Origin of the sequence: Streptomyces sp. E2N166 (assembly GCF_003671715.1) — a bacterium.
GTDB classification, from domain to species: domain Bacteria; phylum Actinomycetota; class Actinomycetes; order Streptomycetales; family Streptomycetaceae; genus Streptomyces; species Streptomyces thinghirensis.
The window spans coordinates 378,144-421,332 of sequence record NZ_RAIF01000006.1 but is presented as its reverse complement, the minus strand read 5'-3'; the positions used below and the strand labels follow the sequence as shown (position 1 = coordinate 421,332).

At 72.5% G+C, this 43,189-nt stretch carries 39 protein-coding genes and 1 pseudogene; 15 read left to right on the top strand and 25 right to left on the bottom strand.

Going from position 1 to position 43,189, the window contains the following annotated elements; genetic code table 11:
* The first annotated feature begins 586 nt into the window (after positions 1 to 586).
* The 5 genes from EBH09_RS02200 (at position 587) to EBH09_RS02180 (ending at position 7,027) form a co-directional block, all read left to right on the top strand.
* The gene (locus EBH09_RS02200; protein WP_121745339.1) at positions 587 to 865 is read left to right on the top strand and encodes an acyl carrier protein; all 279 of its coding nucleotides are present in this window, start codon (positions 587 to 589) and stop codon (positions 863 to 865) included.
* On the top strand, positions 862 to 2,148 hold the full coding sequence (locus tag EBH09_RS02195) for a beta-ketoacyl-[acyl-carrier-protein] synthase family protein (RefSeq protein WP_121745338.1): 1,287 nt from the start codon (positions 862 to 864) through the stop codon (positions 2,146 to 2,148). Before EBH09_RS02200 ends, EBH09_RS02195 begins: the two co-directional genes overlap by 4 nt.
* Positions 2,145 to 3,146: an acyltransferase domain-containing protein gene (locus tag EBH09_RS02190; protein WP_121745337.1), complete on the top strand. Its 1,002-nt coding sequence runs from the start codon at positions 2,145 to 2,147 to the stop codon at positions 3,144 to 3,146. Before EBH09_RS02195 ends, EBH09_RS02190 begins: the two co-directional genes overlap by 4 nt.
* 71 nt (positions 3,147 to 3,217) lie before the next feature.
* Positions 3,218 to 3,535 (top strand): hypothetical protein, encoded by a 318-nt coding sequence (locus EBH09_RS02185; protein WP_121745336.1) that lies wholly within the window; start codon positions 3,218 to 3,220, stop codon positions 3,533 to 3,535.
* A 117-nt stretch (positions 3,536 to 3,652) separates the two neighbouring features.
* Positions 3,653 to 7,027 carry a pyruvate carboxylase gene (locus EBH09_RS02180; RefSeq protein WP_121745335.1) on the top strand — a complete coding sequence of 1,125 codons (3,375 nt, stop codon included), beginning with the start codon at positions 3,653 to 3,655 and terminating at the stop codon, positions 7,025 to 7,027.
* A 48-nt stretch (positions 7,028 to 7,075) separates the two neighbouring features.
* On the opposite strand, the gene EBH09_RS02175 is transcribed toward EBH09_RS02180, so the two are convergent.
* The 11 genes from EBH09_RS02175 to EBH09_RS02125 form a co-directional block, all read right to left on the bottom strand.
* A complete protein-coding gene (locus EBH09_RS02175) occupies positions 7,076 to 7,408 on the bottom strand; it encodes an antibiotic biosynthesis monooxygenase (protein WP_121745334.1) in 333 nt (110 codons plus the stop codon).
* Positions 7,409 to 7,433: 25 nt separating this feature from the next.
* Positions 7,434 to 8,243 carry an endo alpha-1,4 polygalactosaminidase gene (locus tag EBH09_RS02170; RefSeq protein WP_121745333.1) on the bottom strand — a complete coding sequence of 270 codons (810 nt, stop codon included), beginning with the start codon at positions 8,241 to 8,243 and terminating at the stop codon, positions 7,434 to 7,436.
* The gene (locus EBH09_RS02165) at positions 8,240 to 8,902 is read right to left on the bottom strand and encodes a spherulation-specific family 4 protein (protein WP_121745332.1); all 663 of its coding nucleotides are present in this window, start codon (positions 8,900 to 8,902) and stop codon (positions 8,240 to 8,242) included. Before EBH09_RS02165 ends, EBH09_RS02170 begins: the two co-directional genes overlap by 4 nt.
* Positions 8,899 to 9,825 (bottom strand): NAD(P)-dependent oxidoreductase, encoded by a 927-nt coding sequence (locus EBH09_RS02160; protein ID WP_121745331.1) that lies wholly within the window; start codon positions 9,823 to 9,825, stop codon positions 8,899 to 8,901. The genes EBH09_RS02165 and EBH09_RS02160 overlap by 4 nt, the downstream gene beginning before the upstream one ends.
* Positions 9,826 to 9,832: 7 nt before the next feature.
* A complete protein-coding gene (locus tag EBH09_RS02155; RefSeq protein WP_121745330.1) occupies positions 9,833 to 10,546 on the bottom strand; it encodes a sugar phosphate nucleotidyltransferase in 714 nt (237 codons plus the stop codon).
* 34 nt (positions 10,547 to 10,580) lie between these two features.
* A complete protein-coding gene (locus EBH09_RS02150; protein ID WP_121745329.1) occupies positions 10,581 to 11,582 on the bottom strand; it encodes an SDR family NAD(P)-dependent oxidoreductase in 1,002 nt (333 codons plus the stop codon).
* 162 nt (positions 11,583 to 11,744) lie between these two features.
* Positions 11,745 to 13,154, bottom strand: coding sequence for a hypothetical protein (locus tag EBH09_RS02145; protein ID WP_121745328.1), 1,410 nt, complete (start codon positions 13,152 to 13,154; stop codon positions 11,745 to 11,747).
* Complete coding sequence (gene pelF, locus EBH09_RS02140) at positions 13,151 to 14,677, bottom strand: GT4 family glycosyltransferase PelF (RefSeq protein ID WP_238697153.1); 1,527 nt, start codon at positions 14,675 to 14,677, stop codon at positions 13,151 to 13,153. The genes EBH09_RS02145 and pelF overlap by 4 nt, the downstream gene beginning before the upstream one ends.
* A gap of 69 nt (positions 14,678 to 14,746) precedes the next feature.
* Complete coding sequence (locus tag EBH09_RS02135) at positions 14,747 to 16,882, bottom strand: hypothetical protein (protein ID WP_121745327.1); 2,136 nt, start codon at positions 16,880 to 16,882, stop codon at positions 14,747 to 14,749.
* A gap of 464 nt (positions 16,883 to 17,346) precedes the next feature.
* Positions 17,347 to 17,874, bottom strand: coding sequence for a hypothetical protein (locus EBH09_RS02130; protein WP_121745326.1), 528 nt, complete (start codon positions 17,872 to 17,874; stop codon positions 17,347 to 17,349).
* Positions 17,875 to 18,112: 238 nt separating this feature from the next.
* Positions 18,113 to 18,727 (bottom strand): TetR/AcrR family transcriptional regulator, encoded by a 615-nt coding sequence (locus EBH09_RS02125; protein WP_121745325.1) that lies wholly within the window; start codon positions 18,725 to 18,727, stop codon positions 18,113 to 18,115.
* A gap of 144 nt (positions 18,728 to 18,871) precedes the next feature.
* On the opposite strand from EBH09_RS02125, the gene EBH09_RS02120 reads away from it, so the two are divergent.
* The 3 genes from EBH09_RS02120 (at position 18,872) to ppk2 (ending at position 21,449) form a co-directional block, all read left to right on the top strand.
* Positions 18,872 to 19,930, top strand: a complete 1,059-nt coding sequence (locus tag EBH09_RS02120; RefSeq protein ID WP_121745324.1) for an aldo/keto reductase — start codon at positions 18,872 to 18,874, stop codon at positions 19,928 to 19,930.
* A gap of 128 nt (positions 19,931 to 20,058) precedes the next feature.
* Positions 20,059 to 20,448 (top strand): hypothetical protein, encoded by a 390-nt coding sequence (locus EBH09_RS02115; RefSeq protein ID WP_121745323.1) that lies wholly within the window; start codon positions 20,059 to 20,061, stop codon positions 20,446 to 20,448.
* Positions 20,449 to 20,468: 20 nt separating this feature from the next.
* Entirely contained in the window at positions 20,469 to 21,449 is a 981-nt protein-coding gene (gene ppk2, locus EBH09_RS02110; RefSeq protein ID WP_121745322.1) for a polyphosphate kinase 2, read from the top strand.
* 60 nt (positions 21,450 to 21,509) lie between these two features.
* On the opposite strand, the gene EBH09_RS02105 is transcribed toward ppk2, so the two are convergent.
* From EBH09_RS02105 to EBH09_RS02090, 4 genes and pseudogenes are all read right to left on the bottom strand, one after another.
* Entirely contained in the window at positions 21,510 to 23,048 is a 1,539-nt protein-coding gene (locus EBH09_RS02105) for a CYTH and CHAD domain-containing protein (RefSeq protein WP_121745321.1), read from the bottom strand.
* A 78-nt stretch (positions 23,049 to 23,126) separates the two neighbouring features.
* Positions 23,127 to 24,089 (bottom strand): GlxA family transcriptional regulator, encoded by a 963-nt coding sequence (locus tag EBH09_RS02100; RefSeq protein ID WP_121745320.1) that lies wholly within the window; start codon positions 24,087 to 24,089, stop codon positions 23,127 to 23,129.
* Positions 24,090 to 24,121: 32 nt separating this feature from the next.
* Positions 24,122 to 24,322, bottom strand: a pseudogene (locus EBH09_RS02095) (diguanylate cyclase); the annotation flags it as partial.
* A gap of 90 nt (positions 24,323 to 24,412) precedes the next feature.
* Positions 24,413 to 25,570 carry a M23 family metallopeptidase gene (locus EBH09_RS02090; RefSeq protein ID WP_121745319.1) on the bottom strand — a complete coding sequence of 386 codons (1,158 nt, stop codon included), beginning with the start codon at positions 25,568 to 25,570 and terminating at the stop codon, positions 24,413 to 24,415.
* A 431-nt stretch (positions 25,571 to 26,001) separates the two neighbouring features.
* Here EBH09_RS02090 and EBH09_RS02085 point away from each other — a divergent pair, with 431 nt between their 5' ends.
* Together EBH09_RS02085 and EBH09_RS02080 are read left to right on the top strand one after the other, a co-directional pair.
* Complete coding sequence (locus tag EBH09_RS02085) at positions 26,002 to 26,253, top strand: hypothetical protein (protein WP_345940925.1); 252 nt, start codon at positions 26,002 to 26,004, stop codon at positions 26,251 to 26,253.
* Between the two features lie 255 nt (positions 26,254 to 26,508).
* A complete protein-coding gene (locus EBH09_RS02080; protein ID WP_121745318.1) occupies positions 26,509 to 26,730 on the top strand; it encodes a hypothetical protein in 222 nt (73 codons plus the stop codon).
* Between the two features lie 16 nt (positions 26,731 to 26,746).
* Here the strand turns inward: EBH09_RS02080 and EBH09_RS02075 are convergent, their stop codons facing one another.
* The 5 genes from EBH09_RS02075 to EBH09_RS02055 all read right to left on the bottom strand — a co-directional run bounded on the left by EBH09_RS02075 (position 26,747) and on the right by EBH09_RS02055 (position 33,049).
* The gene (locus tag EBH09_RS02075) at positions 26,747 to 28,177 is read right to left on the bottom strand and encodes a cellulose binding domain-containing protein (RefSeq protein WP_121745317.1); all 1,431 of its coding nucleotides are present in this window, start codon (positions 28,175 to 28,177) and stop codon (positions 26,747 to 26,749) included.
* A gap of 95 nt (positions 28,178 to 28,272) precedes the next feature.
* Complete coding sequence (locus tag EBH09_RS02070) at positions 28,273 to 29,850, bottom strand: beta-N-acetylhexosaminidase (protein WP_121745316.1); 1,578 nt, start codon at positions 29,848 to 29,850, stop codon at positions 28,273 to 28,275.
* A gap of 65 nt (positions 29,851 to 29,915) precedes the next feature.
* The gene (locus EBH09_RS02065) at positions 29,916 to 30,767 is read right to left on the bottom strand and encodes a carbohydrate ABC transporter permease (RefSeq protein WP_121745315.1); all 852 of its coding nucleotides are present in this window, start codon (positions 30,765 to 30,767) and stop codon (positions 29,916 to 29,918) included.
* Positions 30,764 to 31,744, bottom strand: a complete 981-nt coding sequence (locus EBH09_RS02060; protein WP_193776070.1) for a sugar ABC transporter permease — start codon at positions 31,742 to 31,744, stop codon at positions 30,764 to 30,766. Before EBH09_RS02060 ends, EBH09_RS02065 begins: the two co-directional genes overlap by 4 nt.
* 39 nt (positions 31,745 to 31,783) lie before the next feature.
* Complete coding sequence (locus tag EBH09_RS02055; RefSeq protein WP_121745314.1) at positions 31,784 to 33,049, bottom strand: extracellular solute-binding protein; 1,266 nt, start codon at positions 33,047 to 33,049, stop codon at positions 31,784 to 31,786.
* 225 nt (positions 33,050 to 33,274) lie between these two features.
* On the opposite strand from EBH09_RS02055, the gene EBH09_RS02050 reads away from it, so the two are divergent.
* Complete coding sequence (locus EBH09_RS02050) at positions 33,275 to 34,120, top strand: GntR family transcriptional regulator (RefSeq protein WP_121745313.1); 846 nt, start codon at positions 33,275 to 33,277, stop codon at positions 34,118 to 34,120.
* A 215-nt stretch (positions 34,121 to 34,335) separates the two neighbouring features.
* Positions 34,336 to 35,760 (top strand): Gfo/Idh/MocA family oxidoreductase, encoded by a 1,425-nt coding sequence (locus EBH09_RS02045; protein ID WP_121745312.1) that lies wholly within the window; start codon positions 34,336 to 34,338, stop codon positions 35,758 to 35,760.
* Positions 35,761 to 35,842: 82 nt separating this feature from the next.
* Here the strand turns inward: EBH09_RS02045 and EBH09_RS02040 are convergent, their stop codons facing one another.
* Entirely contained in the window at positions 35,843 to 36,928 is a 1,086-nt protein-coding gene (locus EBH09_RS02040; RefSeq protein ID WP_121745311.1) for a GNAT family N-acetyltransferase, read from the bottom strand.
* A 725-nt stretch (positions 36,929 to 37,653) separates the two neighbouring features.
* Positions 37,654 to 38,418 (bottom strand): L,D-transpeptidase family protein, encoded by a 765-nt coding sequence (locus EBH09_RS02035; protein ID WP_121745310.1) that lies wholly within the window; start codon positions 38,416 to 38,418, stop codon positions 37,654 to 37,656.
* 277 nt (positions 38,419 to 38,695) lie between these two features.
* Here EBH09_RS02035 and EBH09_RS02030 point away from each other — a divergent pair, with 277 nt between their 5' ends.
* Together EBH09_RS02030 and EBH09_RS02025 are read left to right on the top strand one after the other, a co-directional pair.
* Complete coding sequence (locus EBH09_RS02030; protein ID WP_153182584.1) at positions 38,696 to 39,013, top strand: hypothetical protein; 318 nt, start codon at positions 38,696 to 38,698, stop codon at positions 39,011 to 39,013.
* Positions 39,014 to 39,243: 230 nt separating this feature from the next.
* Entirely contained in the window at positions 39,244 to 39,447 is a 204-nt protein-coding gene (locus EBH09_RS02025; protein WP_028964611.1) for a cold-shock protein, read from the top strand.
* Positions 39,448 to 39,539: 92 nt separating this feature from the next.
* Here EBH09_RS02025 and EBH09_RS02020 read toward each other — a convergent pair whose 3' ends face one another.
* From EBH09_RS02020 to EBH09_RS02005, 3 genes are all read right to left on the bottom strand, one after another.
* Complete coding sequence (locus EBH09_RS02020) at positions 39,540 to 40,373, bottom strand: alpha/beta hydrolase (RefSeq protein WP_121745308.1); 834 nt, start codon at positions 40,371 to 40,373, stop codon at positions 39,540 to 39,542.
* 89 nt (positions 40,374 to 40,462) lie between these two features.
* Positions 40,463 to 41,278 carry an SAM-dependent methyltransferase gene (locus EBH09_RS02015; protein ID WP_121745307.1) on the bottom strand — a complete coding sequence of 272 codons (816 nt, stop codon included), beginning with the start codon at positions 41,276 to 41,278 and terminating at the stop codon, positions 40,463 to 40,465.
* 252 nt (positions 41,279 to 41,530) lie between these two features.
* A complete protein-coding gene (locus tag EBH09_RS02005) occupies positions 41,531 to 42,439 on the bottom strand; it encodes an SMP-30/gluconolactonase/LRE family protein (RefSeq protein ID WP_121745306.1) in 909 nt (302 codons plus the stop codon).
* A gap of 76 nt (positions 42,440 to 42,515) precedes the next feature.
* Between EBH09_RS02005 and EBH09_RS02000 the strand changes: the two genes are divergently transcribed.
* A complete protein-coding gene (locus EBH09_RS02000) occupies positions 42,516 to 42,962 on the top strand; it encodes an Lrp/AsnC family transcriptional regulator (RefSeq protein WP_121745305.1) in 447 nt (148 codons plus the stop codon).
* Positions 42,963 to 43,189: the final 227 nt, after the last annotated feature.

Below are 43,189 nucleotides of genomic sequence, written 5' to 3'. Positions count from 1 at the left end.
GACACCCGCCGTCACGGTGACCGCGCCGAGCACCAGCGCGGTACCGCGGGTCCTGAGCCCGCCGCGCGGGCGGGCGTGGTTACGGGACGGGCGAGCGGCTCGGCGGGAACCCATACGCAGGACACCTCGGCTTGTCTGTCGGCTGACGGAGCCCCGTACCCGGTGGACGCGACCGCGCCCACCGGGACTGTGGGGGGTGTCCGAGAGCCTAGGACGCGTCCGCGTGGAAACGGCCGTTCGAAGGTCATCTTCAGAAAGCCTTAAAAGAGCCGCCAAAGTCCGCTGAGGAAGCGCGACAGTGCCGCCTCCCAGGCGCCCGGCCCCGGTACGCGCTCGCCGTCCGCCACCCTCATCCCACCGCGGGGGCGCTTCAACGTGAAGAGAGGACGTGGGCGTCCACAGGAGCCCCTCGAGTGCCCCCGGTGCCCCGCCGTCCCCCCGTACGGGGCGCTTGCCGTGCCGGACGGCCGGACAGTCTGTCGGCGTGTGTCCGGCAGGTCGCCGGTACACCGTCGGCGCACCTCCAGGAGGTCGGGTCCTCCCGTCCACCGCGGGCGCGCCGCGCACGGACAAGGAGGAACCGGACATGCCGTCCACCGCTGACGAACGACAGCTGCTCGACGAACTGCGGGAACTGCTGGCCGCGACGGTCGAGGACCTGGCCGTGGAGGAAATCGAGCCGGAGTCGTCCCTGAAGGACGACCTGGGCGTGGACTCGCTGGCCATGCTGGAGCTGGTCGCCGCGATCGAGGACCGCTGGCAGATCGAGGTGCCGCAGGAGCAGGCGGATCGGCTCACGACCGTCCGGCAGATCGCCGCCCACCTCGCCGAAGCCGTCGCCGCCCCGGCGGGCGGCACCGCGTGAGCCCACGACACGTGGCCGGCCCGGTCCGCGAGGAGCGCGCCGCCGTCATCACCGGGCTCGGGATGACGACCGCGCTGGGCGGCGACGTCCCTTCCACCTGGCGGGCCCTGCTGGACGGCGTCTGCGGCGTCGAACGCGTCGACTTCGGGACGCCGGAAGGCCCGGCGCAGACCTATCTCGCGGCCCGGGCGGCGGTCGATCCCGAGACGGTCCTGTCCTCCGCCAAGGCGGCGCACTGCGACCGCTCGGCGCAGTTCGCGCTCGTCGCCGCGAGGGAGGCCGTCCGCGACGCCGGTTTCCCGCAGGCGTCGTCACCCGCCGCGGGCGGCTCACGGGTGGCCGTGGTCGTCGGGGTGGGGCTGGGCGGCCTGACCAGCATCCTGGAGCAGAACCGCCGCCTGGAGACCCGGGGCGCGGGACGGGTGAGCCCGCGCACCATCCCGGTCATGCTGCCCAACCACGCGGCCGCCGAAGTGGGGCTGATGGTGGGCGCCAAGGCCGGGGTCCACGCCCCGGTCAGTGCCTGCGCCTCCGGTGCCGAGGCCCTGACCCAGGCCCTCGGCCTGATCCGGGAGGGCCGCGCCGACATCGTGGTCGCGGGCGGCACCGAGGCCGCGCTGCACCCGCTCGCTCTGGCCGGGTTCGCGCGGTTGCAGGCTCTCTCCCGGCGTCTGGACGACCCCAAGGGAGCGTCCAGGCCCTTCGACGCCGACCGGGACGGCTTCGTGATGGGCGAGGGCGCCGGCATGCTCGTCGTCGAGAGCGCCGAGCACGCCGCCGCCCGCGGGGCCCGCGTCCACGGCCGGCTGACCGGCGCGGGTATCACCAACGACAGCCACCACGTGGCCCAGCCCGCGCCGGGCGGAACGGGCTGCGCGGCCGCCGTGGACGCCGCGCTGCGGGACGCCGGACTCCTCCCGGAGCAGGTCCAGCACGTCAACGCCCACGCCACCTCGACGCCGCTCGGCGACCTCGGCGAGGCACAGGCGCTGCACAAGGTCTTCGCCGGAGTACTGGGCGACGTGGCGGTCAGCGCGACCAAGGCCGCGTTCGGACACACGCTGGGGGCCGCCGGCGCCATCGAGGCCGTCCTCACCGTGCTCGCCCTGCGGGAGAGAACCGCACCGCCCGCGTGCAGCCTCGAACGCGTGGACCCCGAGATCGACCTGAACGTCGTGGGCCGCAGCCCGGCGGCACTGCCCTCCGGGCCCCTCGCGGCCGTCACCACGAGCATGGGTTTCGGCGGGCACAACGTCGCGCTCGCCTTCGCCGACGCCTCATGAGACACGCGGTCCCGGCCCCCACCGGCGGCACACCGCGCACCGTGCTGATGTGCCCCGGCCAGGGGGCCTACCTCCCGGGCGCGCTGCGCCACCTGCGTGACGTCCCGTCCGTCTCAGGAACGCTGCGGAGGGTGGATGCCCACAGCACCGCACTCGGCGGCACCGGCACACCCGTCACCCGCCTCCTCACGGGCGTCGGGGCGCCCGGCCCCGACCAGCTTCTGCTCACCGACCCACTCGCCTTCGACCTGGCCACCTACGCGGCGGTGGTCGCATCCGCGACCGTCCTGCTCGACCTCGCGACCCGGTCCGTCCACGCGGTCCTCGGCCACAGCGTGGGGGACCTCGCGGCGCTCACCGTGGCCGGAGCCATCACCCTGGAGCAGGGGGTGCGGCTGCTGCACGTCCGCGACCGGCTGCTGCGGGACGCCGCGCTGCCGGCGGCCGGCCTGCTGGCCACCGACATGACCGCCGACCAGGCAGCGGACCTGCTGCGCACCGGCGGCCTGCCGCAGGTACGGATCGCCGCCCACAACGCCCCCGCCCAGACCGTCCTGGCCGGACCCGACGACCAGTTGGCCGCCGCTCGGCGAACCGCCGGGGCACTCGGCCATCGCACCACCGGGCTGACCAGCCGCACCGCCTACCACCACCCCCTGCTCGCCGAGGTCCACCGGGCCTTCCGCCGCCTCCTGCGGGCACAGCCCGTCGCGCCGCCCACGCTCGCCGTGTACACCGCCACCGACGCCCGCCCGGCACGCACTGCGGCCCAGTTGCGCACCGCCGCGGCCGCCCACCTCACCGAGCCCGTGGCCTTCCACCACACCCTGCGCGCGATGCGCCTCGCAGGCTTCACCACCTACCTCGACAGCGGCCCCCGGGCCCTGCTGAGCAACCTGGCCAAGGCCGGCCTGCCGGACTGCGCCACCGCCGCCCCCGCCCGTACACCGGTCGACGTCGAGCGCATACGCCACCGCCTCACCGCGGCCCTGCGGTGACGAGGAGCCTTTCCGTCCGGGTCCCGCGTCCGTATCGGGGTAGGCGGAGGGGATCAGAAGGAGGAGTGCACATGACGACGTATGTCATCTCGGTGCCGGGGACGTTCACCGGCACGGTCCAGGACGCCACGAAGGACGAACTCGCCAGGGCGCTGCGCCCCGCGGATCCGCACCGCACCCACCTGGGAGACGAGGAGGACCTCGACGCCCTCTCGGTCAACGAGGACGGCACCTTCACCATCCGCCTCACCGTCGAGGCGGACACCGCCGCCCACGCGGAGGGCCGCGCCCGGGAGGTCGCGGACTCCGCCCTGCGCGCGGCCGGCCTGGACGGCGACAGCGCGCCGCTCGGACCCACGGTGGTCACCGGAATCGACTCCGACGTCTGATCCGACCACGACCTCACACGACCCGCTACGGGCCGGTGAGTGGCCCGGCTCACATGGCGTACCGGAGGCGGCGCCGACACCATGGTCTCGTCACCCGGCAGGCTGAAGGGATCAACAATGTTCCGCAAGGTGCTGGTCGCCAACCGCGGTGAGATCGCGATCCGGGCGTTCCGCGCGGGCTACGAGCTCGGCGCGCGCACCGTCGCCGTCTTCCCGCACGAGGACCGCAACTCGCTGCACCGGCTGAAGGCCGACGAGGCCTACGAGATCGGGGAGCCGGGACATCCGGTGCGCGCGTATCTCTCCGTGGAGGAGATCGTCCGCGCGGCACGCCGGGCGGGAGCCGACGCCGTCTACCCGGGCTACGGATTCCTGTCCGAGAACCCCGAACTGGCCCGCGCGTGCGAAGAGGCCGGCATCACGTTCGTCGGACCGAGCGCGCAGATCCTCGAACTGACCGGCAACAAGGCCCGAGCCGTCGCCGCCGCCCGCGAGGCCGGCGTGCCCGTCCTCGGCTCCTCCGCGCCCTCCGACGACGTGGACGAACTCGTCCGCGCCGCCGACGAGGTCGGTTTCCCCGTGTTCGTCAAGGCGGTCGCGGGCGGCGGCGGCCGCGGCATGCGCCGCGTCGAGGAACCCGCCCAGCTGCGCGAGGCCATCGAGGCCGCGTCCCGGGAGGCGGCCTCCGCCTTCGGCGACTCCACGGTGTTCCTGGAGAAGGCCGTCGTCGAACCCCGCCACATCGAGGTCCAGATCCTCGCCGACGGCCAGGGCGACGTCATCCACCTCTTCGAACGGGACTGCTCGGTACAGCGCCGCCACCAGAAGGTCATCGAACTCGCCCCCGCGCCCAACCTCGATCCGGCCCTGCGCGAGCGGATCTGCGCCGACGCCGTGAACTTCGCCCGGCAGATCGGCTACCGCAACGCCGGCACCGTGGAGTTCCTCGTCGACCGCGACGGCAACCACGTCTTCATCGAGATGAACCCGCGCATCCAGGTCGAGCACACGGTCACCGAAGAGGTCACCGACGTCGACCTCGTCCAGTCCCAACTGCGCATCGCCGCGGGTGAGACACTGGCCGACCTGGGTCTCGCCCAGGAGGACATCACCCTGCGCGGCGCCGCCCTCCAGTGCCGCATCACCACCGAGGACCCGGCCAACGGCTTCCGCCCGGACACCGGGCAGATCAGCGCCTACCGCTCGCCCGGAGGCTCGGGCATCCGTCTCGACGGCGGCACCACCCACGCCGGTACGGAGATCAGCGCCCACTTCGACTCGATGCTGGTCAAACTCTCCTGCCGGGGCCGGGACTTCCCCACCGCGGTGGGCCGCGCCCGGCGTGCCGTGGCCGAGTTCCGCATCCGCGGCGTCGCCACCAACATCCCCTTCCTCCAGGCGGTGCTGGACGACCCCGACTTCCAGGCCGGCCAGGTCACCACGTCCTTCATCGAGCAGCGCCCGCACCTGCTCACCTCCCGCCACTCCGCCGACCGCGGCACGAAACTGCTGACCTACCTCGCCGACGTCACGGTGAACAAGCCGCACGGCGAGCGGCCCGCACTCGTCGATCCGCTGACCAAGCTGCCGCCGCTCGCCGCCGGTGAACCCCCGGCCGGCTCCCGGCAACGGCTCACCGAACTCGGCCCGGAAGGCTTCGCCCGCCGGCTGCGCGAGTCGCCCACCATCGGCGTCACCGACACCACGTTCCGCGACGCCCACCAGTCGCTGCTCGCCACCCGGGTCCGCACCAAGGACATGCTCGCCGTCGCCCCGCAGGTCGCGCACTCCCTGCCCCAGCTGCTGTCCCTGGAGTGCTGGGGCGGCGCCACCTACGACGTCGCCCTGCGCTTCCTCGCCGAGGACCCGTGGGAACGGCTGGCCGCCCTGCGCGAGGCCGTGCCCAACATCTGCCTCCAGATGCTGCTGCGCGGCCGCAACACCGTGGGCTACACCCCGTACCCGACCGAGGTGACCGACGCCTTCGTCCAGGAGGCCGCGGCCACCGGCATCGACATCTTCCGCATCTTCGACGCCCTCAACGACGTCGACCAGATGCGGCCCGCCATCGACGCCGTACGGCAGACCGGCACCTCCGTCGCCGAGGTGGCCCTGTGCTACACCGCCGACCTGTCCGACCCGAACGAGCGGCTCTACACGCTCGACTACTACCTGCGGCTCGCCGAGAAGATCGTGGCCGCCGGCGCCCATGTCCTGGCCGTCAAGGACATGGCCGGCCTGCTGCGGGCACCGGCCGCGGCGACCCTGGTGTCCGCGCTGCGCCGCGAGTTCGACCTGCCGGTGCACCTGCACACCCACGACACCACCGGCGGCCAGCTCGCCACCTACCTCGCCGCGATCCAGGCCGGCGCCGACGCCGTCGACGGGGCCGTGGCGTCCATGGCGGGCACCACCTCGCAGCCGTCACTGTCGGCGATCGTCGCCGCGACCGACCACACCGAGCGGCCCACCGGCCTCGACCTCCAGGCCGTCGGCGACCTGGAGCCGTACTGGGAGAGCGTCCGCAAGGTCTACGCCCCCTTCGAGGCGGGCCTGGCCTCGCCGACCGGCCGTGTCTACCACCACGAGATCCCCGGCGGGCAGCTCTCCAACCTGCGCACCCAGGCCATCGCGCTCGGCCTCGGCGACCGCTTCGAGGACATCGAGGCGATGTACGCCGCCGCCGACCGGATGCTGGGCCGCCTGGTGAAGGTCACGCCCTCCTCCAAGGTGGTCGGCGACCTGGCGCTGCACCTGGTGGGCGCCGGCGTCTCACCGGCGGACTTCGAGGCGGATCCCGACCGGTTCGACATCCCCGACTCCGTCATCGGCTTCCTCCGCGGCGAGCTGGGCACCCCGCCCGGCGGCTGGCCCGAGCCGTTCCGCAGCAAGGCGCTGCGGGGCCGCGCCGAGGCCAGGCCGGTGGCGGAGCTGAGCGGGGACGAGCGCACCGGGTTGGCCAAGGACCGCCGGGCCACCCTCAACCGGCTGCTGTTCCCCGGACCGGCCCGCGAGTTCGACACCCACCGCAACACCTTCGGCGACACCAGCGTCCTGGACAGCAAGGACTTCTTCTACGGGCTGCGCCCCGGCAAGGAGTACACGGTCGACCTCGACCCCGGGGTCCGTCTGCTCATCGAACTGCAGGCGGTCGGCGACGCCGACGAACGCGGCATGCGCACCGTGATGTCCTCCCTGAACGGCCAACTCCGCCCGATCCAGGTCCGCGACCGCTCGGCGGCCTCCGACGTCCCCGTCACGGAGAAGGCCGACCGGTCGAACCCCGGCCACGTCGCGGCTCCCTTCGCGGGCGTGGTGACCCTCGCCGTCGCCGAGGGAGACGAGGTCGAGGCCGGTGCCACGGTGGCCACCATCGAGGCGATGAAGATGGAGGCCACGATCACCGCACCGAAGTCCGGCACGGTGAGCAGGCTCGCCATCAACCGCATCCAGCAGGTCGAGGGGGGAGACCTCCTCGTCCAGCTCGGCTGAGACGGACGGCGGCCACGGTCCGACGCCGGACCGTGGCCACCGCCGATGTCACGCCTCCTTGGGCGCCGCCTGCTGCACCACCTCGAAGGACCACAACGTGGAGCCGCTCGCCGCGGGCTTGGGGCGCTCCGCGCCCTCCGCGCCGCCACCGCCCTGGTGCGCGGCCTTCATGGGCCCCTCCATCCACGCCTGGAAGGACTCCTCGTCGCGCCAGCGCGTGTAGACGAGGTAGTCGTCGGTGCCCTCCACGGGCCGCAGGAGTTCGAACCACTCGAACCCGTCGGAGCTCTCCACGGCATGGGCCCGCGAGGCGAAGCGCTTCTCCAGCGTCTCGCGCTGCTCGGCGGGAACGGTCAGTACGTTGATCTTGACTACGCTCATGGGCCCATCCTGCCGCATGCCGCGGTCAGCAGGGATCGCGCCAGACCCCGAGCTCCGGTCGTTTCAGCATCGAGGACAGCCCGAGCCGGCGTGACTCGGGGCAGAAACCACGGGTCGGCTCGCTGTACTCCACGTGGAAGACCGCCTTGCCGGCCTCGACGAACGGCTTGAGCCGCGCGCACTCGCCGTACTCGGCGCACTGCTCGTTGACCGCGAAGTCGAAGTCGTCCACCAGCTGCGGGATCTGCGGCAGGTCGTTCTTGAGGCCCACCGCCAGGCCGCGTTCGTGGGCGATCTCGGCGATCACGCGGTTGTACGCCAGCTGGTCCCGGGCGGTGAGCGGGAAGCCGGTCTCGTCGGCGTATCCCTCCATCAGGTCGGGTTCCACCGCGTCGAAACCCTTGTCCCGGCACATGTCGAACCGCCGCTCCATGATCGGCCGAAGGACGGAGATCCGGCGGATGTCGAGCCAGCGTTCGCCCCGCCAGCCGTTGGGCTCGCCCAGCACCGCACGGGGAAAGGCGTCCCGGTCGGGCCGGAAGTCCTCCCAGGCCCCCACGTTGACGTAGCAGATCACCTTGCGGCCGGCGCGGTGCAGCCGGTCCACGTCGGCCGCGTCGTTCTCGAAGCCGTCGATGTCGTAGACCGGCACGTCCGCGGACGGATCGACCTTCCCGTCGAGCTGCCACTGCCAGGCCAGCCCCGGCCGGGGCTGCCACACGGCGGTGGCGGACGGGTCCGGCGGCGGTGGGCCGTCCGTACCCGAACACCCGGCCACCACCGCGAGGACGAGCGCCGCCGGCAGCGCGGCGAACGCCCGTACCCTCTTCCTCATCGCTCCGCTCCGGTCAGTACGGGGGTCAGGCGGGCCCACGGGTTGGGCGGTTCCCCCGTGACGGGCCCGGACACCGCGGCGCCGCGTTCGCGGGCGGTCCGTACGGCGAGCGGGGCGAGCGCCTCGGGCACCCCGTACACCAGGTGGCAGAAGCGCTCGGGCGGGTGCCGGCGCGTCCAGTCCGGCCGGCTGAACGCGGACACATAGGCCGACCAGGACCCCTCGAAGGTGACGACGAGATCGGCGATACGCGCGTAACCCGGTGCCGGGTGGACCCCCGGGTTCAGCACGAGCGTGGTCGAACCCTGCCGGCGCAGACCACGCACCAGCGCCCGGTAGGCGGGCAGTTCGGTCGCGGCCGAACTCACCCGGTCGAGGAAGCACCCGTCCGCCGCGTACCACTCCCGGTGCCGACGGGCGTCCTCGGCGACGTCGGCCGCCGCACGCGTGCCGTAGTCCGTGTCGATGTAGCCCAGCAGACGGGCGCCCGCCGCCCGCAGCGCGCCGGCCGCCGCGGCGAAGGCGGGATCGGGCGCCCGGCCCGGACCGTTCGCGGGGTTGATGACGACCCCGTACGTGCGGTCGGCCGCCGTGATGAGCCTGTGCCAGGAGCCCGGATCCTCGGCCGGATGGACGTACAGCGGGATCAGCAGGCTCACGACGGGCGGTCGCCTTCCGGGACGAGGGACGGTGGACGGGCACCGGCCGACCAGAGCGCGGCCAGTGACTCGTCGAGCGAGTACGAGGGCCGCCAGCCGAGCGCGGCCCGGGCGGCGGCGATGTCGGAGCACTGCCAGGAAACCTGGTCCGAGCGGGCGGAACCGGCGCCCTCTTCCTCGATCCGGCCGCGGAAGCCCGCGGTGTCCGCGAGCGTCCGTACCAACCGGCGCACCGGGACGGCGTCGCCGCCGCCGATGTTGAGCACGCGCGGCAACGGCCCGGTCGCGGTGACCGCCCGCTCGACCGCCCGCGCGACGTCCCGGACGTCCACGAAGTCGCGGTACGCCGACAGGTCGCCCAGCCGGAGCACCGCGTTCGGCGCCGTGCCCGCCGTACGCAGCAGACCGGCGACCCTGCCGGGCAGGCCGGAGGACGGTGCGCCGGGCCCCACCGGGTTGCCGACCCGCAGGACCACCGAGTCCAGGTCGGAGGTGGCGACGGTGACGGTGCCGGCCAGCTTGGTGGCGCCGTAGGCGGTGAGGGGCCGGGTGGCCGCCGACTCCGGCACCCTGACCCGCTCGGCCCCCGGCCCGTACTCGGCGGCCGAACCCAGGTGGACCAGACGGGCCGCGGGGCGGGCCCGGCGCAGCGCCGCGCAGAGGACGGCGGGACCGCGGGCGTTCAGTTCGGCGAGCGTCACCGGATCGCCGCCGGTCGCGCCCGCGCAGTTGACGACGGTGTCGACGGCCGCCGACACCAGAGCATCGGCCAGCCGGCCGACCGGGTCGGTGGCGAGGTCGACGCGTACGTCGGCGGCTGCGGAACGGCCGCCGCCGAGGACCCGCGCGCCGGGCAGCGCGCGCAGCCGCTCGGCGACGTGGGCGCCCAGATAACCGGTGAAACCCAGGACGAGGATGCGCATGCGGTGCTCAGGCTCCCTTGAGCAGCAGGGACTTGCGGCTGGTGAACTCGGCGTTGGCCCGGTCGTAGTCGTCGGGTCGGCCGATGTCGAGCCAGTAGCCGTCGAAGTGGTAGGCGTGCGGCGGGTCGTCGGTGCGCAGCAGGTCCAGTACCAACTCGTCGAAGCCCAGGGGCAGCCCGGCCGTGTAGCCGTCGAGTGTCGCGCGGGACAGTCCGTACACGCCCATGGAGACGTGGTAGTCCATGCTGGGCTTCTCGGTGAAGGCGACGACCCTGCTCGCGTCGGTGGTCAGGACACCGAAGTCGATGTGCACCTTCCTGGCGTACGTGGCGATGGTCAGCGGGGCGCCGGACGTGCTGTGCCGGCGCAGGACGTCGGCGTAGCCCAGGTCGGTGAGGACGTCGCCGTTCATGACCAGGAAGTGCTCGGGCAGCCGCTCACGCATGGTGAGCAGCGGCCCCATGGTCCCCAGAGGGCTCTCCTCGGTGGCGTAGTCGACGGTCAGGCCCCACTGCGACCCGTCGCCGACGTAGGCGCGGATGATCTCGCCGAGGTGGCCTATGGCGATCGTGCATCCGGTGAACCCGGCCGCGGCGAGCTGGCGCAGGACGATCTCCAGGATGGCGTGCTGGTCGCCGATGGGCACGAGCGGCTTGGGCAGGGCGGTCGTGTAGGGCCGTAGCCGGACGCCCTTGCCTCCGGCCAGGATCACTGCGTGCATGAGGTTCCCCCCTCGGTTCACGTGCCGGGCATGGTCAGATGTTGTAGATGCCGGTCTTGTAGCGGGCGAGATTGGCCGGGTCGCGGAAGAACTCCACCGTGTGCGCGAGCCCCTGCTCCAGGTCGTGGCCGGGGCTCCAGCCGGTCGCCCCCCGCAGCCGGCTCGCGTCGGCGACCAGCCGCATCACCTCGGAGTTGGCGGGCCGCAGACGCCGCGCGTCCTCCCGTACGTCCAGGGCGGTGTCCATCACCTTGCCGATGAGCGCCACCAGGTCGCCGACGGAGATCTCGCCACCGGTTCCGGCGTTGAAGGTACGGCCCACGACCCGCTCGGCGGGCGCGGTGCCGACCGCCAGGAACGCCTGCGCGGTGTCCTTGACGAAGGTGAAGTCCCGGGTGGGTCGCAGGTCCCCGAGGGTGATGGTGCGTTCGCCGGCCGCGACCTGGCCGATGACGGTGGGGATCACCGCCCGCATGGACTGCCGGGGACCGTAGGTGTTGAAGGGCCGCAGCGTCACCACCGGCGTGTCGAAACTGGCGTGGTAACTGTCCGCCAGCCGGTCCCCGCCCGCCTTGGACGCGGCGTACGGCGACTGGGTGTTGATGGGATGGTCCTCGGTGATCGGCACGGTCCGCGCGGTGCCGTACGTCTCGCTGGTGGAGGTGTGCACCAGCCGGGGCGTGCCCTGGGCACGGACCGCCTCCAGCACGTTCAGCGTGCCGGTGACATTGGTGTCCACGTAGCTGTGCGGTGCCCGGTAGGAGTACGGGATGGCGATGAGGGCGGCCAGGTGGTAGACGCAGTCGGCGCCCTCGACGAGGTGGCGGACCGAACCGGGGTCCCGGACGTCGCCGAGGACGATCTCGACCTGATCGAGCACCTCGGGGGAGAGAGTCTCCAGCCAGCCGTAGGAGGAGAAGGAGTTGTACTGCGCCATGGCCCTCACCCGGTGCCCGGAGGCGACGAGCGCCTCGGTGAGGTGGGAGCCGATGAATCCCTCGGCTCCGGTGACTGCGGCGAGCGATGTGGCGGTCACGCGGGGGTCCTTCCGGTCGATGGGGCGATGCGTCGATGGATCGGCGGGTGGGACTACGGATCGGCGGGTCGACGGACCGGCGGGTCGACGGACCGGCGGGTCGCGATGCGCGGGGAGCGGCCCGTGCGGGCCGGCGGTGGGTACGGCCGTCCGGCCGCGGCGTCAGGCATGGGCCGCCGGCCGGCCCAGCAGTCGCAGCACGCACACCGTGAGACAGAGCGTGGCGGCGCCGCAGCACAGCGGCAGGGCGGTCGCCGGGCCCGGTGGCAGCCCGGCCAGGCCGACCGAGCCGGCGCCGGCGGCCGCCGCGAGACACAGGGCGGCCGGGGGCCAGGCCACGCCGAACGCCTGGAGCAGCAGGGACGTCCACAGGGCCGCCGCGAGCAGCAGCAGCGTGACGGGTTCGGCGTCGACGAGCAGCGCCGCGGGCACGAGCGGAACGAGATACACCAGCAGGCAGCCCGCGAGCACGGCGGCCGAGCGCAGCCGGAAACCCGCCGGGGTGCCGGTGGCCCGCAACGCCGCCACCGACAGCCCGCGGTAGCGGTACAGCAGCCACTCCGCCGGACCCATGCTCAGGGTCAGCACGATCACCGCCCACGGGTGATCGCGGCCCGCCAGGAACACCAGCGTTCCGGCGGCCAGGCCGAACAGGCCGTACGGCAGCGAGCGCAGCGGGTGCGGACGGGCGGCGTCCGGTACTGGCGCGGTCGCGAGGGCGCCGCGCAGCGCCCAGCCGGCCGCGGCGGCCGCGCCCAGGAGCGACAGCAGCGGCAGCCCCGCCCGCAGAACGGTCCCGGGCTCCCACCACGGCAGCGCCGCGGCACCGGCGATCACCGGCGTGAGCGCGGCCAGCAGCAGCCGCTCCCGGCCCAGTACGAGCAGCACACCGGCCGCCGCGAGGTATCCGGACTGGGCCGTCACCGCCAACGCCGCCGCGCCGGACCCGGCGACCGACACTCCGGCCGCCGTCGCCGCGAGGGCGCCCACCGGTGCCCCCTTGAGGAGAGCGCGTCCCGCCTCCCGCCGCCCGGTCGCCAGCCGGAGATAGGCCCGGTGGCCCAGCGCCTGGTTCCAGGCCCAGGAGAGGAGCCCCGCCACCACCAGGGCCCGCACCGCGCCGTCCTGGGGCAGCAGGCGGCCCGAGAGCGCGTAGGCGAGACCGGGAAGCGCGAACAGCGCGCCCCGCAGCGCGCACCGCACGTGGTCCGGCCGCCAGGGGTCGGCGGGGCGCGGAGGGTCCGGGAAGGTTCGCGGTATGCGCTCGTACAGCGCCGTGGCGAGGGAGAACAGGTCACGGTGCCCGTACCGTTCCCGGATCACCTCGCCGGTCAGCCCCTCGGACTCCAGCAGTGCGGCCACCTCGTAGGGGTGGACGGCGGGCGCGATGCGGTGGGCCAGTTCGGCGGCCAGCCCGTCGACGGCGTCGTGCCGGGCGCCGTGCCCGGGGCGCACCAGGGCGAGCGTGTGCGGGTCGGGCGCGCGCAGGGCGAGCGTGCGGTCGTCGGCGAGGCGCAGCGCCAGCGTGTCCTGTTCCGCGCCGCCGGGTTCCAGGGCCATGGGTCCGCTCATCCGGTCGCACTCCTCACCGGCGTGGCGCCCGCCGTCGCGAACGCGTCCACTTGCGCGACCGCGGCACGTGCGGCCGTACCGCCGGATTCGGAGAGCTCCAGGTAGATGGACCGGAAGGTGTCGATGGTCTGACGGAGTGTGAACTGCTCGATCACCCTGAGCCGGGCCGCCTCGCCCATCGCCCGGCGGCGCGCGGTGTCGCCCAGCAGCTCCAGCGCCGCGGCGGCCATGGCGGCCGGATCGCGGGGCGGCACCACGAGACCGGTGTCGCCGACGGCCTCCCGGACGCCGCCCACGTCCGTGGAGACGGTCGCCCGGCCGCACGACATGGCCTCGATGAGGGTGAAGGGGAATCCCTCGCTGATGCTGGAGAGCATCACGACGTTCCCGGCGGCGTACGCGTCCTTGATGTCCTCGACCCGGCCCTCGAAGGTGACCGCGTCCCCGTGCCCGAGTTCCGCCGCCAGCGCCTCGCAGCGCTCCCGGTAGGCCTCGCCGCCGCGCGGTGTGCCGCCGAACAACCGCAGCCGGGCGGCGGGCAGTTCGGCCCGAACGAGGGCGAAGGCGCGGATCAGGGTCTCCAGATCCTTGATCGGATCGACCCGTCCGGCCCAGCTGAGTACGGGGTCCGCGGGCTCGGGGCCGGCGGGCGGGAACGCGGCCGGGTCCACGCCGTTGTAGACCGTGCGTATGGATTCCGGGGCCGCGCCGCCCTGCTCCTCCCACAGCCGGTTGTAGCGGTTGCCCGGGGTTATCAGGGCGGCCCGGCGGTAGGTCTCCTCGGCCAGCAGCCGGAAGAAGCCCAACAGCAGCGCCTTCACCGGCCACCGGTAGGGGGCGGTGCGGTAGCCGAGGTAGCGCTCGCGAAGGTAGACGCCGTGTTCGGTCAGCAGCAACGGCACGCCGTGCCGGTCCAGTCCGGCCAGGCCGGGCAGGACCGCGACACCGCCGCTGACCGCGTGCGCCACGCCGTCTTCCGGGTACGGCGCGGCCAGCGGGCGCAGGGCGTGTTCCAGCAGGGCGGTCGCGGTCACCGCGTCGTGCAGGGTGGGCCGGGCCTCGCGCACGGCCAGTCCCGGCCGGTTCCAGACCGCGGTCAGGATGCCGATCGCCCGGTCCCCGCGCAGGAACGGACTGAGCCGGCCGTTCGCGGCGGCCCGCGCGAGCCGGTACAGGGCGGGGCCGAAACCGTCCTCGGCGCGCGGGTCGAGCAACGCGGTCAGGAACCGTTCGTAGGCGTCGGCGAGCCGGTTGCGCTGCCGCCCGCGAGGCGCACGCCCTTGCGGCGCGGGCCCCCACATGGGGACGGAGACGACCCGGGAGACGTGCCCGGGGATGTCCCAGGCGAGCGGTTCGCGCCCGGTGCCGGTGACGGCTATGACGTCGAAGTCGAGGTCGGGCATGCCGGTGACGAGCTGGTCGCACCAGACGCTCACGCCGCCGTGACTGTGCGGGTAGGTGCCTTCGGTGAGCAGGGTGACGCGCGACGCGCCGGAGTGTCGCGCGCCGTGGGAAACGTGCATGGATGTGCTCCACGGCCGAGGTGTGGGCTGATCGTGCGGGCTGACCGGACCTGCGGTGGTGGGGCGGCGTCAGCGCTCCGCGCCGTACGGCACCGGTTCCGTCACGCCGACCGGTACGCGGGTGCGGGGCGCGGTGCGCGTCGCGGCTGCCGTGTCGCCGGGTCCGGCGACGGCGGAGGGCGTGGCGGCGGACGACGGCAGGGTGAGGGAGAGCGGCCCGTCCGCCGTCGGGGTCCAGCCGGACAGCGCGCCGGCGTAGGCATCCCCGAAGTCCGTGCCCCCGTGCTGGGTGCCCGCGGGCATCGTCGCCGTCACGGTCACGCCGTCCGGTGCCTGGACGGTCACGGTGTCACCGACGCGGTGGCCGGTGACCTGCCCGGCGTCGACCGCGCTCCGCCAGGCGGCGCGGCGCCGCATCTCGACGCCGATGTCCTCCATACGGAGGTTCACCACGGGGGTGCTGTCGGCGAACAGGGCGTCGTAGCCCTCCAGTACGCCGTCGAGGACGGGGTAGGCGATGCGGTCCTCGGCGAGGTTCGACTGGTGGATGAAGTGCGGCTTGGGGTCGTTGGACAGCACGTGCCCGAGCGCGATGCGCGTCTCCAGCGGCACGATGTGACCGGCGTAGCCCGTGGCGGTGTCCAGCGGGGCGGCCAGGCAGGTGGAGGTGGCGGGGTTGTCCTCGCAGATGCCGCTGCCGCCCTGGGCGCGGCTGGTGTAGATCCAGTTGTACTCGTCGACCTGCTCGGCCGCCCGCCCGGCGTTGTAGAAGACGTTCATCGGATAGCGGGAGACGGTCGTGGCGCTGCCGACCTGCCGCTGGACGGGGTCGCGGGAGTTGTCCGAGGCGAGCCAGGCGATGCCGTTGTCCGCGAGGGCCGGTCCCAGGTTCGGGTTGTCCTCGGGCTGCTGCGGGGTCACCTTCAGTCCCGAGTGCTCGCCGGTCACCAACTCGTCTTCCTCCAGCGGGAGTCCGGCCAGCTCGCCCCAGACACGGTTGGTGGCGATCTCGTCGGCGATCTCGTTCCGGCTCACCCACCGGGTGCTGCCGTCGGGGTTGGTCGCGCACTTCCACGGGACGACGCCGACGTCCTGCCGGCAGCCCAGGAAGGCGTGCGTGTAGGTGTGGTTGATCCAGCGGAACCGGTCCCGGTCGGCGATCAGCTTGTCCGCGAGCGGGTCGGCGCCGCCGTTGTCCTGGCGGTGGTCGACGCTGCCGGAGCCGTTGTAGGCCAGGTCGAGCGTGAAGTCACGGCTGTCCTGCCAGGCGGTGGCGTGGTCGACGTCGGCCGGGACCATGCGGATGGGGTTCGGCGTGCCCTCGCCCGGCGGGCAGTCGACGTCGCCGGGCGTGCAGTCGAGTTCGGTGTCCCAGCGGTCGTCGGCCGCGAAGACGTCGTCGACGTGCACGGCGAAGTAGTTGCGGGCGGCGCCCAGGTGCACGCCGCCGGTCATCCACTCCACGATGCCCCGGGCGAGCAGCCGGAACTGCTGCTGGTGCTGGTTGTAGACGAACGTGACGACGAGTTCGCGCCGCCCCTCGTGCCGGTACTCGCCGACCAGGGAGCCCTTCGCAGCCCGCCCGGGTATCGCCGCCTGGACGTACGGCACGAAGTCGGCGCCCGGTGCGGGGGCCGAGAGGTAGGCGTAGGACTCGCCCACGGTGGGTGAGTTGTCCTCGAAGGGGACGGCGCCGTCCAGGTATCCGAAGGGGCCGGCCAGCCCGGCCGGCGTCACCTCCGCGCGGACGCCGTCGACGCTGCCGGCGTACCCGGTGCCGACGGCGTACTGGAGCCCGACCTCGGGGCGCGCGTAGGTGTAGGCGTCGACCTGCGGGATCGCGTAGGTCTGCTCGTACGAGGCAAGGGCGGCCATCTCGGCGGAGTTCGCCGGGAAGGGGTTGTCGTTGGGCAGGACGACGGACTGGAACTTGGCCCGCGGCCGTCCGTCCACGGTGTCCGCCAGGAATCCGGTGTCGATCACGGGCCGGTCGGTGTCCTGGAGGTCCACCTCCGTGTACGGCGTGCCCGCGCTCTCCAGTTCGGCGGCGATGGCGTCGGTGGCCGGTCCTCCGTCGCTCACGACCAGCACGCGCAGGTCGATGCGCGGGGCTGGAGCGTCGGCGTGGACCGGGCCGGCCGGTAGGCCGAGCGACGCGATCAGCGCGCCCACTGCGAGCGCCGTAGTGCGAATGGTCCGCTTCATGCGGTGAATTCCCTCCCCCGGGCAGGGGCGGGGCACGCTCCTTGAGGGAGCACGCCCACCCCGTGACCAATGCCGTCGCCCCCCTGAGACGCCGGTCGTCGACGTTTCCGTCGCGTCACACATAGTGAGGCGTGTGTGGAGCTTTTGTGTGCCTGCTGCGGAACTTGACGGAAAAGCGCATGTGTCCATTTACCGGTGACGGGCACGGTCGTCAGTGGTCGGCGAACGCCGGGCTCCGGGCGTCGGACCACCCCGGCAGGCCCGTGTACTGCTGCGGGCCGGAAAGCGGCGGGCGTGGAATCCCGGCCTCCGCGGAGCGTGGGTGTCAATGGTCTCGACCAGTGCGCTGACCGAGTCTGCAGTGAGATCAGGTCAGCCGTGACGTCGCTCGCCCCGGCGGCGGCCGGTCCGTCAGGGGCCGGCCGCCGCCGCTCAGTGCGCTCAGTGCGCGCGGGGACGTGCGGTCAGGCGCACAGGACGCGGGTCTCCGGCGTGTAGACCGGGCCGCCGTTGACGCTCGCGCTGTCGCTGAACTCCGCGTAGTAGTACGAGTAGAAGCCGATGTTGCCGTTGCAGCCGGAGTCGGCGGCGACCTGGAGTGTCAGGGTGACGGTGCGGCTCTGGCCGGGCGGGATGGTGGCGCCGTAGTTGGTGCCGAGATCGGCCGGTCCGGTCCCGGTGCACGGGACGGCGCCGGCCTCCGACGCCAGACTGCATCCGGTGAAGCTGTACTTGAGATCGGGCCGCTGGGTGGTCAGCCAGGTCGGGTTGATCGTCTGGTAGACGAACCAGATGTCGTACGTCTTGTTGTTCTTGATCGTCATCGAAAGGTTCACCGTGCCGCCCGGCTGAGTGGTCGCCGCGTCGGTGGCGAACGTCAGCTCGGCCGGGGCGGGGTCGGCGGCGCTCGCGGAGGGCGCCAGGCCGAACAGGGCGAGGGCGAGGGCGATGATCGTGGCGAGGCCGAAGCGTCTCGTTCGTGTGGATCGCATGGAGCGGGAGATTAGGCACGACCCCGGCACACCGTCTGCACCGCCGGGAACACGGAGAACGGGACTCGGCCGGAAGTGCGTGTTCGGTGAAGAGGCTGTGACGGACCCGTCACAACCGGTGGTGGCAGGCGTTCCTGCACGACAGCGCGAGGGGCCGCCCGGGCGGGCCCGGGCGCGCCGATGCCGGACCACCGGTCGGACGTCCCGGTGGCAATGGCGGATTCCGGGTGCCCGCCGGTCAGCGGGACCGGAAGACCCCTGCCCGCGCCGCCGCGGCCGCGGCTTCCGCGGCGCGGTCCGCCGTCGCCTCGTCCAGCGGCTCGTCGGTGGTCAGCAGGCGGTAGTAGAGGGGGGCGGAGACGGCGCGGACCACCTCGCGTGTGTCGGTGCCCTCGGGCAGCTCGCCGCGTTCGACGGCCTGGCGTGCGCAGGGCTCCCACTCCGTGACGCGGACGTCGTAGAACCGGTGGAGGGCGGCGGCCGCCTGCTCGTCGCAGGTGGCCGCGGCGATCATCGCCCTGAAGAGCGCGCCTTGGCGCGGGTCGGCCAGCGTGCGCCGCACGAGCCGGGCGTTCGCGCGCAGGTCGCCGAGGAGCGTGCCGGTCTCGGTGCGCGGGAGTGACTGCTCGGCCATGTCCGTGAGCAGGTCGGCGACCAGGTTGGCCGGGGTTCCCCAGCGTCGGTAGACCGTGGTCCTCCCGACCTCGGCGCGGCGGGCCACGTCCGCGAGATCGAGGCCGGCCAGGCCGTGCTCGGCCAGGGCGTCACCGGCGGCCCGGAGTACGGCGGACCGTACGCGGGCGGTGCGTCCGCCCGGGCGGACGGTGCCGGGTCCCACGCCTTCGGAAGTCATAACGGTACTCCGGTTCCATTAGCGGCTGAGTTCCTGTTAGTCTGTGGACATCTTAACGGAACGCATGTCCCGTTAAAGGGTGGCGGGTCCTGCGTGTCGTGCACCACCACGACGCGACGGACGGCCGGACGAAGGGATGCGGTTGTGGAACACAGGAGACTGGGCGCGTCCGGGCTGATGGTCCCGGCACTGAGCTTCGGCGCGGGCACCTTCGGCGGCCGGGGCGAACTCTTCGGCGCCTGGGGGAGCACGGACGAGGCGGAGGCGCGCCGTCTGGTCGACGTCTGCCTGGAGGCGGGGGTGACCATGTTCGACACCGCCGACGTCTACTCCGGCGGCGCGTCGGAAGAGGTGCTCGGCGCCGCCGTGAAGGGGCGGCGCGACCAGGTGATCATCTCCACCAAGGCCGGGCTGCCGATGGGCGACGGGCCGGCGGACGCCGGCACCTCGCGGGCGCGTCTGATCACAGCGGTCGACCAGGCCCTGAGCCGGCTGGGCACGGACTACATCGACCTCTTCCAGCTGCACGCCTTCGACGCCGGGACCCCCGTGCAGGAGGTGCTCTCCACGCTCGACGACCTCGTACGGGCGGGAAAGCTCCGATACACCGGGGTTTCCAACTTCAGCGGATGGCAGCTGATGAAGTCGCTGGCCGACGCGGACGCCCACGGGCACCAGCGCTACGCGGCGCACCAGGTCTACTACTCCCTCGTCGGCCGGGACTACGAGTGGGAGCTCATGCCACTGGCCCTCGACCAGGGTGTCGGAGCCGTCGTGTGGAGCCCCCTGGGATGGGGGCGCCTCACCGGCCGGATCCGCCGTGGCCGGCCGCTCCCGGCCGACAGCCGACTGCACGCCACGGCCGACTACGGCCCGCCCGTGGCGGACGAGCTGCTGTTCCGGGTGGTCGACACGCTGGACGCCATCGCGCAGGAGACGGGCCGGACCGTGCCCCAGATCGCGATCAACTGGCTGCTGCGGCGCCCGACCGTCTCCTCGGTCATCATCGGCGCCCGCAACGAGGATCAGCTGCGGCAGAACCTCGGCGCCGTCGGATGGGAGCTGACCGAGGACCAGGTGGCCAGGCTCGACGCCGCCAGCGCCACGACGGCTCCCTACCCCTACTTCCCCTACGAACGCCAGGAGGGCTTCGCCCGTCTCAACCCGCACCCCTTGCGGCGCGCGGGCGTACCCCAGGGCTGACGTGCGTGTTCCGGCGGCGTGGGAACGGGCATTGTCAGTGCCGTGCACAAGAATGCGGGCAAGCGAGATCAACACCGGCCGGAGCGGGTAGGCGGTCTCGAGTCCCCTGTCCCGAAAGGCCACAGCCGATGCCGCTTACCGTCGTCCACGCGCAGACCGCCGACACCCGCGCGACCGGTCGCCGCGGGCCCCGCCCGTGCGCACCGCTCGGTCCCGCCGGGGCCGACATCCTGCGGATAGTCGCCGATGCGCGTACCCCTGTGTTCGTCACCGTGCGCGAGGGCGGAGGGCGCAGATACAGCTACTGGCGGCCGCTGGACTCGGCCACGGGCAGGGGCGGCTGCTACGTGGCGCTGCCCACCGCCGAGTGCGACAGGCTGCACGCCGCCGGCCGGATCACTCTGGGCGAACCGCTGACCGACCCGGCCAGGACCACCTACCGGGTCACGGCCGCCCGGACCCCGGCCGGTTCCGTGCGCGCCGTGCGCTCCCCGCGGGACCGGGCGTACGCGGCGTGAGCACGGAAGAGGAGGCGGGCATGGCGAAGGCGGACGGCGCCGGTACCGACGCACCCGAGGAGGATCTCCTCGAAGGCCTGCGGATCGACGAGCGCAGGCCGGAGAAGCCGATCCTGCTCAACGCGCAGGGAAGCCCCATCGACACCTGGCGGGAGAACCATCCGTACGACCGCAAGGTGCGCAGGTCGGACTACGAGCGGCAGAAGCGCGTCCTGCAGATCGAGCTGCTCAAGATGCAGCGCTGGGCCAAGGAGACCGGTCAGCGGATCGTCGTCCTCTGCGAGGGCCGCGACGCGGCCGGCAAGGGCGGCACCATCCAGCGCTTCACCGAGCGCCTGAACCCCCGCGGCGCCCGTGTGGTCGCACTGGACAAGCCGACCGAGAGGGAGGCGGGACAGTGGTACTTCCAGCGCTACGTGGCTCACCTGCCCGCCCGCGGCGAGATCGTCTTCTTCGACCGCTCCTGGTACAACCGGGCCGGCGTCGAGCGCGTGATGGGCTTCTGCACCGAGCCCCAGTACCGGCAGTTCCTCCAGCAGGCGCCGCTGTTCGAACAGCTGCTCACCGACGACGGCATCCTGCTGGTGAAGCTCTGGTTCTCCGTTTCCCGGGCCGAGCAGCGGACCCGTTTCGCGATCCGCCAGGTCGACCCGGTCCGCCGTTGGAAACTCTCGCCGACGGACCTCTCGTCACTGGACCGCTGGGACGACTACACCGCGGCCAAGATCGACATGTTCCGGGCCACCGACACGCCCCACGCACCCTGGACGGTGGTCAAGAACAACGACAAGCGCCGGGGCCGGCTGGAGGCCATGCGCAGCCTGCTGGACCGCTTCGACTATCCGGCGAAGGACGACGAGGCCGTGGGCAGTCCCGACCCGCTGATCGTGGGCGCCGCCGACACCCTGCTCGAAGCCGGTGAGGAACCCGTCGACCTCTCGCCGACACCGCTGGCCGGACGCGGCGACGGACCGGGGACCCACCCGGACCCGGCGGACTGACCCCGGCCGTCCACCCGGGAGCCCCGGGTGGCGCGCACCGACGCGGGCCGTGCGTGCGGCTCAGTGCTTCAGGGCCGTCCGGAGCGCGGGGTCCGACGCCGCCCGCCACACCGACGGGAGTTCCTCCTGCCGTGCGCGGGCTCCCGCCCGTTCCTGACCGTGGAGCAGCCCCCACGTGAACGCCGTCTCGCCCGCGCCGTGGGCCGCCACCGCCAGTTCCCGCAGCTTGTCCTGGGCGACTACGGCGTCCTGGTGCTCGCCGAGCAGCTTCTGCACCGCCTTGGCGCGCTTGCCGAGGCGGGCGACGGGCTTGCCGAGTGCCGGACGCGCCACCTCGGCCGCGTAGCGGACCTTCTTGGCCGCCTTGCGCGCCTGGTGCAGCGCCGTGTCCCGGGCCTGCCCGGGCGGCTGCTCCAGTGCGTGGTCCATGCGCCCGGCGAGACGGTCGTACTCCTTGAGGACCGCTTTGGCCATGACCGGGGCCGGTTTGCCCGCCGCCTTGGCGCGCAGCGGCGGCCGCCGGACCAGCCCGTCCAGCGCGTCCAGGAGCCGCAGATAGCGGGCCGAGGCCAGGGCCTCCCGCGTACGCGTCCGGCTCTCGTCGCCGCGGGACACGTCCCACACCCGCAGCCGTGCGGCGACCGGGCCGAGCACCAGGTCGTCGGGCAGCTCGGCGACCGCGCCGCTCAGCCGTTCGCGCAGCACCTCCTGGTCCCGCTCGACCCCCAGTTCACCCGCCAGCCACTTGAGCTCGGCGCGCAGGGGATCGGTGACCCGCCGGTCGAGAACCGACCGGTACGAGCGCAGGCAGCCGCGCAGGCGCCGGCACGTGACACGCATCTTGTGCACCCCGTCGGGCAGGTCCCGGCGGGCCACCGGATCCAGCGCCACCAGGACGCCGGCCTGTTCGCGCACGTACGCCGCCACGTACGCGCCCGAGGACCCGGGCACCACCTTGTCCGAGGTCCGGCGCGACGGCTTCACCTCCGCCGAGGCACCGGTGTCCCGCAACGCCCGGGCGAGTTTGGAAGGGCTGTCCGACCGGGCGATCCCCTTCTTGCGCAGCTTGCGCTCCACGGTGTCCAGCAGCCCGGCGGGGGCCCCGTCGGCGAGCTCGACCTCCAGCTCGCTCCACTCGGCACTGCCACCGCCGCCCGACAGCGAGTCGGCACGCACCTCGTCGAGGCTGAGCTCGGCGAGCACCGTGCCTTCGGCATCACGGAGATGCCGAACCGAGCGGGCGGACCTGACGCGCATCACCGGACGCAGCTCCGCGCCCCGTGTACGGGACAGAACGAGCTCGCGCAGCGCCTCCGGTACGTCGTCCGACAGCGCGGCCCGCACCTCCTCGCGGCTGTCTCCGGTGAGCGGGAGCTTCAGATGCCACCCGGCGTCCGAGCCGCCCGTCCGGCGGCGCAAGGTGGCCGACGTGCCGGCCAGCCGCAGATCCACGGTGTCGTGGTACACCGCGTCCAGCTCCTCGGCTCCGGCCTCGGTGACCGAGGCGACGGGACCGACGCCGCTGAGGTCCGGCAGCCCGTCGGCGCCGGGGGAGGAGGGCTCGTACTTTCGCTCTGTCTCGCGTTTCGAATGGGTCATACTGTGTCCTTCGACGCGATATGGCGGATCAAACGCCGAGGTGCTGGTCTTGTGCGACGGCACGCTGCGAGAGCCGGCTCAGGCCTCACCCGGCGCCGGGCACCCCCCGGTCGACCGGAAACGTGCCCGGTAGCTCGTGGGCGTCACGCCCAGAGCGCTCTGGAAGACACGGCGCATCGTCTCCGAGGAACCGAAGCCCGACCGGCCCGCCACCGCCTCGATGCGATCGTTGCCCCCTTCGAGGAGGGCCTGCGCGCACTCCAGCCGCACGGATTCCAGGTACTGGCCGGTCGTCATCCCCGTCTCGGCGCGGAAGAGCCGCCGCAGGTGCCGGGAGCTGACCCCCGCGGCACGGGCCAGGGACTCCGGGCCGTGCGGAGCGGACGGGTCGGCGGTCACGGCGTCCATCACGGCGCGCACCACCGGGTGCCGTGCCTCGCGCGGGGTCAGGCGCGCGCTGAACTGCGACTGACCGCCCGGGCGGGCCATGAAGACCACGAGTTCGCGGGCCACCTCACGGGCCAGGCCCCCGCCGTGGTCGTCCTCGACCAGGGACAGGGCCAGATCGATGCCCGCGGTGACGCCCGCGGACGTCGTGACCGGGCCGTCCCGGACGAACACCGGGTCCGGTTCGACCGTAACCCGCGGGTAGGCGGCGGCCAGCTGCCCGGCGAGCCGCCAGTGCGTCGCGGCCCGCCGGCCGTCGAGCAGTCCGGCCTGTGCCAGCAGGAACGCTCCGGAGCACACGGAGGTGACACGGCGCGAGCGGCCGGCCAGTCCGGTCACGAGCCCCATCAGATCCGGCTCGGCGACGGCCTGCCGCCACTCCCGCCTCCCGGTCACCACCAGGGTGTCCAGCCGGCCGGGCAGCCCGGCAGGACCGCCGTCCACGCCCACCCTGACCCCGGAGGACGTCCGCACGTCCGTGCCGGACGGGGAGACGACCCGTACGTCGTAGCGGGCGCCGAAGAGGTTGGCCGTGGCGAAGACCTCGGCCGGACCGGTGACGTCGAGCAGTTGCACCCCGTCGAAGGCCGTCACCGCTACCGCACGCCGCGCGGACCCGGCCGTGGCTACTCCGCCCACGGGGAGTCGAGAACGGTGCGGACGAAGTCCCCGCGCTCGAAGCCCGGCACGTAGTGCGCGAGCACGTCCGCCTTGACGTTGCCGAACGCGGTGTCCGGCTTGGGCCGCACACCGTCGGTGAACGCCCCCAGGATGCGGCGCTTGAAGCCGGGACGCGGATGCAGCGCGACGACCGCGGCCCGGTCGGCCTCGGGGACGTTCAGTCTGCGCGGCGCGCGGCGGCGACGCCATGGCCGTCCGGCCGTACGACCCACAGATGCGGACATGCGTCCCGGCTGCTAGCCGCCGGCGACGAGCCAGGGCCGCGGATCGGTGTAGTACCCGTCGAGGACGACCTCGAAGTGCAGGTGGGGCCCGGTGGACAGGCCGGTGGAGCCGACCCGTCCGATCGGGGCGCCGGCCTCCACGGCCTGTCCCACGGCGGTCTCCAGGGACGACAGGTGACTGTAGGTGGTCTCCAGGCGTTTGCCCTCGATGGTGCCGTGGTCGATCACCACGCGGTTTCCGTACGCGCTGGTCGACGCGGCGAACACCACGCGGCCGCGCCGTGCGGCGACGACCCGCGCTCCCTGGGGCGCGGCGAAGTCCACGCCGGTGTGCAGCTTGGTCACCCCGGTCAGCGGGTGCTCCCGCGACCCGTAGGGCGAGGTGATGGTGAGCGGGCTCACCGGAGCGGCCGGCAGCGCGCCGGCCGCCCCACCCGTGCCGCCGCCGGAATCGGCCCGGTCGAGTGCCTCGTAACGCGGAATCAGGGCCTCGACCTCGGCGAGGTAGGTCCTGGCCGTCGGAGGTACGCGCCCCGCCTTCGTCACGGCGTCCGTTCCCGACGAGTACGCGGCGAGGGTCAGGTCCACGAGGTCCCCGTTGACCCGGCCCTCGGTGCGCAGTTCGGTCACCTTCTCGGCCAGCGAGCAGTCCTGCCGGCCGAGCGCCATGATGGCGTCCGCCGGATCGCGGGGCGAGGAGTGCCCGTTGCCGTCGTCGTCCCTGCCCCAGATCCGCCACTCGGTGTCGGTGAAGGCGGCGATGCCCTTCTGGCCGGAGAGCGCGTCCGTGTCGTCGCTCCAGCCGGAGAGCTGGTCGATCTGTGCTGCGAGCACGGACGGTTCGAGGATCGTGCAGGCCGAGGCCGCCTTGCGCAGCCACGGGACGTAGGAGGGGTCGATGTCGACCGCCGCGGCCGGGTTGGTGCCGGAGTCCTCGGGCCACGGGGACGGCAGACCGCCGGTCAGCGCGAGAAACGCGGCCACGCCGGTGACGGTCACCAGACCCGGTAGCAGCAGCAGCGTGAAGAACCCCGGACCGCGGCGCTTCCGCTTTCCGGCCTGTTCCGGCTGACCCGGCTGTTTTGGCCGCTCGGGGCCCGCTGGGTGTTCCTGCTGTCGCTCGTCCGCGTCCACGGCCGCATCCGCCACGGTCAGCCGCTCGTCGTTCACCGGGGCGCTCGCCGGGACCTGATGCTCACGAAGCCGAAGGTAACGCCCCGTTCCGCAGGCGTCAGGAGGCCCCGAGGCAGCGGGAGACGTCCGAACGGGCAGAGCGGTGGCGGCCCGGCGGGCAACTCGGCCGCGGTCCCGCCGCCCGGACCGCGGCCCACGGTCGTGGCATGGAATCCCCGCCATGGGCGTCTCCTGAACGACCGCACGGTCCACAGCCGCCCGCCCGGCAGACGCCGGGCGTCGATCAAGGGTTCCCGCCCGTTCACTCAGGAGACAGTCACCCATGTCCGTCCACTCCCGCTGCCCTGCCCTGGACGACCGCATCGACCCTGATGCCGGCCCACGTCCTGGCCCGCGGTGAAGTGGCCCGCGCCCGCGCGCTGCTGCACGGCGTCGTCGCGCCGCAGCAGCAGTGACTCCGCCGGCTCCTGCGGGACAGCACCGCGCACTGGCTGACTCCCAGCCGGGCACTGGAACAGGACGTGCCCGCCGCCGACGTCTTCCGGTACACCGCCACCACCGCCGCCGCCCGGGAGGGAGAGGTACGCACGGCCGCCCGCAACAGCCGGCGGTGGAGCCGGGAGCTGAGCGCCGAGGCAGCCGGCCGGTGGGCGGTCCGGGTACCGCGACGGCTGCACGAACAGATCGCGGAGCTGCCGGCGGCTGACCCTCCGGGCTGAGCCGCGACGGGTGCCGAGCGGGCCGGAGTCGCCCGCACCGTCCCGGTGCGGCCGGGTCTGGCAGGCGGCGGCCCACTCCGATAGCTTGCTCGTGCGGCCCCGCGTTCTCCCCCGTACGCGGGGCCGCACGATGCGTCGGTCGCCGCAGTCCGGGAACGATGGAAGCGAGCGGGACAGGAGCCGTGATCACCGGGCTGCCGCAGGGCTGGTAGCGTCGCGTGGTCGCGGCGGGCGGCGCGAGAGAGGTGTCGGTGCGTGGGTGAGCGGCAGGACCGTGAGTGGGCGGCGATGACACCGGGCGATTTCGACCTGGACGCCCCACTGGTCCTCAACGTGGGCACCGGGCCCGCCACCGTCCCGGCCGAGCCGGACGAGTACGGCACGGCGCCCCTGTTCGGTGACACGGCACCCGCGCCGAGCACCCCCCGCCGGACCCGGCGGGGACGGCCCTCACCCGCCCAGGAGCGGCTGTTCTGACCGTCCCCGCCAAGAGTCAGGAGGCGGGAACCTCGTCCACGAAGCCGGTACCCGCGGTGCGGTACCCGGCGACCTTCGCGGCGACCTGTGCCGGGGTGAGCACCTGGTCCTTGACGTGCAGGACGTAGTCGACCTGCTGGTCGTAGGCGCGCGGGGTCGTCGACGTCTGCCCGTTCAGGTCGATCAGCCACTGGTTGAAGTTGATCGACATCGGCCGCTCGGGCAGGTACCGCGCGTCATGCGTGCCGAAGTGCTGCCCGTCCACGTAGTACGTGATGGCGCTGTCGTCGATCGTGACGACGAGGTCGTGCCAGCCCGCGTAGCTGACGCGCTGCTCCGAGTGCTGGTTGACGGCCTGCCAGGGGTCCGGGTTGTAGGTCTCCCAGGAGGTCGTGTAGAGGATGTTCGACGGCTCGCCCCACCCTCCGTTCGGCAGGTACTCGAAGTCGTACTCGGCGTAGTCGTCGGCCATGGGGGCCTTGAGGTCGTTGATGGTGAAGAACGTCTGCACCAGGTGGTCCCCGTCCGGTCCCGACTTCGGGGCGTCGGAGAACTTCACCCGCGCCGCGTAGGTGCCGTTCCTGAACTTCATGTCCTTGGTGAGGACCTCGGTGTGCGTGGTGGACCCTCCGGTGCCCGCCGTTGAGGTCTCCAGGTTCATCACGGAGTTGCCGCCGGCGGAGACGAAGGTGACCTTGGACGGGTCCCAGGTGGCGCCTGGGACACCGGGACCGCCGGAGTTGGCGCGCACGCTCCAGCCGTGCGCGGAGATGTCCGGGTCGGTGTGCGAGCTGTAGTCGAAGTCGTCGAACAGGGCCTGTCCGCCGCCGGGCGGATCCGTCGGGTCGGGCGGATCGGTCGGGTCCGTGGGGTCGTTGCCCTCGGGAGCCGCGCCCCACACGGTGGCGCCGGCGACCTGGGCGGTGACCTTGTCCCAGTCGGCGTACGAGGTCTGGGCACCGTTGAACGAGTAGTCGTCGCTCTGCCGGACCGTCTGCCAGCTGGTCTGGTGGAAGCGCAGCTGCATGTCACCGGTGTCCGCGCCGGGTGCCAGGCTGCCGGCCGCCGGAGTGAAGCCGATCTCCAGGTAGCGGTCGGCCGTCGCGGTGGGGTTGTCCAGCGTGCCGAACGCGCCGGTGACGGCGGAACAGCCCCGCACCGCCCAGGAGCAGGCGAAGCGGTAGGACGCGTTCGGCGAGTCCGCCTTGAAGTAGTAGCGGACCTTGACCTGGCTGAGTTGCACGGTGGAGGTGCCGGAGTTGCGCACCTTGAGCCAGGGTTCCGTCTGGTCTGCGGTGGCTCCGCTCGCGCTGGTGCGGTACTGGACGCTGAGACCGCCTGCCTCGGGCGCGGCCTGTGCGGGCAGGGCGGTCAGGGCGCCGCCGCCCAGGAGAGCCGCCAGGGCGAGTGCCAGGCGGGCGCGGCTGACGGGGGGTCGGGCTCTCATCGGGAGTCCTTTCGGCAACGGCTTCCGCCGGTGCGGAAGCCTCGGTGGTGACACGTGGCGTGGGGGCACGAGGGTGAACCGGCCGGCACCGGCGCTCAGCGGACGCCGCCCACCCGCGGCGGTACGGACACGGTGGGCGGCGGGTCGGCGTGCGGGACGTCCAGCGCGTCCAGACGGGCCCGGTGCCCGGTCAGCCGGGCGGTGAAGTCCCGCCAGCCCGACGTGCCGTCCCAGACCCGCTCGGCGAGCGCGCACAGCCGGGGATAGGTGAGGTACTCGATGTGCTCGGGCGTCTGGACGAACTCGGTCCACAACTGCCCCTGGGCGCCCAGCACCCGGGAGGCGACCCGCGGATCCGGCGTCGGCGGCGCGAGATCCACGTCGTACACCGTGCGCAGGTCGACGACGATGCCGGGCTGGCCGGGGGGTTCCCCGGCGCCGTGACCGCGCGCGTAGTCGAAGTAGGTGGTGCGGTGTTCGGCGTGGACGACCTCGTGCCCGCGCTCCGCCGCCGCGCGGGCGTGTCCGGGGTCGCGCCAGCTCATCACCGTGCACTCCAGGGGGAGGGGGACGTCGTTCTCGGCCCAGACGACCGGCCGGCGGCCCGCCCGCATGAGGTGCCCGGCCATGCGGGCGATGAACCAGGGGTGCAGCGCGCGGGGGCCCGGAAGTCCTTCACGGGCGGCGCGGGCCCGCGCCGCCGGACTCCGCTCCCACTCGGTGGTGGGGCACTCGTCGCCGCCGATGTGGACGTACGGCGAGGGGAAGACGTCCATCACCTCGTCCAGGACCGTGCGGAAGAAGTCCAGGACGTGGTCGTCGGTGCCGAGGACGTTCTCGCACACGCCCCAGTGCGTCCACACGTCCAGGCGGCGCGCGGGGTCGGTGCCCAGCTCGGGGTGGGCGGCCAGGGCGGCGCGGACATGTCCCGGTACGCCGGTCTCCGGGAGTACGGTCACCCCGCGCTCGGCCGCGTAGGCGACCAGCTCCCGCAGTTCGGCCCGGGTGTACGAGCCGCCGTGCGGTACTCCGTCGAAGCGGTCGCTGCCGGCGGGGCCGGCCATCGACTCGGTCCGCCGGCCACCGACCTCGGTGAGCCTGGGGTAGGCGGCCACCGGCATCCGCCAGCCCTGGTCGTCGGTGAGATGCAGGTGGAAGACGTTCAGCTTGTGCAGCGCCATCAGGTCGACGTAGCGCCGCAGGTAGGGCACCGGCTGGAAGTGCCGGGCCACGTCGAGCATGGAGCCGCGCCAGGCGTGGCGGGGTACGTCGGTGATCTCCACGGCGGGCAGGTCCCAGGCGACGCCGCGCACCGGCCGCTCGGACAGGGCGTCGTAGGGCAGGAGTTGCCGCACCGTCTGCACTCCGCGCAGGAGCCCGGCCGGGTGGGCGGCGCGCAGCAGGGCTCCCTTGGGGCTCACGGTCAGGCCGTAGCCCTCGTCACCGAGGCCGGTGAGGGCGGGGTCGAGCGCGAGGACGAAGGCACCGTCGGCGGCGGCCTCCAGTCGTAGTCCGGTGGCCGGCGCGAGGAGGGTGCGCAGCAGGTTCGCGGCCGCCTCGGCTCCCGGGGTGACCCGCAGCCGGGTCGTGGCGTCGAGCCGGAAACGGCCGGAGCGGGTGGAGACGCGGCGGGGACGGGGCACGAGGGCCAGTTCGGGGCGTGGCAGTTCCACGGGACGGCTCCGGTGGTCGGCGGTGCACGACGGGCGGGGAGGCGGACGGGGGACGGCGTACGCGGTCAGCCCTTGACGCCGCCCGAGGCCAGCCCGGCCGCCACATGGCGTTGCAGAGCGAGGAAGATGGCCAGCGCGGGCAGGGCGAACAGGGTGGAGGCGGCCATCGTGGCCCCCCAGTCGGTGCCGAAGGTCGACTGGAACGAGGAGAGCCACACCGGCAGCGTGCGGCTGTCCTGCTGCTTGATGATGAGGAAGTTGGCGTAGGTGAACTCGTTCCACGCGGTGATGAAGCCGAACAGCGAGGTGGCCATGAGTCCGGGTGCCAGCAGCGGGAAGGCGACCTTGCGGAAGGCACCGGCCCGGGTGCAGCCGTCGACCTGTGCGGCCTCCTCCAGTTCGGGCGGGATGCCGGCGATGAAGCCGCGCAGCACGATCACCGTGAACGGCAGCGTGATCATGAAGTAGATCAGCGTGAGTGTCGGGAGCCGGTCGAGCATGCCGGTGTCGCGGGAGATGATGTAGATCGGGATGATCAGTGACTCCCAGGGCGCCATCTGCGCGATGAACACCGCGAGCACGAACTGCCTGCGCCCGCGCCAGCGCAGCCGCGCCACGGCGTACGCGGCACCGAGCGCGACGACCAGGGCCAGCAGTACGGCGCTGAGGGTGACCAGGATGCTGTTGCGCCAGAACAGGGCGAAGCCGTCGGCGCCGACCGCCCGCCGGAAGTGGTCGAACGTCCAGGCGCGGGGGATCAGCCGGGGGTCGTACGACTGGATGTCCGTGGACGGTTTGAAGGCGGTCGTGACCATCCAGTACACGGGGAACAGGCAGATCACCACGGTGAGCGCGGCGGCGGCGTGGAGCGGGAGGCGGCGCAGCGCGCGACGGGCCGAGGGGCGCGAGGTGCTCACAGCTGCTCACCCTCCTGACGGAACAGTTGACGGAAGTACAGGACAAGGACGCCGCTCATCAGCAGGACCGTGAGCATCGAGGCGGCGGAGCCCAGGTCGTAGCGCTGTCCGGCGAGCGCGGTCTGCACGGCGTACACCGGCAGGATGGTGGTGGCCTCACCCGGCCCGCCGCAGGTCATCACCCAGATCTGCACGAACGCCTTGAAAGTCCAGATCACTTCGAGGGACAGGACCAGCATGAAGATCGGCCGGATCAGCGGGAACGTCACCGAGCGCAAGACGCGCGCGCCGCCCGCGCCGTCCATCCGCGCCGACTCGTACAGTTCGGCCGGCACCGTGACCAGGGCCGAGTAGAGCGTGATCGCGGCGAACGGCACGGACTGCCAGACGATCAGGACCACGACGATGGCGAACGCGGTACCGCCGTGCGCGAACCAGGTGTAACCCTCGTACGAGGAGAGGCCGAGACCGGTCAGGGTCTCGTTGACGATGCCGAACTCGGAGTGGAACAGCCACTGGAAGACGGTGGTGGCCGCCACCACGGGTACGGCCCACACCAGCACCAGGGAACTGAGGACCACGGTCCTGGCCGCCCTGCCGAGCCGCTCGGCCATCAGCGCGACCAGCGTGGACAGCACCATGATCGCGGCCACGTTGACGGCCATGAACACGAAGGTCCGGCGCACCACCTCCCAGAACTGGGGGTCGCCCAGCAGGGTGCGGTAGTTGCGCAGTCCGACGAAGTCGGCGTCGCCGAGTATCAGTTGGCGCAGCCGGAAGTCCTGGAAGGAGATGAGTACGGCGCGGGCCAGGGGATAGACCAGCAGGTAGAGCATGCCCAGCACGGCGGGCGCGATCAGCAGGTACGGCCAGAGGGAGCCCGGGCGGGCCCCGTCACGCCCGCCCGGGCGTCCGGGGGCGGCGCGCGGCGGGCGGCTGACCTTGCGCGGCCCACTCCGCTCACGGACGGTCGACACGGCGCCTCCTGGTCCTCGGGGTGTCGGGGGCGGCTGCTGTCAGGAGTCGCTGTTGAGCGTGTCGGTGATCGTCCGGGACGCCTTGGCGGCCTCGGACCCGGCGTCGCGGCCGGTGAGTACGGCCGTCATGTATTCCTTGATCGGGTTCTTCGCCTCGACCGCCGCCCACTGCGGGGTGTTGGGCGTGGCGTGTCCGTTCACGGCGCCGGCCGCCATGGCGGCGGTGCCGGGGTCGGCGGAGACGGCTCCCGCGAGGGTGGTCTTGTTCGGTACGTAGCTCATCGCGACCGCGAGCTTCTTCTGCCAGGCGTCTCCGGTCAGTTCCCGGATGAAGGTGAAGGCCTCCTCCTGGTGCGCGGCGACGGCCGGGACGACCAGGTCGGAGCCGCCGGTGAAGACGGCGCCCGGCTGGCCGGCGGTCTTGCCGGGGATCGGGAAGAAGCCCAGCTTCCCCTTGAGTTCGGGGTTCTTCTCCTCGATGACCTTGGCGCCGCCGGGAACGGCGATGATCTGGGCGACCTGCCCCTTCGCCATGACCTCCGCCTGCGGCGGCTGGGCCTCGTCGGAGTCCCTGGGGCCCTTGCCGAGGGCCTGGAGGCGCCGGTAGAAGTCCATGGCCCGCAGCGCCTCGGGGCTGTCGAGACCACCCTTCCACTCGCCGCCGGACTCGACGGCGAGGTCGCCGCCCTCGTCCCAGACGAAGCCGGACAGGACGTACCAGTTCTGTCCGGGCAGGTAGATGCCCTGCGTGCCGCCCTTGTCGAGCTTGCCGGTGGCGGCGATCCACTGGTCCCGGGTCTTGATCCCGGCGGCGCCCACACCGGCCTTCTCGAACAGGTCGGTGCGGTGGATCACGACCCGGTTGGCGGCGTAGTACGGGATGCCGTACTGCTTGCCGTCGTACGCCCCGGGCTCGGCGAGACCCTTGAGCCAGTCGCTCCCGCCGAGTTCGGCCACCCGGTCCGAGAGGTCGGTGAGGCCGCCGCTCTGCGCGTACTGGGCGACCTGGGTGTTGCCGACCTCGATGACGTCCGGGGCGTCGTTGCTGGCCAGAGCCGCCGTGACCTTCTCACCGATGCCCTCCCACTCCTGTATCTGGATCTTCAGGTCGATGTCGGGGTGGGACTTCTCGAAGCCGGTCTCGAACTGCTTCTGGAAGTCGGCCGAGACGCTGTCGCGCATGAGCCACACGTCGAGGGCGGTTCTGCCGCCGGCGCCGTCCGACGCGTCGCCGGACGAGGAGCAGGCGGCGAGCCCGGCGCTGAGCACCAGCGTGGAGAACAGGGCGAGCGGGCGGTACTTCACGGTTCACCTCTGGGAGAGCTGGTAGGGACGAAGCACCCGCACTTGACCAGTAAGGGATGCGCGGCTTACCAGTCGGCGTTGGTCGAAGGTGGCATGGACCAATGAGGCCGTCAACCCCTCGCGTATGAGGGGTATTTCGGCCGGGCGTCGCGTTGTGTGGCTGGTTCGCGACCGATGTGGACAGGTAAACTCTGCTGACCAGCAGACCAGTTACGGGAGTACTGCATGGAGATCGACGCCGCCGCCTCCGGTGCGGTGCTCAAGCGTGAGCGTGTCCGCGACGCGATCCTGGAACTCGTCGAGGAACGGCGCCCGGGAGACGCGATTCCCTCCGAGCGCACCCTGTGCGCCGAACTCGGGGTGTCCCGGCCGACGTTGCGCGCCGCGGTCGATGAGCTGGTGGTCGCCGGGCTGTTGGTGCGCGAGCACGGCCGGGGCATGTTCGTCGCCGCCGAGAAGATCACCCAGGAACTGGTTTCCGACCGGCGGGCCTTCAGCCTGCCGCCGGCCGCGGGGGCCTGGACCAGTAGACTGCTGGAGGTGCGTACCCTGCCCGCCGGTGCCCGGGTGGGCCGCAAGCTGCGCATGTCGCCGGCGGCGCAGATCCACTACGTGGCCCGGTTGCGGCTGGTCGACGGCTCACCCATGGCCATCGAGTACCTGCACGTCCCGGCCGGCCTCGTCTCGGACCTGACCAGTGACGAACTGGAGCAGGGCGACCTGTACGAGCACCTGAACGAGCGGCACGCCGTCCGGGTCAGCGAGGCCGTGCAGTCGATCGAACCCACCGTGGTGACCCGCGCGGAGGCCGATCTGCTCGACGTACCGGAATTGTCCCCGGCGCTGCTCTTCGAGCGCCTGACCACCGACACGCGCGGCCGTCCGGTCGAGTACGTGCACTCCCTCTACCGCGGCGACCGCTACCGCATCGTCTCCCGGCTCACCCTGGGCCCGCGGGACCAGGCGCCGCCTTCGCGCGAGGGGCATCACCCGGGCATCCCGCCAGGTGACTTCACGAACGGAGACCCCGTCACGCTCTCGACGCGCGGAGTGGTGCAGGACGGAATGTGACGCCCTTTCGGTGCGCGGAGATGCTCGGAACGGCTATGTATCGAGCACGTATTGACATGCAACGGCTGAGCCCGCAGAGTCGTGCCCCGAAAGCGCTCCGCAGCCCGACCGCGCCCGACCGGGCCCGACCGAGCTCCACCGCGATTCGCCGTGCCCGACAACGCCCGACCGTGCCCCGCCCGTGATGCCGACCGCCCACGAGGAGTGTTGCCGTCATGTCCGAAACGCCCGCTGTCTCACGCCGACTGCTTCTGGGCTCGGCCGTCGCCACCGGTGCGGTCGCGGCCGGGATGACCGGGGTGGCCCCGTCCGCGTCGGCGGCGGCCGCACCGGCGCCCCGTCGCGGGCCCGGCCAGAAGTCGATGATCGGGGTGCCCTTCGACGCCCTTGGAACCGTCCGCGTCGGCGTCATCGGCCTCGGCAACCGGGGCGGCGGCATGATCACCGGCTGGGCGGCCGTCCCCGGCTGTACCGTGACCGCCGTCTGCGACATCCGCGCCGACCGTGCGAAGCGCGCCGCGGACCGCCTGGAGAGCAAGGGCAAGCCACGCCCCGCCGAGTACGGCGGCTCCGCCGACTCCTACGCCCGGATGCTCCGGCGGGACGACATCGACCTGGTGTACATCGCCACACCGTGGGAGTTCCACTACGAACACGGCAGGGCGGCGTTGCTCAGCGGCAAGCACGCCCTGGTCGAGCTCCCCATCGCGACCGAACTGCGTCAGCTGTGGGACCTCGTCGACACCTCCGAGCGCACCCGCAGGCATCTGCTCCTGTCCGAGAACTGCAGCTACGGCCGCAACGAACTGGCCATGCTCAAGGGAGCGCACGACGGCCTGTTCGGGGACATCACCAACGGCCACGGCGGCTACCTGCACGACCTGCGCGAACTCCTCTTCTCCGACACCTACTACACCGACTCCTGGCGGCGGCTGTGGCACACCCGCAGCACCGCCTCCTTCTACCCCATGCACGGGCTGGCCCCGATCGCGGCGGCCATGGACATCAACCGCGGCGACCGCATGGCCACACTGCGCGCCACCGCGACCGCCCCCAAGGGACTGGCCGACTACCGTGCGCGCTTCGTGCCGAGGGACCACCCCTCCTGGAAGGAGACCTACATCAACGGTGACCTGGTCACCTGCATGATCGAAACCGAGAAGGGCAGGACGATCCGGGCGGAGCACGACGTGAGTTCGCCCCGGCCGTACAGCCGGATCAACACCCTCGCCGGCAGCCGCGGCATCGTCGAGGACTACGCGGGGCCCTCCCCGACCGGTGCCCGGATCTACGTCGAGCCGGACCACAGCGGCCACTCCTGGCGCGACTTCGAGGGCTACCGCAAGGAGTACGACCACTGGCTGTGGCAGAAGGTCGGCGACGACGCCGCCAACAACGGCGGCCACGGCGGCATGGACTACGTCCTGCAGTGGCGCACCGTCCAGCTGATGCGGGCGGGGCTGGTGCCGGACATCGACGTCTACGACTCCGCCGCTTGGTGCGCGCCCGTCCCCCTGAGTGTCACGTCGCTGGCCAGGGGCGGCCGCCCCGTCGAGATCCCCGACTTCACCCGGGGGGCCTGGCGTGAGCGCAGGCCCGGACTCGACTCGACGCCCACCGACATGCCGCCCGTCGGCTGAGCGGGAGACCGACGGCACGGGTCCCGCCACGGCCCTGAGCAGCCGTGACGGCACGTCCCGGCGGGCACGGGCCGACGCGGTGTCAACGCTCCCGCAGCCGCCCCAGCCCCTCCAGCGCCCGGGACGCGGTGCGGGCCAGCACCGGCCGGTCGTGCACGAACCGGCGGGCGGCCCGCACCGGCTCCCGGCCCAGCCGGTAGGGGGCACCGCCCGGCCCCGGGCGTACCACGGCGCCGGCGTGCACTGTCAGGTCACGGGTCTTGAACGACTCCTTGTAGCGGGCCGGCCCGCTGCCCAGGTCGACCAGTTCGATCCCGTCGGCGGCAGCCGCCTCCAGCATCCGCGACAACAGCAGGAGCCCGGGGGAGTACTTGCCGTAGGCGCGGTCGTACGCCGGGAACCACCAGGACAGGACCGTGGGCGAACGCAGCCCGAAGTGTGCGGCCACGGGCCGGCCGGCGGCGTAGAGCACGGACAGCACCCCTCGGCACTCGGGATCGCCGCTCCGGGCGAGCAGTTCCACCAGCCGGGTGATCCACGCCTGCGCGAACCGGTCCCGTCGGCCCGTCCGCCGGTACTGGGCGGACTTCCACCGCATGAGCGCCCGTAACGCCCCGGGGTCCGGGTCGTCGTACACGAAGCGCACCTCGCCGACCTGACGGGCGAGTTTCCGCTCCTTGACGAGGGTCTGCTTGAGGAAGCCCGGCGAGTTCCGGCGCAGGCTCTCCGCGTACCGCTCGAACCCGGCGCCGAGGTCGACGACGGGGGAAGCCAGCTCCTCGGTCGCGTGGGGCAGGAACAGGTCCTGTCCGGCCTCGAGGTTGTCGAACTCCCAGGACGAGAGGGCACAGGCCCGCAGCAGCGCGCGGGCGTCGAGACGGATGCCGTCGCGCAGGACGGCGCCCTGACTGTCCGAGACTCCGAGTCCGATGGCCCGCCCGCGACCGGCGAAGCCCCGCTCGTGCGGAAAATACCCGACCGGTGCCCCGTCCTCCCGCAGCACCGCGACCGCGGCCCGCGGCCTGACCAGTCCGACCGCCGCGGTGAACGCCGGGTCCAGGAACGGATTCGCCGGGGCTCCGGAGGCGGCCCTGAGCTCCCGCCAGATCTTCCGGTCGTCCGCGCCGAGCTCTTCCGGCCCGACCACGTCTATGCGCTTATCGGACATTCGCCTGCCTCCTGCGTGATCGGAACTCCGGACACACGAAGGCCTGCTGGACACCGCGTTTCGGCGGGCAGTACTCAGGCCGCGCGGCGCAGGCCTTGTCGGCACTGCCGTTGCTCAGCAGTGAAACGTCTGCGACTCGGGTGCGCCTCGGGCACCCCAGCCCGCTTGCGGCCCGCCCGCCGGTCCCGTCGGGCGGAGGCCCGTGCCGCCCGGCCACGGGGCGCAGGCCGGCGCCGGGGCGCAGGCGGCGGCGCGGTCGTCGGCACCGACGGCTTCCGCGGTCCTCGGCGACCGGACGGCGACATGGCGGAGTACGGGGTTCTCCTCGCACGGGCCCGGCGCCCCGGCCTCCTCGGCCGTCACCGTCGCCGTCGCCGCCGCCGACATCCCCGCGGTGTCCCGGTCCGGTCCCGGCATCGCGGGACCCGGTGGCCGAGGGGCGACGAGATGCAGCAGTGCCCATGCCGGCAGAACTGCCGCCGCTGCCCATCGACGCCGCACTGTCGCACTCCTGACCTGCCGTCCCGGCCGGGGGCTGACATACGGGCCGACACTGGACCAGTCCCCCGAATTCGCCCAGTCGTGTCTCCAGTAGGCCGAGCGCGAACCGCTCAGTCAAGGCCGCGTGACACGAACCGGTACGCCTGGCGGGCTCGGGGGAGGCAGTGTTCCGTTGCCGCCTCGCACCGGACGTCTACGGCGGGTGGACGCCCGCCGGGTTCGCGCTACCGCGCCAGGACCGACTCCGGGCCCATGACGACGACCGGCTCCTTGTCCGGGTCCAGGGTCTTGAGCAACGCGCGCATGTGCTCCTCGCTCAGGGACACGCAGGCGTTGGTCGGCCCGTCGTGGTCCACGTGGATCCAGACGCCGCCGCCCTCGTCCTCGCCCAGCGGGCGCGTCTTGTCCAGCGGGGTGGTGCCGGGCACCCGGTTGTAGTCGATGGCGATCACGTAGTCGAAGGAACCCTCCAGCGGCTCGCCGAAATGCCCGGTGCCCGACACGGCGAACTCCGGGTCCTGGTCGTACGGGAGCCGGGTCCCCGGGTCGGGCAGCCGGCCCCCGGCGTCACTGAGCCGGAAGACGCCGATGGGTGTGTGCAGGTCGCCCGCCTCGTGGTCGTCGGTCCAGCCGCGCAGACCGTTGTGGGCGGGCCACGGACCGGCCACGGCGCGCCAGCCCTGTGCGGGGTACTGCTCGTAGAGCACCGTCTGCGCCTCGTACGAACTCTCCGTGCCGCCCGTGACCACCAGCGCCTGCCGGGAGGCGTCGGGGATCCGGGCCCGCGTCGCCGGTCCGAGCCCGGGAAGAGGGCGCGGAAAGGAGCGTGGGGGAGCGGGCAGCGGGGACGCCGGCTGGGACGCGGATCTGCCGGGCGTCTGCGCGTCCGGGGAGGAGGCGCCCGACTGCTGCTGTGCGCAACCGGTCCCCAGCACGCCGGTGCACATGACAGCGCCGATCACCAGGGCCAGCGCTTTCCTGACGGTCATATCGATCTCCGACTCCGTGTGTGGACTACTCATTGCTAGACCACTCACGGAACCGGGTTGTGCGGCCGCCTCGCCGTCTCCCCCGTTTGGCGCAGGGAAGTGACGACGCGGCCGTTCCCACGGATCACTGCGCGGCGGCCGCCGAGGATGCCTGCTCTCTGGCCTCCAGGTGCCGCTCGGGAGGCTCCCGCCGGAACCCGCGGGTGAGCGCACGCCCAGGTGCGCGCTGCCGAGGACGAGCCACGCGCTGCCGAGCAGGACGGCCGTGTGGTCCAGCTTGGTCAGGAGATACACGTCGGCGGCGGCGCCGAAGCCGTGGAGGCCGCTCCCACCCCCTGGGCCCCGGCTCGCGGCCCGCGTCGCCTCCGGCATCCCCTTCCCGGGCGAGGCCGGGACGACCAGCCGCCTCCTGTACGGGGTGCTCCCCGTCACCTTCCGCAGCGAGGCGGCCGGCGCCCCTGCGACCTCGTCGCCCGCCCGCGGCCTGGTGGCGCTGGAGGGCGGCTGCGGCATCGACGTCCTCTCCGGCGCAGCCACCGCCGAGCAGGTCGAGGAGCGACTCCTGCACCATGCGCGGCTGATGACCGGGATGTGACGCCGCTCCGGCGCGCCGTCACGGCCCCGGTTCGCAACATCGTTGCCGCTCACCCCCCTTACTCACTGGTGGGGCTCGGACATGCCGTGTAGCGTCAGCAGCAGATGTCGTGGTTCGCCCAGACCGCCCGCGCCGGAGTGCGGGCGGTTTGCTGTGCAATGCCGGAGGACCAGGACGACCACCTCCGGGTTCGCACGGTGCGGATCCGATATCGGCTGAAAGGCAAAGGCATGGCCAGCGGAACCGTCAAGTGGTTCAACTCTGAAAAGGGCTTCGGCTTCATCGCGCAGGACGGCGGCGGTCCCGACGTCTTCGCGCACTACTCCAACATCAACGCCTCCGGCTACCGCGAGCTGCAGGAAGGCCAGGCCGTCACCTTCGACATCACCCAGGGCCAGAAGGGCCCGCAGGCGGAGAACATCACCCCCGCCTGACCGGGAGAGCGCCGAGCACGGGCACGGTGCCGGGAACGACCGTTCCCGGCACCGTGCCCGTGTCTGTCGCGAGGCCCCTCGCGCCGCTGTCCTCAGTGAGGGTGCCGCAGGAAGGCGAGCAGCGCGGCCGTCAGCTCGGCGGGCGCGTCCTCCTGGACGAGATGACCCGCGTGGGCGATCGGCTCCCATCGGGCGCCGGGGACGGCAGCGGCGAGTTCGCGTCCCTTCGCCACGGGAATCCACGCGTCGTCCTCGCCCCAGCAGATCAGCGTCGGGACGTCGATCCCGGGGTAACGGTCCTGGATCTCGTCGGTGTAGCGCTGGTCCGCCTGGGCGATCTGCCGGTAGAAGGCAGACTGCCCCGACTCGCCGAGCCAGGGCTCGACGAGCTGGTCCAGCACCGTGGGATGCAGCCCCGGGCCGCCGGTGGAACCGACGTACTCACGGACGAGAGCCCGATGGAGCGCCGGCGGCAGCTCCTCGAAGACCTCCGCGTGGTCGCGGACCAGCCGGAAGAACGGCGATCCCCAGGGTGCCAGCGCGACCGGATCGACCAGGGCGAGGGCCCGGTAGCCGACGCCGTGCAGCAGGTGGGCCCGCAGAGCGACGGCGCCGCCGAAGTCGTGGGCGACGACGAGCGGGTCCTCGAGGCCCCAGTGGCCCAGGAGTTCGGTGAAGACCCGGCCCTGGGCGGCGAGGGACACGTCCTGGCCCGCGGACTTCTCCGACATTCCGTAGCCGGGCATGTCCCAGACGAACACCTGATGGTCGCGCGCCAGCGAACGGGCCACCGCACGCCAGACGTACGACGAGAACGGCGTGCCGTGCAGCAGGACAAGCGGTGGCCGGTCCGCTCCGCCCAGCCGGTTCCAGCGGACGGCTCCGGAACCGCTGGGGAACGTCTCGGGCAACGGCCATTCGGCCATGGGTGCCGCTCCTCTCGGTAGCGTCGGTCGAGCGCCGGTGCGCAGCGGCGCACCGGGCCTGATCCTTCAGGGGCGAACGCGGACGGGTGTCACGGCTTGCGGGCGAGGCCGCCGTGTTCGCCGATGAGCTCCGGGGTGGCGGAGCCGGCTTCCGGACGCCAGCGGGTGACCGGGACGACCCCGGGCTCCACGAGCTCCAGGCCGTCGAAGAACGCCGTGATCTGATCGACGGTGCGCAGGATGTAGGGGGCGGCGCCGCTCTCGTTGTAGGCGTCCTGGGCCCGGTCGAATTCCGGGTCGATGCCCCGCGAGCCGTCGTTGACGGACAGGTAGCTGCCGGACGGAAGCGCTTCCATCAGCCGGGTGACGATGGAACGCGCCCGGTCGTAGTCCGCCACGTGCCCCAGGATGTTGCTGAGGATGAGGGCGATGGGTCGCTCGAAGTCCAGCGTCCTGGCGGCGTCCCGCAGAACGCTGTCGGGGTCGAGCACGTCGGAGTCGATGTAGGCGGTCGCCCCCTCGGGGGTGGAGTAGAGCAGCGCGCGGGCGTGAGCGAGCACCATCGGGTCGTTGTCGACGTAGACGATCCGGGCCTCGGGGGCGATGCGCTGGGCGACCTCATGGGTGTTGTCGGCGGTCGGCAGACCGGTCCCGATGTCGAGGAACTGCCGGACACCCGCCTCGGCGACCAGGTACGTGATGTTGCGGCGCAGGAAGGCGCGGCTGCTGCGGGCGATGGTGACGATGCCGGGGAAGACGGCGGTGTACGCGTCGCCGGCCTCCTCGTCGACCGGGTAGTTGTCCTTTCCGCCCAGCCAGTAGTTCCAGATCCGGGCCGAGTGCGGCACCGAGGTGTCGATCTTCTGGTGCGCTGCGTGGCCGGGTGTCGTCACAGGGTCGCTCATGGGTACGGTCCGTCTTTCAGCGAGGCGTGGGTGCTTGACCACAACCTACGTCGCAACGGCCTTCTCCTGTACTCCGGTTCGGAGCCCGGCGGAAATCGGGGCGCGGTACGCCGGCGGTTGTGCCAGGGGGACGGTCGGAAAACCGTCGTCCCCCGGGGCTCGTCCCTGCTCTTCGTGCGGGCCGATCACACGGTGGGCACCCACAGGCTCACCCGCGACGACCGTCCCGTCAGTGGAAGCGCGGCGGGCCTTCTAGAGGCGCGGCGCGCCCGTCACCGACATCACCAGTGAGTACAGGGACGTGGTGGCGGTGATGAACAGGCGGTTGTTCTTGGCACCGCCGAAGGCGATGTTGGAGACGGGCTCGGGCACGCGCAGCCGGCCGATGAGGGTGCCGTCGGGGTCGTAGCAGTGGACGCCGTCGTCCAGCGCGGCGGCCCACAGGCGGCCCTCGTCGTCGAAGCGGATGTTGTCGAAGCGCACGTCCCCGCGGCCCTCGGCGAAGACCTTCCCGTCGGACAGCGTGCCGTCCTCGCGGATGTCGAACACGTGGATCCGGGAGGCCCGGGAGTCGGAGACGAACAGCCGCTTCTCGTCCGGGGACAGGATGACGCCGTTGGGCCCATCGAATCCGTCGGCGGCGAGCAGCACGCCCCCCGACACCGGGTCGATCCGGTACACGTTGCACGCGCCGATCTCGGACTCGGCGCGGTGGCCCTCGTAGTCGCTGGTGATGCCGAAGTCCGGGTCGGAGAACCAGACCGTGCCGTCGGAGCGTACGACGGAGTCGTTCGGACTGTTGAGCCGCTTGCCGTCGTAGCGGTCGGCGAGGACGGTCACGGTCCCGTCGGGTTCGGTGCGGGTGACTCGGCGGTTGCCCTGTTCGCAGGTGACCAGGCGGCCCTGCCGGTCGAGGGTGTTCCCGTTGCTGTGGCCGGCCGGAGTCCGGAAGACGCCGACCGTGCCGGTGGCCTCGTCCCAGCGCAGGATGCGGTCGTTGGGGATGTCGCTCCAGACCAGCTGGCGCCAGGCGGGGAGGTACAGCGGGCCCTCGGCCCAGCGGCAGCCCTCGTGCAGGACCTCCAGCCTGTTGTCACCGTTCGCGCAGCGTCCGGTGCGGAAGCGGTCGTCCAGGATCTCGTACGGGCCGTCGGTGGACATGGCTTCCTCTCAACGAGAATGATCAGGATTGCATTCAACGTAACACGCAGATAACCGAATCAGATACTGTTCATACATGAAGTCGGTAGATGAGATTGACCGTCGGCTGATCGCGCTGCTCCAGCGGAACGCCACCCGGCCGTACGCCGCTCTGGGCAAGGAGGTCGGCCTGTCGGCGGGCGCCGCCCATGAGCGCGTCCGCAAACTGCGCGAACAGGGCGTCATCAGGGCCACCACGGTCGACGTCGACCCCGAGGCGCTCGACCGCGGCGTCCTGGCCTTCGTGCTGGTCGACTCCACGGCGTGGATGGGGGACCGGGCGGAGGACTTCGCCGCCGTGCCGGAGATCCAGGAGGCGCACGTCATCGCCGGCAGCGCGGCCGTCCTGGTCAAGGTGCGCACGGCCACCACCGAACGGCTCCAGGACGTGCTGCGCCGTCTCTACGCGATCGACGGGGTCAGCGGGACCCAGGCGACGGTGGTCCTGGAGACGTTCTTCGAACGGCCGTTGGACGCCGGTTAGAGAGCCGTGCGCGCCGTCCACGGGGCCGCGCCGACGACGCGGAAAGCGCCCCGAGCCGGCCGGACAAGGACGGTCCGCCGCCTCACGTCCGCGGGCGCGGGAACCGAAGTGCCTCGATGTCGTCCAAGCGGATTTCGGCACCACGGCCGCGGACGGTGTGGCGAAGGACGTCGTCTTCACCCCCGTCCGCGGTGCGGACGAGCCGCAGTACACGGACGGGCCCGCCC

Excerpts from the sequence above, each read along its gene's own strand:
- EBH09_RS02200 (WP_121745339.1), top strand. The coding sequence starts at position 587 with ATGCCGTCCACCGCTGACGAACGACAGCTGCTCGACGAACTGCGGGAA.
- EBH09_RS02190 (WP_121745337.1), top strand. The coding sequence starts at position 2,145 with ATGAGACACGCGGTCCCGGCCCCCACCGGCGGCACACCGCGCACCGTG.
- EBH09_RS02185 (WP_121745336.1), top strand. The coding sequence starts at position 3,218 with ATGACGACGTATGTCATCTCGGTGCCGGGGACGTTCACCGGCACGGTC.
- EBH09_RS02180 (WP_121745335.1), top strand. The coding sequence starts at position 3,653 with ATGTTCCGCAAGGTGCTGGTCGCCAACCGCGGTGAGATCGCGATCCGG.
- EBH09_RS02175 (WP_121745334.1), bottom strand. The coding sequence starts at position 7,408 with ATGAGCGTAGTCAAGATCAACGTACTGACCGTTCCCGCCGAGCAGCGC.
- EBH09_RS02170 (WP_121745333.1), bottom strand. The coding sequence starts at position 8,243 with ATGAGGAAGAGGGTACGGGCGTTCGCCGCGCTGCCGGCGGCGCTCGTC.
- EBH09_RS02160 (WP_121745331.1), bottom strand. The coding sequence starts at position 9,825 with ATGCGCATCCTCGTCCTGGGTTTCACCGGTTATCTGGGCGCCCACGTC.
- EBH09_RS02155 (WP_121745330.1), bottom strand. The coding sequence starts at position 10,546 with ATGCACGCAGTGATCCTGGCCGGAGGCAAGGGCGTCCGGCTACGGCCC.
- EBH09_RS02145 (WP_121745328.1), bottom strand. The coding sequence starts at position 13,154 with ATGAGCGGACCCATGGCCCTGGAACCCGGCGGCGCGGAACAGGACACG.
- pelF (WP_238697153.1), bottom strand. The coding sequence starts at position 14,677 with ATGCACGTTTCCCACGGCGCGCGACACTCCGGCGCGTCGCGCGTCACC.
- EBH09_RS02135 (WP_121745327.1), bottom strand. The coding sequence starts at position 16,882 with ATGAAGCGGACCATTCGCACTACGGCGCTCGCAGTGGGCGCGCTGATC.
- EBH09_RS02130 (WP_121745326.1), bottom strand. The coding sequence starts at position 17,874 with ATGCGATCCACACGAACGAGACGCTTCGGCCTCGCCACGATCATCGCC.
- EBH09_RS02125 (WP_121745325.1), bottom strand. The coding sequence starts at position 18,727 with ATGACTTCCGAAGGCGTGGGACCCGGCACCGTCCGCCCGGGCGGACGC.
- EBH09_RS02115 (WP_121745323.1), top strand. The coding sequence starts at position 20,059 with ATGCCGCTTACCGTCGTCCACGCGCAGACCGCCGACACCCGCGCGACC.
- ppk2 (WP_121745322.1), top strand. The coding sequence starts at position 20,469 with ATGGCGAAGGCGGACGGCGCCGGTACCGACGCACCCGAGGAGGATCTC.
- EBH09_RS02105 (WP_121745321.1), bottom strand. The coding sequence starts at position 23,048 with ATGACCCATTCGAAACGCGAGACAGAGCGAAAGTACGAGCCCTCCTCC.
- EBH09_RS02075 (WP_121745317.1), bottom strand. The coding sequence starts at position 28,177 with ATGAGAGCCCGACCCCCCGTCAGCCGCGCCCGCCTGGCACTCGCCCTG.
- EBH09_RS02050 (WP_121745313.1), top strand. The coding sequence starts at position 33,275 with ATGGAGATCGACGCCGCCGCCTCCGGTGCGGTGCTCAAGCGTGAGCGT.
- EBH09_RS02045 (WP_121745312.1), top strand. The coding sequence starts at position 34,336 with ATGTCCGAAACGCCCGCTGTCTCACGCCGACTGCTTCTGGGCTCGGCC.
- EBH09_RS02040 (WP_121745311.1), bottom strand. The coding sequence starts at position 36,928 with ATGTCCGATAAGCGCATAGACGTGGTCGGGCCGGAAGAGCTCGGCGCG.
- EBH09_RS02035 (WP_121745310.1), bottom strand. The coding sequence starts at position 38,418 with ATGACCGTCAGGAAAGCGCTGGCCCTGGTGATCGGCGCTGTCATGTGC.
- EBH09_RS02025 (WP_028964611.1), top strand. The coding sequence starts at position 39,244 with ATGGCCAGCGGAACCGTCAAGTGGTTCAACTCTGAAAAGGGCTTCGGC.
- EBH09_RS02020 (WP_121745308.1), bottom strand. The coding sequence starts at position 40,373 with ATGGCCGAATGGCCGTTGCCCGAGACGTTCCCCAGCGGTTCCGGAGCC.
- EBH09_RS02015 (WP_121745307.1), bottom strand. The coding sequence starts at position 41,278 with ATGAGCGACCCTGTGACGACACCCGGCCACGCAGCGCACCAGAAGATC.
- EBH09_RS02005 (WP_121745306.1), bottom strand. The coding sequence starts at position 42,439 with ATGTCCACCGACGGCCCGTACGAGATCCTGGACGACCGCTTCCGCACC.
- EBH09_RS02000 (WP_121745305.1), top strand. The coding sequence starts at position 42,516 with ATGAAGTCGGTAGATGAGATTGACCGTCGGCTGATCGCGCTGCTCCAG.